Annotated in this window: 46 protein-coding genes (2 of these 46 cut by a window edge); 29 read left to right on the top strand and 17 right to left on the bottom strand. The window is 41.5% G+C overall.

The genetic code is table 11. The features are described 5' to 3' along the window. Positions 1–684: the 3' portion of an amino-acid N-acetyltransferase gene (gene argA, locus ABJV04_RS10735; protein ID WP_348491512.1), read on the top strand. Its footprint begins 633 nt before the window's first position; 684 of the gene's 1,317 nt are visible here — the last part of the coding sequence; the start codon falls outside the window, past its left edge; the stop codon is at positions 682–684. 157 nt (positions 685–841) lie between these two features. On the opposite strand, the gene ABJV04_RS10730 is transcribed toward argA, so the two are convergent. Then, positions 842–2,530: an NAD-dependent malic enzyme gene (locus ABJV04_RS10730; RefSeq protein ID WP_348491511.1), complete on the bottom strand. Its 1,689-nt coding sequence runs from the start codon at positions 2,528–2,530 to the stop codon at positions 842–844. 277 nt (positions 2,531–2,807) lie between these two features. Beyond that, a complete protein-coding gene (locus tag ABJV04_RS10725) occupies positions 2,808–5,501 on the bottom strand; it encodes a penicillin-binding protein 1A (RefSeq protein ID WP_348491510.1) in 2,694 nt (897 codons plus the stop codon). A 139-nt stretch (positions 5,502–5,640) separates the two neighbouring features. Between ABJV04_RS10725 and pilM the strand changes: the two genes are divergently transcribed. From pilM to ABJV04_RS10680, 9 genes are all read left to right on the top strand, one after another. Continuing rightward, positions 5,641–6,705, top strand: coding sequence for a type IV pilus assembly protein PilM (gene pilM / locus ABJV04_RS10720; RefSeq protein WP_348491672.1), 1,065 nt, complete (start codon positions 5,641–5,643; stop codon positions 6,703–6,705). Continuing rightward, entirely contained in the window at positions 6,693–7,277 is a 585-nt protein-coding gene (locus ABJV04_RS10715; protein ID WP_348491509.1) for a PilN domain-containing protein, read from the top strand. Before pilM ends, ABJV04_RS10715 begins: the two co-directional genes overlap by 13 nt. Then, entirely contained in the window at positions 7,274–7,873 is a 600-nt protein-coding gene (locus ABJV04_RS10710; RefSeq protein WP_348491508.1) for a type 4a pilus biogenesis protein PilO, read from the top strand. Before ABJV04_RS10715 ends, ABJV04_RS10710 begins: the two co-directional genes overlap by 4 nt. Then, positions 7,870–8,406 carry a pilus assembly protein PilP gene (locus ABJV04_RS10705; protein ID WP_348491507.1) on the top strand — a complete coding sequence of 179 codons (537 nt, stop codon included), beginning with the start codon at positions 7,870–7,872 and terminating at the stop codon, positions 8,404–8,406. The genes ABJV04_RS10710 and ABJV04_RS10705 overlap by 4 nt, the downstream gene beginning before the upstream one ends. Then, positions 8,399–10,159 carry a type IV pilus secretin PilQ family protein gene (locus ABJV04_RS10700; protein WP_348491506.1) on the top strand — a complete coding sequence of 587 codons (1,761 nt, stop codon included), beginning with the start codon at positions 8,399–8,401 and terminating at the stop codon, positions 10,157–10,159. Before ABJV04_RS10705 ends, ABJV04_RS10700 begins: the two co-directional genes overlap by 8 nt. Positions 10,160–10,664: 505 nt before the next feature. After that, positions 10,665–11,180 carry a shikimate kinase AroK gene (aroK, locus tag ABJV04_RS10695; RefSeq protein WP_303471661.1) on the top strand — a complete coding sequence of 172 codons (516 nt, stop codon included), beginning with the start codon at positions 10,665–10,667 and terminating at the stop codon, positions 11,178–11,180. Positions 11,181–11,211: 31 nt separating this feature from the next. Next, complete coding sequence (gene aroB, locus ABJV04_RS10690) at positions 11,212–12,282, top strand: 3-dehydroquinate synthase (RefSeq protein ID WP_348491505.1); 1,071 nt, start codon at positions 11,212–11,214, stop codon at positions 12,280–12,282. Positions 12,283–12,293: 11 nt separating this feature from the next. After that, the gene (locus ABJV04_RS10685; RefSeq protein ID WP_348491504.1) at positions 12,294–13,694 is read left to right on the top strand and encodes a hypothetical protein; all 1,401 of its coding nucleotides are present in this window, start codon (positions 12,294–12,296) and stop codon (positions 13,692–13,694) included. A gap of 29 nt (positions 13,695–13,723) precedes the next feature. Beyond that, on the top strand, positions 13,724–14,542 hold the full coding sequence (locus ABJV04_RS10680; protein ID WP_348491503.1) for a Dam family site-specific DNA-(adenine-N6)-methyltransferase: 819 nt from the start codon (positions 13,724–13,726) through the stop codon (positions 14,540–14,542). A gap of 31 nt (positions 14,543–14,573) precedes the next feature. Here ABJV04_RS10680 and ABJV04_RS10675 read toward each other — a convergent pair whose 3' ends face one another. The 3 genes from ABJV04_RS10675 to ABJV04_RS10665 form a co-directional block, all read right to left on the bottom strand. Further along, positions 14,574–14,774, bottom strand: a complete 201-nt coding sequence (locus ABJV04_RS10675; RefSeq protein WP_348491502.1) for a DUF2970 domain-containing protein — start codon at positions 14,772–14,774, stop codon at positions 14,574–14,576. Continuing rightward, entirely contained in the window at positions 14,775–15,077 is a 303-nt protein-coding gene (locus ABJV04_RS10670) for a hypothetical protein (protein ID WP_348491501.1), read from the bottom strand. It abuts the gene before it with no gap. Between the two features lie 209 nt (positions 15,078–15,286). Continuing rightward, positions 15,287–15,964 carry a TorF family putative porin gene (locus ABJV04_RS10665; protein ID WP_348491500.1) on the bottom strand — a complete coding sequence of 226 codons (678 nt, stop codon included), beginning with the start codon at positions 15,962–15,964 and terminating at the stop codon, positions 15,287–15,289. A 321-nt stretch (positions 15,965–16,285) separates the two neighbouring features. Between ABJV04_RS10665 and rpe the strand changes: the two genes are divergently transcribed. The 8 genes from rpe to ABJV04_RS10625 all read left to right on the top strand — a co-directional run bounded on the left by rpe (position 16,286) and on the right by ABJV04_RS10625 (position 25,027). Next, a complete protein-coding gene (gene rpe / locus ABJV04_RS10660; RefSeq protein WP_348491499.1) occupies positions 16,286–16,963 on the top strand; it encodes a ribulose-phosphate 3-epimerase in 678 nt (225 codons plus the stop codon). Positions 16,964–17,000: 37 nt separating this feature from the next. Next, a complete protein-coding gene (gene trpS / locus ABJV04_RS10655; protein WP_348491498.1) occupies positions 17,001–18,005 on the top strand; it encodes a tryptophan--tRNA ligase in 1,005 nt (334 codons plus the stop codon). Positions 18,006–18,080: 75 nt separating this feature from the next. Then, entirely contained in the window at positions 18,081–18,692 is a 612-nt protein-coding gene (locus ABJV04_RS10650; protein ID WP_348491497.1) for an aminodeoxychorismate/anthranilate synthase component II, read from the top strand. Positions 18,693–18,762: 70 nt separating this feature from the next. Next, positions 18,763–19,923 (top strand): HDOD domain-containing protein, encoded by a 1,161-nt coding sequence (locus ABJV04_RS10645; protein WP_348491496.1) that lies wholly within the window; start codon positions 18,763–18,765, stop codon positions 19,921–19,923. 457 nt (positions 19,924–20,380) lie between these two features. Further along, entirely contained in the window at positions 20,381–21,586 is a 1,206-nt protein-coding gene (locus tag ABJV04_RS10640; protein ID WP_348491495.1) for an aspartate aminotransferase family protein, read from the top strand. Positions 21,587–21,619: 33 nt separating this feature from the next. Further along, positions 21,620–22,651 carry an arginine N-succinyltransferase gene (gene astA, locus ABJV04_RS10635; protein ID WP_348491494.1) on the top strand — a complete coding sequence of 344 codons (1,032 nt, stop codon included), beginning with the start codon at positions 21,620–21,622 and terminating at the stop codon, positions 22,649–22,651. A 23-nt stretch (positions 22,652–22,674) separates the two neighbouring features. Beyond that, positions 22,675–24,147, top strand: coding sequence for a succinylglutamate-semialdehyde dehydrogenase (gene astD, locus ABJV04_RS10630; protein ID WP_348491493.1), 1,473 nt, complete (start codon positions 22,675–22,677; stop codon positions 24,145–24,147). Between the two features lie 67 nt (positions 24,148–24,214). Next, entirely contained in the window at positions 24,215–25,027 is an 813-nt protein-coding gene (locus ABJV04_RS10625; protein WP_348491492.1) for a DUF1338 domain-containing protein, read from the top strand. Between the two features lie 50 nt (positions 25,028–25,077). Here the strand turns inward: ABJV04_RS10625 and ABJV04_RS10620 are convergent, their stop codons facing one another. The 4 genes from ABJV04_RS10620 to ABJV04_RS10605 all read right to left on the bottom strand — a co-directional run bounded on the left by ABJV04_RS10620 (position 25,078) and on the right by ABJV04_RS10605 (position 31,239). Further along, a complete protein-coding gene (locus ABJV04_RS10620) occupies positions 25,078–27,030 on the bottom strand; it encodes a RecQ family ATP-dependent DNA helicase (RefSeq protein ID WP_348491491.1) in 1,953 nt (650 codons plus the stop codon). A gap of 165 nt (positions 27,031–27,195) precedes the next feature. Beyond that, positions 27,196–27,633, bottom strand: coding sequence for a hypothetical protein (locus ABJV04_RS10615; RefSeq protein ID WP_348491490.1), 438 nt, complete (start codon positions 27,631–27,633; stop codon positions 27,196–27,198). Positions 27,634–27,660: 27 nt separating this feature from the next. Beyond that, positions 27,661–29,967: a DNA topoisomerase IV subunit A gene (gene parC, locus ABJV04_RS10610; RefSeq protein ID WP_348491489.1), complete on the bottom strand. Its 2,307-nt coding sequence runs from the start codon at positions 29,965–29,967 to the stop codon at positions 27,661–27,663. 150 nt (positions 29,968–30,117) lie between these two features. After that, positions 30,118–31,239, bottom strand: a complete 1,122-nt coding sequence (locus tag ABJV04_RS10605; protein ID WP_348491488.1) for a PQQ-dependent sugar dehydrogenase — start codon at positions 31,237–31,239, stop codon at positions 30,118–30,120. A gap of 263 nt (positions 31,240–31,502) precedes the next feature. On the opposite strand from ABJV04_RS10605, the gene ABJV04_RS10600 reads away from it, so the two are divergent. Next, positions 31,503–34,610, top strand: coding sequence for a 7TM diverse intracellular signaling domain-containing protein (locus ABJV04_RS10600; RefSeq protein WP_348491487.1), 3,108 nt, complete (start codon positions 31,503–31,505; stop codon positions 34,608–34,610). An 8-nt stretch (positions 34,611–34,618) separates the two neighbouring features. Here the strand turns inward: ABJV04_RS10600 and ABJV04_RS10595 are convergent, their stop codons facing one another. The 3 genes from ABJV04_RS10595 to ABJV04_RS10585 form a co-directional block, all read right to left on the bottom strand. Then, entirely contained in the window at positions 34,619–35,356 is a 738-nt protein-coding gene (locus ABJV04_RS10595) for a DUF2982 domain-containing protein (RefSeq protein ID WP_348491486.1), read from the bottom strand. A gap of 263 nt (positions 35,357–35,619) precedes the next feature. After that, complete coding sequence (locus tag ABJV04_RS10590) at positions 35,620–38,781, bottom strand: efflux RND transporter permease subunit (RefSeq protein WP_348491671.1); 3,162 nt, start codon at positions 38,779–38,781, stop codon at positions 35,620–35,622. A gap of 2 nt (positions 38,782–38,783) precedes the next feature. Continuing rightward, positions 38,784–39,947: an efflux RND transporter periplasmic adaptor subunit gene (locus ABJV04_RS10585; RefSeq protein ID WP_348491485.1), complete on the bottom strand. Its 1,164-nt coding sequence runs from the start codon at positions 39,945–39,947 to the stop codon at positions 38,784–38,786. A gap of 124 nt (positions 39,948–40,071) precedes the next feature. Here ABJV04_RS10585 and ABJV04_RS10580 point away from each other — a divergent pair, with 124 nt between their 5' ends. Beyond that, entirely contained in the window at positions 40,072–40,734 is a 663-nt protein-coding gene (locus ABJV04_RS10580; protein WP_348491484.1) for a TetR/AcrR family transcriptional regulator, read from the top strand. Here ABJV04_RS10580 and ABJV04_RS10575 read toward each other — a convergent pair. After that, positions 40,731–41,168: a RidA family protein gene (locus tag ABJV04_RS10575; protein ID WP_348491483.1), complete on the bottom strand. Its 438-nt coding sequence runs from the start codon at positions 41,166–41,168 to the stop codon at positions 40,731–40,733. The two genes, ABJV04_RS10580 and ABJV04_RS10575, sit on opposite strands and share 4 nt — an antisense overlap. 448 nt (positions 41,169–41,616) lie before the next feature. Here ABJV04_RS10575 and ABJV04_RS10570 point away from each other — a divergent pair, with 448 nt between their 5' ends. The 9 genes from ABJV04_RS10570 to ABJV04_RS10530 all read left to right on the top strand — a co-directional run bounded on the left by ABJV04_RS10570 (position 41,617) and on the right by ABJV04_RS10530 (position 52,456). Beyond that, positions 41,617–44,268 (top strand): reprolysin-like metallopeptidase, encoded by a 2,652-nt coding sequence (locus ABJV04_RS10570; RefSeq protein ID WP_348491482.1) that lies wholly within the window; start codon positions 41,617–41,619, stop codon positions 44,266–44,268. Next, a complete protein-coding gene (locus ABJV04_RS10565) occupies positions 44,265–44,690 on the top strand; it encodes a hypothetical protein (RefSeq protein ID WP_348491481.1) in 426 nt (141 codons plus the stop codon). The genes ABJV04_RS10570 and ABJV04_RS10565 overlap by 4 nt, the downstream gene beginning before the upstream one ends. Positions 44,691–44,793: 103 nt before the next feature. Further along, complete coding sequence (locus ABJV04_RS10560) at positions 44,794–45,804, top strand: aspartate carbamoyltransferase (RefSeq protein WP_348491480.1); 1,011 nt, start codon at positions 44,794–44,796, stop codon at positions 45,802–45,804. A 5-nt stretch (positions 45,805–45,809) separates the two neighbouring features. Further along, entirely contained in the window at positions 45,810–47,099 is a 1,290-nt protein-coding gene (gene hemL, locus ABJV04_RS10555) for a glutamate-1-semialdehyde 2,1-aminomutase (RefSeq protein WP_348491479.1), read from the top strand. Between the two features lie 66 nt (positions 47,100–47,165). Beyond that, the gene (locus ABJV04_RS10550) at positions 47,166–48,266 is read left to right on the top strand and encodes an adenylate/guanylate cyclase domain-containing protein (RefSeq protein WP_348491478.1); all 1,101 of its coding nucleotides are present in this window, start codon (positions 47,166–47,168) and stop codon (positions 48,264–48,266) included. 826 nt (positions 48,267–49,092) lie between these two features. Beyond that, a complete protein-coding gene (locus ABJV04_RS10545; RefSeq protein WP_348491477.1) occupies positions 49,093–50,382 on the top strand; it encodes a hypothetical protein in 1,290 nt (429 codons plus the stop codon). Positions 50,383–50,384: 2 nt separating this feature from the next. Beyond that, positions 50,385–51,395 carry a transporter substrate-binding domain-containing protein gene (locus ABJV04_RS10540; RefSeq protein ID WP_348491476.1) on the top strand — a complete coding sequence of 337 codons (1,011 nt, stop codon included), beginning with the start codon at positions 50,385–50,387 and terminating at the stop codon, positions 51,393–51,395. After that, positions 51,392–51,949: a hypothetical protein gene (locus ABJV04_RS10535; RefSeq protein ID WP_348491475.1), complete on the top strand. Its 558-nt coding sequence runs from the start codon at positions 51,392–51,394 to the stop codon at positions 51,947–51,949. Before ABJV04_RS10540 ends, ABJV04_RS10535 begins: the two co-directional genes overlap by 4 nt. A 153-nt stretch (positions 51,950–52,102) precedes the next feature. Further along, positions 52,103–52,456, top strand: a complete 354-nt coding sequence (locus tag ABJV04_RS10530) for a hypothetical protein (RefSeq protein ID WP_348491474.1) — start codon at positions 52,103–52,105, stop codon at positions 52,454–52,456. Positions 52,457–52,605: 149 nt separating this feature from the next. On the opposite strand, the gene ABJV04_RS10525 is transcribed toward ABJV04_RS10530, so the two are convergent. The 4 genes from ABJV04_RS10525 to ABJV04_RS10510 all read right to left on the bottom strand — a co-directional run. After that, positions 52,606–53,529: a Dyp-type peroxidase gene (locus tag ABJV04_RS10525; RefSeq protein ID WP_348491473.1), complete on the bottom strand. Its 924-nt coding sequence runs from the start codon at positions 53,527–53,529 to the stop codon at positions 52,606–52,608. A gap of 46 nt (positions 53,530–53,575) precedes the next feature. Continuing rightward, complete coding sequence (ggt, locus tag ABJV04_RS10520) at positions 53,576–55,264, bottom strand: gamma-glutamyltransferase (protein WP_348491472.1); 1,689 nt, start codon at positions 55,262–55,264, stop codon at positions 53,576–53,578. 108 nt (positions 55,265–55,372) lie between these two features. Next, positions 55,373–56,371: a DUF4382 domain-containing protein gene (locus ABJV04_RS10515; protein WP_348491471.1), complete on the bottom strand. Its 999-nt coding sequence runs from the start codon at positions 56,369–56,371 to the stop codon at positions 55,373–55,375. A 283-nt stretch (positions 56,372–56,654) separates the two neighbouring features. Next, positions 56,655–57,671, bottom strand: the 3' portion of a protein-coding gene (locus ABJV04_RS10510) for an ammonium transporter (RefSeq protein WP_348491470.1). Its footprint extends 228 nt past the window's final position; 1,017 of the gene's 1,245 nt are visible here — the last part of the coding sequence; the start codon falls outside the window, past its right edge; the stop codon is at positions 56,655–56,657.

The raw sequence follows: 57,671 nt of genomic DNA, 5'->3' as shown, positions 1-57,671 counted from the left end.
GGTATTTTAGATGAGACTGGAAAGCTGCGACGTAACATCGACTCATCAAAACTAGCTGATTTACTTGAAGAAGGCGCTAGAGAAGATCAGCGCGGTATTTTGGATGCAATAAACCAAACCATTGCCGCTGATATTCCCCGTTGCCACTGCGTGAGTTATAAAAAAGATGGGGCGTTGTTACAGGAGTTATTCACCCGTGACGGTTCTGGCTCCCTTGTTTCAAAACGTCATTACGAACAACTAAGACAAGCAAAAATTGAAGATGTGGGTGGGATCCTTCAGTTGATCAACCCGCTTGAAGAAAAAGGTATCTTAGTTAAACGTTCTCGCGAGTTGCTTGAAGCAGAAATTGAACAGTTTACCGTCATCGAACGTGACGGTATGGTTATCGCCTGTGCGGCTTTTTACCCTTACCCTCAAGATGGTACTGGAGAGCTGGCTTGTGTGGCAACCCACGGTGACTATCGTGGAAAAAGCCGAGCCGAGCGGTTACTAGAGGCAATAAGGCAAGATGCTAGAGAGCAAGGTTTAGAGAGCATTTTTGTGTTAACGACAGTCACTGCCCATTGGTTCCAAGAGCAAGGCTTTGTGATGGCAAACATTGATGCCCTACCCGAATCGAAAAAGTTGTTATATAACTTTCAACGAAACTCGAAAGTCTTTGTCATGGCGATTGACCAGTAGTCTTGATATTCCATAGGCTATCAAGCCAGCGATTAAGATTATTATAGAATAAAAAAACGGCCAGCTAGTTTACCTCTAGCTGGCCGTTTTTCATTATGGGGCATCAGGTTCTGCAATCGCCAATAGTTATTTTAAACGACCTTTGATGCTAGCTCGCTTAAATACTAGTACGTTTGTATTGACGATATTTAGGTTTCCAGAAATTAGCTTCAATGTTAGCCCGCAGTACTTCATCACTGGTTTCCAATGCTAAACCTTGCTGTTGAGCCACTTTACCCACGGCAAAAGCAATCTTTTTACTCAAGCTAGCAATATCAGTCAGAGGCGGCAGTAAAGAACCCTCGCCTTCACTTGCTAAAGGTGAAGCCAACGCCAAGGCTTCACTGGTTGCCATTAGCATTTCTTCGCTAACCAAACGCGCTTTAGTAGCCAGTACACCTAAACCAATGCCAGGGAAAATATAACTGTTATTACATTGGGCAATAGGGAAAGTACTGCCGTTATATTCAACCGGGTCAAAAGGACTTCCCGTTGCAATAATCACTTGACCATTAGTCCACTCAATCACTTGTTCTGGCCTTGCTTCAACCTGACGGGATGGATTACTCAAAGGGAAAATAATGGGTAAATCACAATTGGCTTTCATGCCACGAATGACGTCTTCAGTAAATAAACCGGCTTGCCCGGAAACTCCAATCAGGATATCTGGTTTGGCATGTGTTACTACATCCAATAAGCTGGCCCATTCATTTTCAGTATTCCAGTCTTTAATCACATCAGGATTTTGTACTAGCTTTTGCTGGAAATCACGCAGACCTTGCATGCCATCCGTTAATAAACCAAAACGATCAATCATGAACACTTGCTTTCTAGCCTGAGCATCACTGATACCTTCATGACACATACGGCTGATAATCATCTCGGCAATACCACATCCGGCTGAACCTGAGCCAACAAAAACTACTTTTTGGTCCTTTAATTTCACCCCTTTGCTTAAGCACGCAGCCAAAATAGAACCGAGGGTTACAGCGGCTGTACCTTGAATGTCATCGTTAAAGCAGCAAACCTGTTCACGATATCGCTCTAGCAATGGCATAGCATTAGGTTGTGCAAAATCTTCAAACTGAATTAACACATCCGGCCAACGTTTATGGGCTGCTTGAATAAACATATCTACAAAATCATTATATTCATCACCGGTTATACGCTTATGGCGCGCTCCCATATACATAGGATCATCAAGTAGTTTTTCATTATTAGTACCCACATCTAACATCACAGGTAAGGTATAAGCAGGGCTAATTCCACCACATGCGGTATACAAGGAAAGCTTACCAATGGGGATCCCCATACCACCAATACCTTGGTCACCAAGACCCAAAATACGTTCACCGTCGGTAACCACTATAACCTTTACCTTACGCTTGGTGGCATTACGCAGAATATCGTCAATTTGGGTTCGTTCGGAATAGGATATGAATAACCCCCGCGAGCTACGATAAATATCAGAAAATTGCTCACACGCATCACCCACTGTAGGTGTATAGATAATTGGCATCATTTCATCAATATGAGACTGCACTAAACGATAAAACAAGGTTTCATTATTATCTTGTATCGCACGCAAATAGATATGTTTGTTAATCGGCGAAGAAAAACTTGAGTACTGCATGTAAGCCCGTTCAACTTGCTCTTCAATACTCTCATAGCGAGGCGGTAACAAACCGGTCAAATTAAAGTTTTCACGTTCCTTGGCAGTAAACGCACTCCCCTTATTTAACAATGGAGTTTCTAATAGTGAAGGACCGGAATGGGGAATGTACAAATATTTAGATGTATTGCTCATTAGAGGTAATCTTATTCCAATTTTCTCTTAGTTTTTAAGAGGGATTTTAATGCGTAAGGTTTCTATGCCCGCAAGTCTAACCAATAATGACATAAACACAGTATCAATTTTGCTGGTCAGATGAGCAAAGAACATTTTATCTGTTGTTAAACGTTGTGCTTTGTTCAAAAGTTGGCATTTACATCCAAATTTAGCACAGTTATAAACAGGCTAAATTTGAATGACGACCAACTTTACTAAAGTATGCTTTTAACGGGTTAAACGTGCTCTTGTGGGATTAAAATATATCCTCAGGTTCGGCAGTTTCATCAGAGCTCGTTTCAAAAGGATCGACTACATTGTCTGACTGAACTGACGACTTAGGTTCGGTGCCCTTTATAAAAAACTCAAACATAGATGTGTTGTCAGTTCGTGTTGTCAGCTTACCTGTCGCCCTATCAATTCTCACGGTAATGATATCTTCCGGCATAGGTTTAGTTTGCTGTGGTACACCGTCTAAGGCTTTTTCCATAAAGCGGATCCACGCGGGTTGTGCAGCTTTAGCACCATCTTCCGCGCCAATCATAGCGTTACCAATCCAATTAAACTTCTCTGGATTTTCGTTAATTAGATTCTGATTTCGCGATGTGCGACCTAACATACGGCTCATATCATCAAAACCAACCCAGGAAGTGGCAACTAATCCAGGCGCAAAACCACTGAACCAAGTATCACGAGAATCGTTTGTTGTACCCGTTTTACCGGCTAAATCAGTACGCCCAAGAATATTTCTAGCTCGCCAACCTGTTCCTAGCCAGTAAGTATTGCGCTTAGGATCATTACTCCATCGTCCATTTCCACGCACAGCCGTGCGCATCATTTCACGCACTAAAAATGTATTTTGTGCAGACACCACTCGTTCAGCGAGGTTTATCTCTGACTCAGGCTCAGACTCAACATCTTCATCAGAAAAGCCATTCAACTCTGCTGCCAACAAAGCTTCTATCTGCTGCTCTGTAAGCTCTTCTGGATTAAGCTCTTCTCCATTTTCTGTAGATGATTGCTCAGCATTCAGCGCCTCACATTCTTCACAAACCCTTGGTGGATTGGCTTGCCATAATATTTCACCATGTTCATCCTCTATTCGCTGAATAAAGTGAGGACGCACATAATAACCACCATTGGCTATCACTGACATGGCAGTCGCTACTTCTAAAGGCGTTTGTGAACCCGAACCCAAAGATAAGGTTTCGTCCTTAGGTATTTCACTGCGGTCAAAACCAAACTTGCTAAGGTGATCTACTGCGGCATTAATACCAATAGCACGCAACAATCTTACTGATACAACGTTTTTCGATTTACCTAAAGCAACACGCATACGAATTGGACCATCATATACCGCGGGAGAGTTTTGCGGCCGCCATGCAGTACCTGTGCTTGCGTCCCATTGATTAATAGGAGCATCATTAATAATACTGGCTAAGGTATAGCCTTGTTCAATTGCTGCTGAGTATATAAAAGGCTTGATATTTGAGCCCACTTGTCTTTTTGCTTGAGTCGCACGATTAAATTGACTCTGATAAAAACTATATCCACCAACAACTGCCTGAACAGCACCATTGTTAGGATCAAGGGCCACAAATGCGCCACTTACGGTTGGCAGTTGCGACAGCTTCCAAATCCCTTCTTCGTTCTGTCTAATCCATATTAGTTGCCCTTGTGCAACAATATCGCCAGCCGTTTTAGGATCTTTACCTTGGCGATTATCATCAATATAAGATCTTGCCCAATGCATACCTTGCCATTCGATGGTTTGATATTCCCCTTGAGCATTAAAAACATCAAAACTGGTTTCATCTACTTTGGTCACAACAACAGGATTAAGTACTCCAATTTTTGGGTAAGCGGCTAGCACCTCCAACATTTGAGTTTCATCCCAAGGTTCTGAATCTAAAAGCACCAATTCTGTATTGATATCTTGGCTATTATTCTGCTCTTGTTCATCTTCTTGCTCGCCCCATAACACTCGTATGGGTCCACGATAACCATGTCTCTCGTCATAATCGTGTAAATTACGTATCACCGCTGTTTGTGCGGCAAATTGTAGATCTGAAGGTGCTGTAGCGAAGACTTGATACCCCCCCGTCTCTGCTTCTTCTTTTCCATAAAGTTCAACCATTTCATTGTAAATTAGGTCGGCTAAATAAGGGGCATCTAGCTGAATCTCAGCACCATGACGTTTTGAAATTACCGGTTCATTGTTGGCCTGATCAAACTCAGCCCGGGTGATATATTCTTCATCGAGCATTCGCAACAACACGACTCGGCGACGAGCTTTAGATCTTTCTGGGCTGGCAATGGGGTTCAATGTCGAAGGTGCTTTTGGTAAACCGGCAATAGTGGCAACCTCAGCTAAACTTAGCTCATTGACAGCCTTCCCGTAATAAACTTGTGCCGCAGCACCAAATCCGAAAGCACGATGTCCCAATTCAATTTTGTTTAAATACAGCGCCAAAATTTCATCTTTAGTGAGCAAGCCTTCCATATGCCAGGCAATAAAGATCTCTTTTATTTTACGTATGTAAGTTTTATCACGGGTTAAGAAAAAGCCTCTGGCAAGCTGCATTGTAAGGGTACTACCACCTTGCCCACGCTCACCCGTTAAGACTAAATTCACAAAAGCCCGCGCCAGGCCGATAGGATCTATACCAGGGTGTTCGTAGAATCGACTATCCTCTATTGCAAGTACGGCATTTATGAGAGATTGAGGAACCTCATCTAACTCTAATGGTATGCGACGCTTGACGCCAAACTGAGAGATCAGTTTACCGTCCTGTGTATAAATCTTCATGGGTGTTTGTAAGCGAACGTCTTTTAATACGTCAACACTGGGAAGATCGGGTTTGATATAAAAGTACATACCTACAATCGCTATCGTACCAAGCAGAAATGCGGCTATACTCATTATTAATAACAGTTTGATGTACTTCACAAAAATAAAACTACCAGAGCAAAATTAACTAAATGACTTATATTTTATACCTATGTACCGTTATTAGAACCATTAAAAGCAAAAAAATGAGTAATAATGGTAAAACTAAAGCAATTTATATGGTTCGGAACTAACTGTGTTGAAAGAACTTTTCAAGAAAAAAGCCTCACAAATGATAGGTCTCGATATCGGTACTAGGTACGTTAAAGCCGTTTTGTTTGAACAAGATGGCAAGCAAACTAAGGTGCAGAGTTTCGCATGTGAGCAGATAAACGGCAATGCCTTTGCTGACAGAGAAATAAAAGATTTTGATGCTATTAGCAATGTACTCAAAAAAGTGAAACTGTCCCTGAAAAGCAAAAACAAAAATGTTGTGGTAGCGATTTCCGGTAGTTCAGTGTTAAGTAAAATTGTTTATATGGATCCAGATCAGCAGGATTTTGAGCTAGAAACCCAAATAGAAATCGAATCTGACAGTCTTATCCCCTATCCATTAGAAGAAGTTTATTTAGATTTTGAAGAGCTAGGTGAAAGCAAAACACATGTAGGTAAAGTAGATGTATTGTTAAGTGCCGCTCACAAAGATGTCGTTGATAGTCGTATCACATTGCTACGAGAGCTCGAATTTGTACCCAAAATTGTTGATATTGAAAATTATGCTTTAGGTAACGCCATCATAGAGTTTGCCGAGTACCCAGCGGATAAACCGGTACTGTGTTTTAATATCGGCGCCTCTCAATTACAACTTTGTGTTGTGGAAAATGACAGAGTGGTTTATAGCAAAGAACACAGTTTCGGTATGAACAGTTTAATCCAAGACCTCAGTATTATTCACACCCTAGACAAATCGGAAACCGAACAACAGTTGGTCAATGGGGAATTACCTGCTACTTGGCGTGAAGATACCTTCCCGATATTTTTAGCCAATCTAAATCAACACATTAGTCGAGCTGTTCAAATGTATATAAGCTCAACAGGCTCCGAACGACCTGAAGCTTTGATGGTCTGCGGTGGTGGTGCAAATATACAAGAAATTGCAGCCGACTTAGAAGCAGAATTAGCCGTAGAAGTAACCGTTTTCAATCCATTTCAGGCAATGCAAATTTCTGATAAAGCCCAACAACAAGGTTTTCAAGACGTTGCTCCACAACTGGTGATTGCGGCCGGTTTAGCATCTAGGAGTTTCAAGCCATGTCACATGTAAACCTATTACCATGGCGAGAAGAGCTGCGACAGAGACAGAAAAAAGACTTCTTAACTTTACTCTTTGCTGTCGCCCTATTTGTGATGATTATTGTATATTTGGTGGGTATGCTCATCGATAGTAAAATTGCTGGGCAAAATCAACGGAATGCCTTTCTACAAGGTCAAATAGCGGTATTGGATGCCGAAATTGCAAAAATAAAAGATATTAAAGACAGTAAAAAGGCCATCGAGCAACGCATGGCGCTGATTGAACAATTGCAAACCAGCCGTAATGTTGCACCAATCATATTCGATGAACTTGCACGCTTAGTACCTCCAGGTGTTTCGTTTCGTTCCTTCTCGCGTCAAGCCAATACCATCGAGTTGTCTGGTGTAAGCGAATCCAACAACCGTTTATCATCATTTATGCGCAAAATAGAAGAGTCAAAAATATTTGGTCAAGGTGAATTATCATCCATTGTGGCCGATACCTCAGCGCCCGATGCAGTCAGTGAGTTTAAGTTAACCTTTACCATAAATTCTTCAGTGGCACCGGATTTCTCTGCAACACCAACAGAGGAACAACAATGAAATTTGATGTAAACAAACTTAAAGAAATGAACGAACTGGATTTCGAACAGGTCGCCAATTGGCCTTTCGAAGTGAAAACAGTAGTCGCATTATTTGTCGCAATATTAGTCGCTGTCGGTGGATACTACGGATTAATATCCTCTAAACTACCCGTATTAGATCGCGTTCAAGCCGAAGAAGTTGAATTAAAACAAACCTTTGCGGCTAAATATCGCATTGCCGTCAATTTAAAAGCTTATGAAGAACAACTCGACCGTATAGAAGCTGATTTTTCATCGATGTTAAAATCACTGCCTACCAGTAACGAAACGCCGGGACTGATAGACGATATTACCTTCGTGGGTACGACTGCAGGTTTAAATTTCAAACTGATAAATTGGCAACAAGAAATACCTAAAGAGTTTTATACTGAGCTGCCTATTCAAATGGAAGTTACAGGTAACTATCACGAGTTTGGGCAATTTGTGTCTAACATCGCGGCCTTGCCACGTATAGTGACCTTACATAATTTTGATATCACCCAACAAGGTTCTGAATTGCGCTTACAACTCCAAGCCAAAACCTATCGCACTGCAGTATCGGAGCAAGGACAATGAAAATAATATTTTTTATGTTAGCCATTGTCACGTTAGCCGGCTGTGAAGCGCAAACTGACGATTTGGTTACTTATGTTGTTGAGGTGAAACAAAGTACCTCTATTAGTATTGAACCCTACCCCGAGTTCAAAACGCAACCCGCTTTTGAATATAAAGCAAGCGGACTGCGTAGCCCATTTAAACGACCTCGAAACGTTGCAGTGCAAACCGTTGAGGTAAAAAGAGAAAACTGTTTGCAACCAGACTTCAGCAGAGTCAAAGGTCCGCTGGAAGCGTTTGGTTTAGATGCTCTGACCATTTCTGGTACTTTTACCAGTCAAGGACGAAAATGGGCGCTAGTTACAGCGAATGACGGTTCCTTGCATAAGGTCACTACAGGAGACTACCTAGGTTTGTTTTTTGGAAAAATTACGTCTATTAACAATGGCGATATTTCAATTGAAGAAATGCTGCCCGATGGTGCCGGCTGCTGGCAAAAAAATAAAGCAACACTAAGCATGTCTTCACAGGCAGGAGAAAATAATAATGTCTGATCGTTTTATCTTTAATCATAAACTAAACAAAGCCAACCATGTTGGGATGTGGCTAGCCTTAGTCTTTGCCGGAATATCATCTGTTTCTTTTAATTCAATGGCCCAACAAGCCCAGCCTGTTTTAGTAAATACCGAAAACACAGTGGCGAGTGTTTTTCGCTCTGAATTGACGGATTTAAACTTCAAACGGAATTCAACTGGCGGCGCTCGTATCACCATCGATTTCAATAATGCTGACTTCCAAATGCAGTTATCTCAGCGAAATAGTAAATTAATTCTAACCTTACCCGCTGTAAAACTATCAGAAGATCAATTATTTACCTTAGACGTTGCAGACTTTGCCACTGAAGTAACGAGTATTGAAACCTTTCAACAAACCAAAGGCAGCAAGGTCGAATTCTCGTTACTGAGCAAAGCCACCTTTAGTCATACCAAGAGTGATGGTCAATTAGTTATAGAAATTGAAAAAGACGATACGCCTGAAGCAACGAAAGCTGCCTCAGCTTTCACCGGTGAACCTATTTCATTAGACTTCCAAGATGTCCCCGTGCGTCAAGTATTACAGATAATTGCCCAGGTAAACGGCTTCAATTTAGTTACCACGGATACGGTAAGTGGGAACGTAACCATTAGTTTGTCTGGTGTTCCTTGGGATCAAGCTCTTGAGATGATCCTAAAAATTAAAGGCTTAGACAAACGATTAGAGGGTAATATTCTGTTGATAGCCCCCTCTGAAGAATTAACGGCACGTGAAACCCAGCAATTACAATCTAAACAACAAGTAGCCGATTTAGCTCCTCTAAGCGCAGTCAATATTCAAATTAACTATGCAAAAGCACAAGAGATGGCTGCTATTCTAAAATCAACTGACGCCAGTATTCTTAGTCCAAGAGGTTCAGTCACTATTGATGAGCGCACTAATACTGTGCTGTTGAGAGATACTGAAGCCTCAGTGGAAGAAGCGCGCGCATTAATAAAAGCGCTAGATATTCCCATTAAGCAGGTATTAATTGAGTCAAGAATGGTTACCGTTCGCGACAATGTTGATGAGCAATTAGGCGTAAGATGGGGCATAAGTGATAGTACTTCCGATGGCGGTATTTCAGGCTCATTAGAAGGCGCTAACGACATTGCAGCCGGAGTATTTCCAGATTTGGCAGACAGGCTGAACGTGAACCTTCCCGTAACGAACCCAGCCGGAAGTATTGGTATTCAGATAGCGAGATTAGTAGATGGCACTATCATAGATCTAGAGCTAAGTGCTCTGGAGACCGAAAACAAAGGTGAAATTATTGCTAGCCCGCGGATTACTGTAGCCAATCAACAAGAAGCTTATATTGAGCAAGGTACGGAAATCCCATACGTGCAAGCGACCTCAAGTGGTGCCACTTCAGTAGAGTTTAAAAAAGCAGTATTGAGTTTAAAAGTAACTCCTCATATTACGCCAGACAATCGGGTAATTTTGGATCTTGTGGTGACCCAAGACACCCGTGGTGAAACCGTATCTACCTCTACTGGACCCGCGGTGGCTATCGACACTCAAGAAATCAGTACTCAAGTATTGGTGGAAAATGGCGAGACCATAGTACTCGGTGGAATATTCCAACAAACATCCACTGATGATGTATCCAAAATTCCTCTTTTAGGCGATTTACCAGTTGTTGGTACACTTTTTAGAAATACTCAGAAAGTAAATGAGAAACGTGAACTATTAATTTTTGTCACCCCAAAAATTCTAGTAGATTCACTGTAATGATTTAGACAGATTTTCAGATATCCACTAAAGGGCAATTTTATTGCCCTTTTTTATTGTCTAAATAACCTAGTTTACCCTTATATTGGCTTATGTTGTTCCCACACAGATTAAGCCTTTAAATTTGCACCTATAACGAATTAAGTCATATACGCTTTTTCATGTTACATTTATGAGTGTCGACGTTGAGCTTCTTTTTTTGTGTTAAATACAGCCTCTATTTTAATTAAACTAGTCGTTATATAGGTGCTGATTAAAAGATCTTTACACCTCGTCATTTGGCGATGGTGCAAATTAAAAGCAACAAAACTTGCAAATTTCAGCATATAACTGAGATAATCGCGCTCTCGAAATTTCGACGAGGTCATGTTCAGACCAATTACTTAAACGAATTGAGTCAACTAGATTTAATTATCTAATTGATTTAATGGGACTTTTAGGTGATTGGAATAATTCAAATTGGGCTGCAAACCCCCAGTTAACTAAAGTTGTGATAAAAGCAAAAATGGCAGAAAAGCGTAATATTTTTCTTGTTGGTCCTATGGGGGCTGGCAAAAGCACGATAGGAAGGCATCTTGCCGACGAACTTCATCTTGAGTTTTTTGATTCCGATCAGGAAATTGAACGTCGCACTGGCGCGGATATCGCGTGGATATTTGATTTAGAAGGTGAAGACGGTTTTAGACTTAGAGAAGAAACCGTAATTAACGACCTAACTGATAAACAAGGTATTGTTTTAGCGACTGGTGGCGGTTCTATTGTCAGCAAGAATGTTCGTAATCGTTTGTCCGCCCGTGGCATTGTGGTTTATTTACAAACGACCATAGACAAGCAAGTAGCGCGTACTCAACGAGACAAACGCCGTCCTTTATTGCAAAAAGATGATCCGGAAATGGTTTTACGCGAGCTTGCAGACTCTCGCAATCCTCTATATGAGGAAGTAGCTGACTACATCGTAGATACTGATGATCAGAGTGCAAGAGCTGTCGCGAGTCAAATCATAAACAAAATCGGACTTTAACTAGGTCGTTCTACATAAGAGGTATACGCTCATGTCAACAATTAGAGTAGAGTTGGGTGAGCGTAGTTACCCAATCAATATAGATTCAGGTTTACTTTCTTCTCAAGATTCCTTCAAAGATCAAATTAAAAGTGGCAAAGCTATTGTAGTAACAAATGAGGTGGTTAAACCCCTTTATTTGGATACGTTATTAGCCGCTTTAGACGGTGTTGAGGTTAACGTTGTATGTTTACCAGACGGTGAGCAGCATAAAAACCTCACCCAGTTCGATGCGGTGACGACCCAACTTCTTGAACAACACGCAGCGCGAGACACAACCCTAATAGCTTTAGGTGGTGGTGTTATTGGTGACCTAACCGGATTTGTCGCTGCCTGTTTCCAACGGGGTATTCCCTTTATTCAGGTGCCAACAACCTTACTTTCCCAAGTTGATTCATCAGTTGGCGGTAAAACAGCCGTTAATCACCCACTGGGTAAAAATATGATTGGCGCTTTTTATCAGCCCCAATCCGTTGTCATCGATATTGATACTTTGAAAACTTTACCCCCACGGGAATTTGCAGCGGGTATGGCTGAAGTTATCAAATACGGAATAATTTATGATGCTGAATTTTTTACATGGCTAGAAGATAACGCCCAAGAGTTAAAAGACCTCTCCCCTGAACATCTTAAATACGTTGTACAACGCTGTTGCGAAATCAAAGCTGAAATTGTCTCTAAAGATGAAAAAGAGCATGGAATTAGAGCCCTTCTTAACCTTGGACATACTTTTGGTCACGCTATAGAAGCGGAGCAAGGTTATGGTAATTGGTTACACGGTGAGGCTGTAGGCTGCGGCATGGTATTAGCGGCAAAAGCGGCCTATAAAAAACAGTGGATTTCAAAACCTGACTTAGACCGCATGATGGCCCTTATAAAGCTATTCGATTTGCCCGTAGACGCTCCTGAACACATGAATTACGACATTTTCATGCAACACATGCAACACGATAAAAAAGTGTTATCTGGCGCGATTAGGTTCATTATACCAACTGCCATTGGTGAAGCTGTTGTAACCAAAGATGTTGAACATCATATTTTGCAAAATATATTGAATAGCTAAGAGAATGGATTGTGGCCATTAACGAGTTGCATAGTCGGCTGGAATATTTAGTTTCATATTCGTCTCAGCTCATATTTATTAGCTGCGAAAGTTTGTCTCAGCAACAATCCTCTTTGCAGCAATTTATAGCCAAACAGCATGAAAATACCGAAGTAGCTTTTATCAATGGTGATAGCACCCTTAGAGATTCAGATTACAGAAACGAAATATATCGCCAATTAGTTAGCCACCCCCTATCGCCTAACGTTCCTCTCGATAAACAATTAATCCAACAGCTTGCAAAAGAAACAGGTCCTATTTTACTGTGTATTTGCGCAGCCCAACACATTTCAGCAAATTTGCTCAATGAACTTTGGAGCTTAGTTCTCAAAAACAAGGATTTAGAAAAGGGTCATCATCTCAATGTATTATTATTTGGAAGCCCAGAATGGACCGAATCCGCTAAATCAAACTTAGCAAAAGATAATCAACACCTTCCCATTTTGTTGAGCTCAGAGATTGTCACCACAAATCAATTTACTGAAAGTTATAGCCAAAGTATTACGCAAAAAAGAGCCGCAATCGCCCAGCAGTTTGCAAACAAGGCTAATGCTGACACCGACTCGACGATAAATAAACCTCTGTTTAAAATTTTAGCTGGCATCGCCTTTCTAGGTATTTTTTCTATGTTGATATTTTGGCAGTATCCTGATGAGATTAAACAATTCGTTAATCCTAACTACACGGTTACGGACCAGGCTGCTGTTGACCAAGCGGTTGTTGACAATGCTGACAACCAAGTTGACGAACCTCAACTAACCGCTCCCCTTGAATCAAAGGAAGTAGGCGAATTACAACAAGATATGTTGTCAGAAGAAAACCTCCAGCTCGAAACACAAATGGATAAACCGTTACCAGCAAAAGAGTCGCTAACCGCAGAGGAACAAAACAATGTTTTGCCCCCAGACGACTCACAAGCATTAGTAACTAGCTGGCAACAAGAAATTGAAAAACAAGAAATCGAAAAGCAAAGCATAGAAACTCAGGATACGAGTCAGGAGGCAGACGCAGAACCGTCACCTGATCAAGACACACCATTAATAGACCAAGACATTGATCCCAAAGTGCAACAGCTTACCCACCCAATTCTTGATTTAAGTGACAATCTTTACGTTTTACAACTGGCTTCCATGAGTAACTTAGATGTAGCAACGAGATTCGTAGAAGAACATGGTTTACAAGAAACAAGTTGGGTATACACTACTCAACGTTTTGGTGGAGATTGGCATGTGGTAATTTTCAAAAAAACCTTTGCCAATGTGCAACAAGCGCGGCAGTATACGGCCTTCTTACCCGATAGCATTGATAAGACAGTTCCATTTGCTAAATCAGTTAAACAAATTAAGGTAGAATTGGCAGTACCTCAGCAATAACCTCGTTGTAGTTACACCAAAAAGCGGACATGAAGAAAAACAAAAATCGGGCATTTCTGAAATGGGCAGGCGGTAAATACGGACTGATCGAAGAAATTTGCCAACGCTTACCTGAAGGTAACAAATTGATCGAACCATTTGTGGGTGCCGGCTCTGTTTTTTTGAACACCGAATACCCTCAATATGTATTGAATGATATCAACCCAGATCTCATCAATCTTTACTCTATTGTTAAAACCCAAGCAGACTATTTCATTCAGGAATCAGAGAAGCTTTTTAGTCCCTCGAATAATCAGGAAAAGAGATTCTACGAGCTTCGCAAAGAATTTAATCAATCAGATGACCTTTTCTTCAAATCTATTTTATTTTTGTATTTGAATAGACATGGTTACAACGGCCTCTGCCGATATAACCTGTCGGGTGGGTTTAATGTGCCTTTTGGTCGATATAAGGCCCCTTACTTTCCTAAAAAAGAGCTGCTTTATTTTGCAGAAAAATCACAGAAAGCGACTTTTACCTGTGAACCATTCCAACATAGTTTTGCACGGGCTAGATCAGGCAACGTTATCTACAGTGATCCGCCTTACGCACCTATCAGTTTAACCGCTAATTTCACTCAATATTCTAAGAATGGCTTTTCTTTAGACGAACAACTCATGCTCGCCAAATTAGCCAATCATAATGCAACGAAAAAATCGGTGAGTGTTTTAATCAGTAATCACGATACCCCTTTCACCCGTGATATTTATTCACAGGCAGATATTACCAGCTTGATGGTAAAACGGACGATCAGTCAAAAAGGTGATAAACGAGTAAAAGTGGGCGAACTTCTGGCCTTATATACCTAAGATCAGACGGGGGAGAAGTGAGATAGTTTTGCTAGTTTAATGCAATATTGACCACAGCAACCAAACCAAGTATCAACGCAATAACAAAGACAATACCAACGAGTAAAAAAGGCACAAATGACTTCTGCTGAAAGTCATTCTCATAATTTTGGTGAGATTGCACACCAAACACGCTAGCAGCAACGCTTTTAAAGACGCCCCACAAACTGTTACTTTGCTTTGATTCTGACAATTACTGAGTGTCCGGTTGAACGTTAGAGCGGTTATCAGCGGCTCTAGATAGTAGTTCTAGCAAATCTAAATAATGAAATTTATAGCCAGAACGCCCAGAAAACCAATTAGTCCAGCTAACACTGTTCTGCTGATTTGAAGCGCATCGGTTAATCGGGTGTGTAATTGGTAGGTTTGAATTAAATTCAATAACATCAATGTTTTGACAGAAATCATCGACACCAGAAAGTTGTGTTTGCAGCACAAAAACCATGCTGAACATAACTGCCCCAACTGACGAAAAGACTTTCAGCTTTCTGTTCATCTGACCACCTCAGTATTAAATCCAATAAAACCATTATACGTGTGTTGATAAAATGAACAACTAACTTTTATCTTAATATTCTGTCATTTGTCGAAGATTAAGGAGGTTCTAACCATACAAGATTAGATTTTAGCCGCCCTAATTTGCCCTAGAAAGCAAAAAAGCCAACTGAAAAGTTGGCTTTTTAGGCGTTTCAAATTATCGTTTTATTAGAACGATGTACCCCAGCTAACAACGAATTTAGTATCGTCATCACCTGATTCATCATCCGCTTTAGATACGCTCAAGGTGAAATCACCCTTAGACAGATCAATTTGGAAGTGGCCGTAGTCAACGTCACCATAAACGGCATCATCACTATCAAAGTCATAATATCCGTAAGTTAGGCCAAGACCAAACTCATTAGGAAGGTCAACACCGTAACCAACGCTGTAGTAAAGATCACCAGTACCAAAAGGTGCATCATCATCAGCTTGGCTGTTGATTGTGTAAGCCACACCAAAAGAAAAGGCTTTATATGTACCGTTGAAATAGATTTCGCCGAAATCTGAGTCTTCATAACCAGTTGCTGGATACATATAATAAATGTAACCAACATCGTAACCAAAATCACCAGACTCGCCGCCATAACCTAGGTAGAAATCGTTTTCTGTACCATCTACACCCCAGTCAATTGACCCTACCCAAGTACCTGCGTAAAAACCGCTATCGTTTGAGTAGTCAATACCACCAGAAACGGATACGTCATTAGCGCTTTGTGTTACGCCACGCCATAAATAGTTACTGGTAGCGCCAAAATTAGCTGATATATCAGCTTGGGCTATGGAACTAAAACTGCTTGCAGAAAGTACAGCGACTGCCAATGCGGTCAATTTCAACGTTTTCATATGTGTTCTCCGAAATTTATATTATTTTCAATGTTTTAATTTATATTATTATTATTATTTTTTTATTTTGTTGCTGGCATAGATAAGGCAATTCTAATGCCGCTTATTTACATTATCTCTACAAGAACGTAACTCTTTGTTTCTTATTAATAAAATTTAATAAGGAATAAATAAAGCTTATGTATAGTTCCTCTATTTAGGGATATTGAAGCACCAGATTGGTTCTCAAGCACCAATCTGGTGCTTGGTTTCAAAGTGACTAGCGCTTTTTTCATTAACCGTTTTTCTTTACACTATCGGCAAATTATTTTGGAGAAGTTCATGAGCCCTTTTTTAATTGCTCCATCTATCCTTTCCGCTAATTTTGCTTGTTTAGGAAATGAAGTGGACAAAGTGATAGAAGCAGGTGCAGATTTAGTGCATTTCGACGTAATGGATAACCATTACGTTCCAAACCTAACGGTAGGCCCGTTAGTTTGTGAGTCATTGGTAAAGCACGGCGTAACCAAACCCATTGATGTGCATCTAATGGTAGAGCCGGTAGATCAAATGATTGAAGACTTTGCTAAAGCAGGGGCACATCGCATCAGCTTCCATCCTGAGGCAACCAAACATTTAGATAGAAGTGTGCAGTTAGTCATAGAAAGTGGCTGTGAAGTTGGTTTAGTGCTCAACCCTGCCACACCACTTAATTGTCTCGACCATATTATCGATAAACTCGACTTTATCTTAATGATGTCTGTCAACCCTGGATTTGGAGGACAAAAATTTATTCCTCAAACCTTAGAAAAAATCAGAGCTGTTAAGCAGAGGGTACAGGCATCGGGCAAACAAATTAGAATTCAAATTGACGGTGGCGTAAAAGTCGATAATATTCGCAGCATTGCTGAAGCAGGGGCTGATACCTTTGTAGCTGGGTCAGCTATATTTAACCAGCCAGATTACAAACAAGTTATAGACCAAATGCGTGCAGAATTAAGTAAAGTAAACATGGCATAAGCCTGTTTCCAATTTTTTAAGAAGATTAATTTATACTATGAGTAAACCAATTGTATTAAGTGGCTGTCAGCCATCAGGGCAGCTGACTATAGGTAATTATATGGGCGCATTGCGCCAATGGGTGGGCATGCAACAGGACAACGATTGTCTTTACATGATCGTAGACATGCATGCCATTACCGTTCGTCAAGATCCTACCGCCCTCTACAACGCTTGCTTAGATGGTTTATCCTTGTATTTAGCTTGTGGTATTGATCCTAGTCAAAGCACTATTTTCATGCAGTCTCATGTTCCCGAGCATGCTCAGTTAGCATGGGTGCTTAACTGTTATACACAAATGGGTGAATTGAATCGAATGACTCAATTCAAAGATAAATCAGCAAAAAATGTCGCTAACGTGAATGCTGGTCTATTAACGTACCCTGCTCTCATGGCTGCCGATATATTGCTGTACCAACCAAATAAAGTGCCTGTAGGCGATGATCAAAAACAACACCTCGAATTAACTCGTGATGTTGCCACTCGCTTCAATAATTTGTATGGCGATGTGTTTACTATTCCTGATCCCTTTATTCCGGAATTTGGTGCACGCATAATGAGCCTTCAGGATCCGACTAGCAAGATGTCAAAATCAGATTCGAATCCAAACAACTTCGTTGGTTTACTAGAAGACACTAAAAAAATTAGTAAAAAGATAAAGCGTGCGGTAACTGATTCAGATGAGCAGGCTCGTATTTACTTCGACAAACAGGAAAAGCCAGGGGTTTCGAATTTATTATCTTTGTTATCTTGTGCTACTGGTAAAAGTGTCGATAGCTTAGTGCCTGAATACGAAGACAAAATGTATGGTCATTTGAAAGGCGACGTGGCTGATGCTGTTGTCGCTTTATTAGACCCAATTCAAGCTAGGTTTCACGAAATTCGTGCAGACCAAGCTTATTTGAATAGCGTCATGAAAGAGGGAGCTGAAAAAGCCAGTGCTCGCGCCTCGGTAATGATTGAAAAAGTGTATAAGTCAGTTGGGTTTATTCCAAAACCATAAGCACAGAGCTTTTCAAAAAGTCACTTGTTGAAAGTAATGTAGTTGCGGATAACCGTTTTAGGAAAGTAAATTGTCATGCTATTGTTGATCGATAATTATGACTCATTTACTCACAATCTTGCACGTTACTTTCGAGAATTGAACGTAGAAGTACAGGTAGTGAGAAATGACCAAATAAGCTGCGAACAGATTGCACAGCTAGCGCCAAAATATTTGGTTTTTTCTCCTGGTCCTTGTACCCCTAATGAAGCGGGCGTGACCTTAACAGCAATCCAAAGGTTTGCAGGCAAGATCCCTATCTTAGGTGTGTGTTTAGGTCATCAAGCGATAGGCCAAGTATTTGGTGCAAAAGTGGAAGTGGCTGAACACATTATGCATGGTAAAACCTCGAGCATCCGCCATAATCAAAGCCCACTGTTTGAGAATATCGAGGACCCATTTATTGCAACTCGTTATCATTCGCTGATACTTAACTCAGATTCTGTACCTAAAGAATTGCGCATAACCGCTTGGTGTGAAGAGTTTAGCAATTTTGAACCCATGGCAATTGAACATGAAAGCTGGCCGTTGATGGGGGTGCAATTTCATCCTGAATCACTTTTAACTATTGTAGGGCATAAATTACTATGGAATTTTGTTAGTATTGCCGATAAGTGGTGGTTAGACAAAAATCAAGGTGCTTTTTAGCTCAAATAAGAGCCACTAGCTAATAATAATACTCCCCATAAATAATATTCAAAGGCACTAAGAAAAATCAATGAGCGAACTTTTAGCACTGAAAAACGAAATCAATTTACGCTTTGATTACTTAACAATAAGTCTAAAGTTAGCTCAACAGCATATGGGGTTACTTAGTGAACCAAATGCCGTTGAACTGGTCGCTAAAAAAGAGACTAAACGCACTTTGTTAGAAGTTGAAAAACAGGCTAGGTATGACAAAGAACTAAATAGACTCACTCATTCAAACTATGTGCAACATATCCAAAACAAGATCCACAATGAAGTGAATAAGCGCATAGAGGCTCAACTTGAAGACACACAAAAGCTTTTTAACGAAGCTTTAGGCTTCGACCAAAACCTCCCAGCTTTACTTGATGCACTGGCCACTAGGGCGACCTCCATTAGTAAAATTGAACCCATAGCTGCAGGTATGCCATGGCTTTATGATGAATTGATAAGGCTCATCAACAGTCCAAAATATCGTAGAGTCGACTCAAATGGCAAAGTAGTAGTGGTTGAAAGTTTAAAAACAGCATTAAGTTATTTAGGTGTCGAAAACATCAAAATGCTAATTCCCTCCATTGCATTTAGACGTTGTTTGCCGCAAATTACCGACCCATTCCCTAAAATCAAAGTACAACTCATGGATGCCTCCATAGGCACTGCGATGTCATGTAAAAAGTTAGCTCAAGTCAATAAACTAGATAGTTATAATGCTTTTCTATTAGGGCTATTTCATGATTTTGGAAAGATTGTAATAGTGCGTTTGTTTTTCAAATTTTTTGACCAAGTGCACAGAGAAGCCCTTGTTGAAGCCCAGAATGAGGGTAAACCTGATGAACATTTTGCGTTAGGAGAAGTGGTACTTTCTGAAAGCTTTTTGTTAGAGGCGATAAAGAAGTATGGGTACATTTTAAGTACTGAACTGCTATCGCAAATGCCCTTCAAACGACTCGCTTTTGTGGAAGCAATGCAAGAATTTGCGAGTGACAAAGAAATAGCCGACATGTCACCTATGGGGAAAGTTCTGGTTCAGGGTGAAGCTTACAATCGATACCGGACACTTAAAGCCAATAAAATGATTTCGTTAGAGGAGGCAAAAGTGTATTTACGTCAATTTTATCTTCCTAAAGGAGCATTGGCTGAATTGAAGCTGACCAACTTACGAGATTTTGACATCATTCTGGATGAAAAATAAACAACTTTGCGTTTGTAATTGAAATTCACTCAAAATTGTTAAACTTTTTTTTACATAATCATGCACACGACTTTATTTCTAGAATAAACGTCCTTAATAGAGTAACTCCGTCAAGATAAGCAAACCTAATTTCACTGTTAGCATAATTTAATTAAATTGCTCAGCCTCAAAAGCAGCCATCCATAGACTTTTTGCCACATTAACAGCCCTGCAAGGCGTAGCACATTTTCAACGAGCTAGAGAGGTTTCCTTAGCATAAATAGTTATTCACTATTCCTGCAAAATTAGCCGCACGCCTTTAAATTTAAGGGTTTTCGGCGTTTCACCTAGAGACAGATTGATTTAAATCTGACACAATGCGCAGTCCAAATTGGTCGTTAGGCAAGATAATTTGATTGCCAATACAGTATAAATCACAAGTGAAAATATACGTCCAGAATTTTAAGTGAGGTAAAGAATGCAAGTAACACGCGCAACGTTTGACGAAGTTATGGTTCCTAATTACAACCCAGCTGCAATAGTTCCTGTTAAAGGCCAGGGATCACGAGTATGGGATCAGGAAGGAAAAGAGTACATAGACTTTGCCGGTGGTATCGCTGTGAACGTATTAGGTCATTGCCATCCTGATTTAGTTGCAACGTTGAAAGAACAAGGTGAGAAGTTGTGGCACCTAAGTAACGTATTTACCAATGAGCCAGCTTTGCGCTTAGGTAAAAAGTTAACTCATGCGACCTTCGCAGACAAAGTTTACTTTGCAAACTCAGGCGCAGAAGCCAATGAAGCAGCACTTAAACTAGCTAGACGGTATGCACTAGAGCATTTCGGCGAAGACAAAAATCAAATCATTGCATTTAACCAAGGTTTTCACGGACGGACATTTTTCACCGTAACTGTGGGTGGCCAATCAGCCTATTCCGATGGTTTTGGTCCAAAACCTGGCGCCGTTCAGCACGTAGACTTCAATAACCTTGATGCCCTTAAAGACATTATTTCAGACAAAACTTGTGCGGTAATTATGGAACCTCTTCAAGGTGAAGGTGGCGTAATCAGCTCAAGCCAAGAGTTTGTAGAAGGTGTACGTGCACTATGTTCTGAACATAATGCATTACTTATTTTTGATGAAGTACAGTCAGGAGTAGGACGTACAGGCAATTTATACGCTTATATGGGTCTTAATGTCATTCCTGACATTCTTACCACAGCAAAAGCCTTAGGCGGTGGTTTCCCAATCGGAGCCATGTTAACAACCAGCGAAATAGCTGCGAGTTTAAAAGTAGGTACCCACGGTAGTACTTATGGTGGTAATCCATTGGCTTGTGCCGTTGCCGAAAAAGTGTTGGATATTGTCAATACGCCAGCGGTTTTGCAGGACGTTAAGCGTAAAGAACAATTATTCCGTGATGGTCTAGAAAAAATTAATCAAAAATTCAACGTGTTTAGCGAAATACGTGGCGAGGGCTTATTGATAGGTTGCGCTTTGACTGAACAATATCAGGGCAAAGCAAGAGACTTCCTAGTTGCTTCTGCTGCAAACAACATGATGTGTTTAGTTGCCGGTGCTAATGTTGTGCGTTTTGCTCCTTCTTTGGTGATACCTGATGAAGATATTGCAGAGGGTCTAGCTCGTTTTGAACGCGCCATTGAGCATGTTGTAAATAGCTAAACTAAACGCAAACAGTAAAGTGAGCACGCCATTATGAAAGTGATCCGTCCTATTGCGTTAAGTGATTATGATGAGTTGTACAATATCGCGGTTGAATCAGGCATTGGTTTTACATCATTGCCTGTTAACGAAGCTTTATTACGACGCAAAATAGAACAATCTGAAATTGCCTTTAAGGAGCAGGTTGATAAGCCTGCGAATCAAAGCTATTTATTTGTTATGGAAGATACCGACAGCCATGAGGTTGTTGGTACTAGTGGTATTGCAGCAACTGTGGGGTTAGAAGACTCTTTCTACCACTATCATTGTGGCAAAGTGGTACATGCCTCTCGCGAGCTTAAAATTCACAATACTGTGGACATTTTGACCTTATGTAACGATTACACGGGCGTGTCTGAAATATGTACGTTGTTCCTGAAAGAAAATGCGCGACAAGGTAGCAATGGTCGTTTACTTTCTAAGTTTCGATTTTTGTTTATGTTGGAACATCAAACACGATTTTCGGAGACAGTGATTGCTGAAATGCGTGGCGTGAGTGACGAAAACGGTACCTCTCCCTTTTGGCAGTGGCTTGAAGAGCATTTCTTCTCAATGGACTTTCCTACAGCGGACTATTTAACCGGCATTGGCGATAAAGTGTTTATTGCAGAGTTAATGCCTAAATACCCCATTTACGTCAGTTTACTAAGTAAAGCGGCCCAAGCTGTTATTGGTCAAGTACATGAAAAAACGCGTCCAGCGTTACAGCTTTTACAACAAGAAGGGTTTATCAGTCGTGGATATGTAGATATTTTTGACGGTGGCCCAACTGTAGAAGCGAATCTTCAACACATTCGAACCGCCCAAGCCAGTCGTAAGCTGCCAATTAAGATTGACCAGCAAAAAGCGGCTGAAGGTGTGTTGTGTTATGTGATTAATACCCAAGTAAAAAACTTCAGAGCCGTATCCACCGAAGTCTATGTGGATAAAGAGCAGAACGTTGCGTATATCTCTGCGCAAAGCGCGGCAGCACTTTTGGTCAGCGAGAACGATCCAATTCGCTTTGCACCAACCAAAATAATTTAATAACCCAGCCATAGGAATTAAGTATGACGACACAAGCCCACTATATTGCAGGTGAGTGGCACCTAGGTGAAGGTCACGATATTCAATCAATTGATCCCGCTAAAAACACCGTTATTTGGCAAGCCAAATCGGCTTCATCCAAACAAATAGATACAGCTATAAAAGCTGCTCGAAAGGCGTTTTTAAGTTGGAGTGATTTGCCACTTGAGAAGCGCTTAGACATAGTTAAACGCTATGCAGAACTTCTTACTGAAAACAAACAAGACTTAGCGTTAACCATCGCCCAAGAAACCGGAAAACCCTTATGGGAAACGGCCACAGAAGTGGGCGCCATGGTAGGCAAAATAGCAATATCGGAGCGAGCCTATCATGACCGCACCGGTACAGTTGAAAACCCAATGCCGGTAGGTAAAGCCTTTATTCGCCATAAACCCCATGGTGTGGTAGCTGTTTTTGGGCCCTATAATTTCCCAGGTCACCTACCCAATGGTCATATTGTTCCTGCACTTATTGCCGGTAACACCATCGTATTCAAACCCAGTGACTTGACGCCATTAGTGGCTCAGAAAATGGTCCAACTTTGGCAGCAAGCAGGGTTACCATCAGGTGTTTTGAATTTAGTCCAAGGTGAAGTGGAAACCGGTAAAGCTCTTGCCAGTCACGCTGAAATTGATGGACTGTTTTTCACCGGTAGTTCTCGTACTGGCAAAATTTTACATGAACAATTTGCAGGTCATCCAGGCAAAATATTAGCCTTGGAAATGGGCGGTAACAACCCTCTTATCGTTAAGGATGCACAAGATATTGATGCGGTTGTCCACGATATTGTGCAGTCGGCATTTGTTACCTCTGGGCAGCGTTGCACTTGTGCTCGTCGTTTGTTTATTCAAACAGGTGAACAAGGTGACGCTATTTTAGCAAAACTCACAGCGGTAACGAAAAACATCAAAGTCGATCATTACGATGCTGAAGTACAACCTTTTATGGGCGCGATGATTTCTGCTAATGCAGCAGCGGCTATGGTGAATGCACAGCAACAACTGCTTGATTTAGGTGCCTCTGAGTTGGTTAAACTAACTCACACGGATACTGCCACAGGTTTTGTCACACCGGGTATTCTCGATGTAACCGCAATTCACAACGATATGCCTGATGAAGAGCATTTTGGACCGCTGTTGAAGGTCATTCGATATGACGATTTCGACAACGCAATTGAAGCCGCGAATAACACTAAGTTTGGATTAAGTGCCGGATTTATTGGTGATAGTGAAGAAGATTACCAACACTTTTTCAAGCGCATTCGTGCTGGAATAGTCAATTGGAATCGACCTATAACCGGAGCAAGCAGTGCCGCTCCCTTCGGCGGTATTGGTGAAAGTGGTAACCATCGAGCCAGTGCTTATTACGCTGCCGATTATTGTGCATTCCCAGTTGCATCTGTGGAATTAGAGCAAGTTACCTTGCCAGCAACCTTAAGCCCCGGCTTAACCCTTTAACATTATTCATCGCCTGTAAAACTTTTGTTTTGCAGGCTCTTTTACTTAATTGAGGTAAGCGGCAACTATGCATACTGACATTGACACTTTGTTTGCAAATCTGTGGCAAGACTATTTAAACATTACACCTTCAGCGCAAAAAGTGCATGAATTACTCGGCCAATACAATGGACAATCAGAGTTAGTAAATGACCATGTGGCATTTCGTACTTTTGACATAGACAGCGTCAATTTAGATAAGCTGGCAGCGCATTTTTTAGCCCTGGGTTATGTGGAAAAAGGCCAATATGACTTTGTGCAAAAAAAGCTCAAAGCAAAACATTTTGAACACCCAGAAAGTACTCAACCGAAAGTATTCATCAGTGAACTACTGGTCAACGAATTCGACAAACCGGTACAAACCATCATTCGTAACATGGTGAGTCAGGTTGCCGAAGATGCTGTAATTCAAGACAACTTTTTGTATTCAGGTCCCCATTGGCAAGTTTCCAGCGCAGACTATGAAACACTGTTAGAAGTTTCAGAATATGCTGCTTGGATGGCAGCGTGGGGCTATCGTGCTAACCATTTCACGGTCTCTGTGAATCACCTACAAGACTTAGCTACACTAAGTGAGGTGAACGAGTTATTAAAACAAGCAGGTTTTACACTTAACACCTCTGGTGGCGAAATTAAAGGTGGTCCCGAGGTTTACCTCGCGCAATCTTCGACAATGGCGGATCATATTGAAGTAAAGTTTGCAGATACCAGTAAAGTTATTCCGAGCTGCTTCTATGAATTTGCGCAAAGATACGAATTGCCCAATGGTGAACTATATCAAGGTTTTGTGGCCGCATCGGCGGATAAGATCTTCGAGAGTACTAACGCCAAAAAACCCTAAAAAGGTATTTAAAAGCGTTGTATTTTAAGTCACTATAAAGATAGTGAGCGCTAACAAATAGCATCAACTAATGACAATAACTGTTGATAGCGAATTGACTGACAAAGGCCAAAGCCATTAAGGTTTCTGGCCTTTATTTTTGACAAATAGGGATTCGTCAGGCCCGCCAAAAAGCGTGTAAACAATACGTTAGAAACAGGTTCATTGAACTTGGCTGTATAGACAGAAGACAGCTCAGCATATAGATTGCGAAGTTGCTGCTCATCAGGTAGCGCAGCATCCACCACCTCAGGCAGAGCAATGCCACCAGCAAGACAAACACTGCAATGCCCACAAGCTTGGCTTAAGCTGCTATCGTCAAAATAATTAGCTAATGTTTGGCTTAGGCACTGTTTGTTTTGAAAGAAGTCCACCAGATCAGCAATGCGTTTAATTTCAGCGACTTCCCGCTGTTTAAAATAAGCATATAGTGACTCACTTAAATCACTAGCCGCTAACCTTTCCTCATCCACACTAAACACATCGGTATGACGTTGGCTTTGTAATTCAATGAGTTCTTGACCATGCAAATAATCCAACGCGCTTACCAAACGGTTGCGGGGATGCGGGTAAGCTCTTTGTAGCCCTTCTTGATCCAGTGTTGCCCACACTTTTTTCAAGGGGCTAGCAGCAAATACAGCCTCTAAGAATTGTCGTCTTTCACCATTAAAACGCGCTAATATTGCCGAAGTATCTTGATTAAAACGAAAGCGAATTTCTGAAAAATACCCAAACAACGGGGTAATGACTTGTCGCAATTCCAATTGTACCAACAAGGTTTTGAGGGGTAATTGACGAACATTAGTGTCGTTAGATAAGGGGATTAACTGAGTTTCCCACCTAGTTTCTGGGTTGGAAGAATCACTGCAAAGATCTTTAATATTTTGGATAACTTTGGCAATACTCGCCAGCTCTGGTGTATCGGCATACACAAAGTTTTCTAGGCGAGTTAAGTTATTCAAATTTGCTAGGGTAATGCATTCTGAGGGCAAACCATCTCTCCCTGCCCGGCCAATCTCTTGACTATATGCTTCTATTGATTTCGGTAATTCGTAATGAATAACAAAGCGTATATTGGACTTGTCTACCCCCATACCAAAGGCAATAGTGGCCACCACTATATCAACCTCATCAGCCATAAATTGCTGCTGGGTAGATAGTCGTTGTTGGTCTTTTAAACCAGCATGATAAGGTACGGCATTGTGTCCTTGCTGTCGTAATAATAATGCCAATTCTTCAGCTTCTTTTTGCAAAGTAACATACACAATTCCGGCACCATCAAGGTGGCTAAGTTGCTCCACTAATATTTCAGCTTTTTGCTCTTCTGGCGCATGTAAAACATTTAGGTTTAAGTTTTCCCGGTAAAATCCGGTTTGCACAATATGCTGGGATTGAATGGCGAACTTCTTCGCCATGTCTTGCTTAACCTTTGCCGTGGCAGTGGCAGTGAGCAAAAGCGCCTGTGGTATATTCAATGCTTTTTGGTAAGCGGGTAACTTTAAATAATCGGGTCGAAAGTTATGCCCCCATTCAGAGATACAATGGGCTTCGTCTATCACCAATAAAGACACATCTACTGATTCAATAAACTGCCGAAACCGTTCATTTTTAAAGCGCTCCACAGACACCATTAATATCTTTAACACGCCACTACGGGCATCTTCCATGACCTGCTGGTTTTGTGCATAACTTAAGGTTGAGTCGACTTTTGCCGCAGGGATATTGCGCGCCAGTAAAAAATCCAACTGATCTTGCATCAAAGCCAGTAAAGGTGACACTACCAAGGTTAAGTGTGGTAAATGCAATGCACTAAATTGATAACACAAAGACTTTCCTGAGCCAGTTGGGAATATGGCCAAGCAAGAGTGTTGTTGCAATATAGTCTCAATCACAGGAAGTTGACCATTCCTAAAATCATCAAAACCAAAGTGTTGCTTGAGCGACGAGGCTAATTGCTGTTTCAATTGAGACATCCTAGTAGTTTATCTGTTGTTTTTTAACTTTTGATGGCGTTACGTCTCATAGGCGAATGAGAACTTAATTTGATAGTAGGAGTGGCGACAAAGAAATGCAATTTGCGGTCAAAAATCTGTACTTCTGACAGAAAATCAACCGCACTAATGAAAGGGTTATACAATCCAACCTTTGACAATCGCTTTACTGGATAACCAAATTAAGAAGGCTGAAACCAGCAGTATCATAATGGGCATAACTGCAGCGCCAGGCCCATAAACGTCTAAGGCGTTTGATATAAAAAAGGAGTGGGCCATTTGCACCAATACGCCAATAAAGGATAACCAAAAAATAATTCGTGCGAAGGACTTCTTAAACAATAAAGCAAGGCACCCCAAGGTTCCACCAAACACAGCAAAGGCAAATGCCAAAAGCACCCAGAAAGGTTGCTCTAAATACAAACGCTGCTCTTCAGGTGGCATCAAGTTTATATGCTCGGGGCTCATCGTTACTTGCTGAACAAAAGCCATTACACCTAACAAATTCCAAAGTAACAATATGCTAGCAACAATCCAAAACCATTTCGGGGCGGGATTCATTTGCGATTTTTGCATATCTGTCTCCTTCTTACCTTTTTTACGTTAGTTGTTATCTTCAGCGCCGGAATTTTCTGAATCAGATTCAACGGCTGAAGCATTAAATTCAACTTCAACATCATCGACCCTTTGTAAACCACGAGGAAGTTTATTTCCTCTCCGACCTCTTTCACCTTGATAGTGAACCAGATCAGCGGAAGTTAGCGTCATACTGCGTTTACCGGCAATAATTTTTACGCTAGCGCCATCAGGTACTACGGTCAGAACAGTGACATATTCTTCTCTGGTTTTTGCTTTAGCAGAAGGAATATTAATAATTTTGTTGCCTTTACCTTTGCCTAGGCTAGGTAGATCACGCAACGGAAACATTAACATTCGACCTTCATTGGATATGGCCATACACCAATCAGTTTCTATATTAGACACTGTTTGCGGCTTAATCACTTTTGCACCTACAGGTAACGAAATATAGGCCTTACCCGCTTTATTCTTGCTAACCATATCAGCAAATTTACCGACAAAACCATATCCGGCGTCGGATGAAATTAAGTATCTCTGGTCATCAGAGGCCATTATTACATGCTGGAAGGTTTCTCCACCGACTACACTGAAACGTCCGGTAAGGGGTTCTCCTTGGCTTCGTGCTGAAGGTAAGGTGTGAGCATCACAGGCGAAGGTACGCCCTGAACTATCTAAGAACACAGCTTGCTGATTGCTGCGCCCTTTGGCACTGGCAAGGTAAACATCTCCAGCTTTATAACTTAGGCCTTCAACGTCCACATCATGACCTTTAGCACAGCGTGCCCATCCTTTGTCAGATAACACAACGGTTACCGCTTCAGATGGAACTAACTCTTTATCCGACAACGCTTTTGCTTCTTCTCGCTGCACCAATGGTGAGCGCCTATCATCACCGTACTTTTCAGCATCAGCGAGAATTTCTTTCTTAATTAAGGTTTTCAGGCGACGATCTGAGCCTAACAATAATTGTAATTGATCACGCTCTTTAGCCAGCTCTTCTTGTTCAGATTTAATTTTAAATTCTTCAAGTTTCGCCAAATGACGTAACTTAAGTTCTAAAATGGCTTCGGCTTGTTTATCAGATAAATTAAAGGTTTTAATTAACTGTTGTTTAGGCTCATCTTCATAACGAATGATACGAATGACTTCATCAATATTTAAAAAGGCAATTAATAAACCTTCTAAAATATGTAATCTAGCCAGAACTTTATCGAGACGATATTGCAAACGTCTAACCACAGTATCTTTTCGGAAAACTAACCATTCACTTAAAATCGTGCGTAAATCTTTGACCTGAGGACGCCCATCCAAGCCAATCATATTGATGTTAACGCGGTAATTCTTTTCCAGATCTGTAGTGGCAAATAAGTGTTGCATTAACTGCTCAACATCCACACGGTTTGAGCGCGGTGTGATAACTAAGCGTGTAGGGTTTTCGTGATCAGACTCGTCCCGTAAGTCACTCACCATAGGCAGCTTTTTGGCCTGCATTTGATTCGCAATTTGTTCGAGAATTTTTCCACCTGAGGCTTGATGAGGCAATGCGGTAATAACGATATCACCACTTTCATCATGGTAAACTGCACGCATTTTTATGGAACCACGCCCAGTCTCATAAAGCTTAGCAATATCTTCTCTAGGCGTAATAATTTCAGCTTCTGTAGGATAATCAGGGGCTTGAATATGGGCCAAAACATCCTGCAATTCAGCTTTACTATTATCCAGCAAGAGCGCACAAGCATTTGCCACTTCTCGCACATTATGAGGAGGAATATCAGTGGCCATACCCACGGCAATACCGGTAACACCATTGAGTAAAATATGCGGAAGACGAGCAGGCAATACCTTAGGTTCATCCATAGTGCCATCAAAGTTAGGTTGCCAATCAACCGTCCCTTGACCGAGTTCACTAAGTAATACTTCACTGAATTTGGATAAGCGTGATTCCGTATAACGCATAGCAGCAAAAGATTTCGGATCATCGGGTGCCCCCCAATTTCCTTGCCCATCGACTAACGGATAACGATAGGAAAAAGGCTGCGCCATTAACACCATAGCTTCATAACACGCAGAGTCACCATGAGGATGAAATTTACCTAACACATCCCCAACGGTTCTTGCTGACTTTTTATACTTCGCAGAAGCACTCAAGCCCAATTCAGACATGGCATAAACAATTCGTCGTTGCACCGGCTTCAGGCCATCACCAATGTGAGGCAAAGCGCGATCCATGATGACGTACATTGAATAGTTTAAATATGCATCTTCGGTAAAACGACTCAGTGCGAGTTGCTCTGAGCCATCTTTATTGATAATTGTATCTTCACTCATAGTATATTTGTGCGGGCCATTTTCAATGCGACCAGAATAAACACGCTATTCATGGTCGGTATTTTTATTATTTTTCACTGCCCTTTCGGGCAACTTTATCACTGAATAACAGAGTAGCTTATGTGATGTTCAAAAGCTCAATTAAACTGTCTATTTTTGATAGGTTACCTTATAAATCACATTAGCGAAATCATCGGATATCAACATACTACCATCAGGTAAAGTTAAAAAAGCAACTGGACGCCCCCAAACTGTATCATCCGGATTTAGAAATCCTTCAATAAAAGTCTCGTAAGAACCAATTTCAGTACCATCAAAATTTGCTCGCATAACTCGGTAACCGGATTTTTCCGACCGATTCCAAGAACCATGTTCTGCGACAAATAGTGACTTCTTATAAGCCGCAGGAAAATGTTCACCTTGATAAAAGTGCACGCCTAATGGCGCAACATGCGCACCCAGTTTAAGTTCAGGTTTAGTGTAATCATCAGGGTCTTTACCACTACCAAATTCTGGATCAATAATATCTCCACCGTGTATATAAGGATAACCAAAATGCTGATCATCAGCAGTAACACGGTTAATCTCACAAGGTGGAATATCATCTCCCATCCAATCTCGTCCGTTGTCGCTAAACCACAACTCTTTGCTGTCAGGCTGCCAATCGAAACCCACGGTATTTCTGACACCTTTAGCGACCCACTTCATTTCGCCAGTGGCTAGGTCAAACTTTAAAATGCTGGCAAATCTAGGATCGTCAAATTTACCATCGCCCACGGTTTGACAAATATTACATGGCGCGCCTACCGGCACATACAACCAACCATCAGGGCCAAAATCGATATACTTCCAACCATGATGGGTTTCTGTGGGCAAACCACTAATCACAACCTCTGGTTTTGGTGAATTAGCATACACATCATCAATATTTTCGAATTTCAGTACTTCGCTCACGGCTGCAACATAAAGATCACCGTCTTTGTATGCAATACCCGTAGGCATAGTCAAATTTTCAGCAACCACGACAACTTTATCTGCCTTGCCATCTTTGTCAGTGTCCACCACGGCATGCACTTTACCTTCTCCGCGACTACCCACATAAATAATACCGTTTTTCCCCCATGCCATCTGCCGAGCATTGGTTACTCCTTCAGCGTACACCTCAATTTTAAACCCATCAGGTAATGTCAGTTTCTCTAATGGTAACGTGTGTCCCAAATTGGAATACATAACAGCAAAAAGCAGCGTCAACACGCCTAGTATATATTTCATCTAAAAATCCTTATGTGGAGTAATCTGATCAGCACCTTAACTATACGCATTTTTCTTTGTTTTTAGTCGAACTATTTAGACTAATACGATGAACGCAGAGATAACCTAGATACTTTACTTCTTTTGCGCTCAAACTTTCTCCTTCAGTCAATCTAAAAATAGCCGTTAAATTGGCAAACTCACAATTTTAAAATTGAAAAACCCGATGCCAAAGGGTTTAATGATATCTGTACTTTTCAAATACTTGGAAAAAATAACTCATCATGCACTCGCTAAAAAGCTTACTGTTAGGGCTATTCCTAATTTTTATGGCATTACCCGCCTTTGCACAGTCAACTTTGCAGCTAATTAATACTGATGAAACCACTCACCTGTCTGACAAAGTCAAAGTTTTAGCAGAAAGCGATATCCAACTAACCATCGACGAAGTTCGTGAGCGAAAAGATGAGTTTTCTTGGCATTCTTCTAACAACCCTAATTATGGCATGCATACAAGCGGTGTATGGTTGCGCACGAGTTTAAACCGCATAAGCGACTTAGATGAGTGGGTAATTGATATCGGGTTCGCCCACATGGACCGCGCCGATTTCTATTTATATGACGGTGACACACTAATTGCCTCGAATAAACAAGGTAAGTTATCGAGTGAGCAGTTCAGTCGTTTTCCTGCTTTCAAAGTGAAACTGCCTTTAGCCAAAAAAGTCGATCTTTACGTTCGAATTGAATCTCAAAGTATGCAAGTTATTGCTCCGTTAGATATTCAACCTTACGAAAGATATATGCGAATGGTTTTCTGGGATAACCTAATTTGGGGGTTGTTCTATGGTGGATTAATCATTTTAGCGTTATACAACCTCGTCCTTTATATGATTAACAGAGAGCACAGTTTATTAGCCTTTGTGGGCTATATTGCAGCTGTCATTACTTGGCAATTTGTGTGGGGAGGTCATTCGGTTTTATTATTGCCTTTTGAAGCAACTTTGTGGTTAACCAGTCATACAGATTTGATTTTCGTGTTTGTGGGTATCGCATCTGGCGTTTTTACATACACCTTTTTAGAAGCGAAGAGAACAGCTTATAAAACCGCTCCCTTTATTAAAATTAATATTGGGGTACTAATTACAATGGGGTTTTGCTCGTTAATTAGTTTATTTCCAGCGGCATGGCAAAATGCCATTGTTTATTTAGTTACCTTATTTGCAATCTTTAGTTTTTTATTCGCAGGGTTTGAAAGTTATAAAAACAAATTTATTGCCGCACGATATTTTATAGCCGCGTGGTTAATATTATTTATAAGTGCGCTGGTAAGTATGACGAGTATCACTGGAATACTACCAACTAATATCTTCACAACCTATTGTTTGCACGTAGGTTTATTTGTCCAAGCCGGTTTGTTTTCAATAGCGATGATGGATAAGAGCCATAATCAGTTAGAACGTGAGATCCAACAAGCCACCAACGATTTGCGCAATAATATGGAGTTTATTGAAGAGCAAAACGCCCGTTTAGATATCGCCAGAAAAGATGCAATTAACGCAAGTACCATAAAATCTCAGTTTTTGGCCAATATGAGCCATGAGATCCGCACCCCACTGAATGCTATTTTAGGTTTTAGTAAAGAGCTTATCCACACGCCCTTGCCCGTTGATAAGCAAGAACATGTGCGCATCATAAACTCTGCAGCAGATACCTTGCTAAATATCGTCAACGATGTGCTGGATGTTTCGAAGATAGAGGCAGGGAAATTGGAATTGCACAATCAACCATTTTGCCCCAATGATGTGCTCGAAGAAATGGTCAGTGTGATGGCAAGGTCTGCACACAATAAAAAGCTGGAATTCATCTATGAATTAACGCCATTGCCACAAAAGCTAGTGGGTGATGCCCAACGAATTAAACAGATCCTAACGAATTTGCTTGGCAATGCACTGAAATTTACTCCTAGTGGTCATATTAGCCTACTAGTAAAAGGTAAAATGCTTCCGCACAATATGTATGAACTTAATTTTAATATTGAGGACACTGGGATAGGCATCAGCCAAGACGATCGTAAAAAACTATTTAACGCATTTTCACAACTAGAAGACTCCACCAGCCGAACATATCAAGGTACTGGTTTAGGCTTAATGATTTGTCAGCAATTAGTGCATTTGATGGGAGGTAAAATTACCTTAACCAGCGATCCGGGAAAAGGCAGTTGTTTCAGCGTTACTATTAGCATAAACATTCTGAATAAATCTGATGAATTTGCACGTAAAATTGGCTGGGGAAAGAAAAAAGTTCTACTGCTAGAAACCGACGAATTGACGACCCAGTCAGCAGCCAAGATGCTAGAAAATACAGGCGCGCTAGTATCAGTAACCAATAATATTAGTGAGTTTATTGCCGCCCAAAAAGACTGGGATACACTGTTTGCATGCCTCCCAGAAGGATATTTAAGTACCCACACTGATACTCTGCACCAGTTAACCAAAAGTGAAATTAGTAACCTAGTTATACTCTACTCTGGCGAAGGTATTTCTTTTGATGAATTACAAACCGTTACCAAACCCACCCAACTACGCTTACCTTTAACACTGAGTAAACTAGTTAGTCTGAATGAATCTTCCAGCGAGTCCAATCAAAGTCAATTGGTACAAAACTTACTTGAGTTACCTAAAATTAAAATTCTTGCTGTTGATGATATGGACATGAATTTACGTTTACTGAGAACTTGGTTAAATCCTTCACATTTAGAATTAACACTCGCCAATAGTGGTGAGGTGGCTGTTAGTTTATGTAATGAGGAAGAGTTTGATATTATTTTGATGGATGTGCAAATGCCGATTATGGATGGTTTGCAGGCTTCTCGCTTAATCCGCAAAACCCAATTAAATGTAGGCACACCAATAATCGCGGTAACGGCACATGCGTTAAAAGACGAGCAAGAAAGATTATTGGCTTCAGGTATGGATGATTACCTGCCTAAACCTATAGATTTAGAAGATTTAATCGTACTGATCAAACGTTGGTGCGACACTGATAGCACTTCAACAGCATATTCTGCCGTGGATTGGACGATGGCACTAAAAATAGCAAACCAAAACGAAGCTGCTGCTAAGGATATGTTAAACGCGTTTGTTAAAGAACTGCCTGAACTCGTCACGCAAATAGAAAGCGCATGGAAAGTGACAGATAAACAAAGTCTGAAACAACTTATACACAAACTACATGGTGCTTGTCTGTATACCGGTGTACCTATGCTGTTGGATTTATGCGACGAGTTAGAAACCGCAATAAAATTAGATGAAATTAGTATTGTAAAACTGCGACTACCAACATTAATTGAAGAGGCTCAAAACGTAATTGAGCACAGTGAAGCCTATGTATAAGGCAATGCTTAATCAATTGAGGGACCATTTACACTATCCAAACACTCCCGCAGTAAACCAACAAACTCCTCACTGCTGCGATCAAGCTCGCCCACTGAGATAAAAATATCAAATCCTAAGCCAGCTCTAAGTTTACTCATTCGATTGGCTAACATGGCAGGTATACCTTTGATGATTTTGCCCTCAGAGGTTTTATAAGTATCATTTTCAATTAACGTATTGCTATAACAGCCACCGCCTACACATTGGTTATTTTGTAAAAGCAATGGGCGTTGTTCTAATAGCAGATTGGTAGCCAGGCGAGGTGAAATACTTTTTAACAAAGGTTCGTATTGCTTAATTTTAATTCCCACCATACCTAAGTTTATTTGCTCAACACCCTGACTAACTTTCGGCACATCGACACGTTGAATGTTCGACCACTCTAACGCCCACTTTCCATGTCGATGGTTGTATAAAATATGGGTTTTGGTGAGTTCAATGCTATGTACGGGTTCACGCACCTTGAACCAACCAATAAGCATAGTGACGATGGATGCGCTAAGGGCAAACACACCAATTAAGTAAAGGGAATTAGGCAGAAATGCCAATAACATGATTGCCACAAACAAGGCTGCCACACCACACAAAAAAGTGGTTAAGCCATTACGTTTGGCAACCCCTTTTATTTTAATACTGTACTGCTCACCTTCGACGTTTCCATCGAGTTTAGCTTTCTCTTGCTCAGCTTGTTCATTGCCAGACATAAAAATACACTACCATCATAATAACGCCCCAGAGCACAATCAGTCTAAAACGTTGGCAGAACGCACAATCAGTACTAAATAATTGTTTTATCAATTTTCGCATTCGTTGTTGCCATCAGGTTAGCTGTGGTGGGTGATAATACCTCAGTTTAGACCAATTAGAAGCGGCAATAAACACGCTTCCCTGAGCTTATTATATACTCGGATGCGATAAAAAGGTTCAACTAACTAGCATGCACAAAAAAGGAGACTCAATTGTATGCTTAGCTGACCAGCACAGCCTCATGGGATGAGGCCTTCTTGCCTCTGCGAATAGCCAAACGGCCCGCCACTATGGGAGTATAAATCAAAGATAAGATAACCGAAAAACCAACGCCTCCGGCCAGTACAACTGCCAAAGGTGGCCAAAAGGTTCCTTCACTGAAAATAAGAAGCGGGATAAAGCCCCCCACAGTAGTAAAGGTTGTAGATAAAATATGTCGGCTACAGCTCATAGTCTCTTTTACAATGGCCTCAATATCCCCAAACTTTGCTGCTGGGTTAGCATTAATTGAGGCGATCACCACAATAGAACCATTAATTGCCACGCCGATTAACCCCGCGCTACCTAATAATGGATTAAAGCCAATAGGTAAGCCAGATAACCACAAACTGAACATCCCTAAACCAACCGATAATACCGCCACTGAAGCAATTAATGCTGCCAGTTTGACACTTCTAAAGGTGAGTATAAGAGTGGTTATCATCAATACCAATAAAACCGGAGCATAAGCAGCTAACAGCCCTAACGCTTCTTGTTGCTCATCGGCATCACCAGCAATGCGAATTCGATAACCTTTAGGTAATTCAAAGCCCGATTCGGCCAGTTTTACTTCCAATAATTTACTCGCATCAACGGCGGGAGCGTTGGGCATTAAATAGCCTTCAACAATATTCACCCGTTCACCATTTTTTCGAGTGATGCCTGCGATGCTAGAGGTAAACCTAAACTCACCCAAGGCTGACGCCGGAACCCAGCGCTGTTGGTTAGTCAAGGAGTTGGTTAATAGTGGAATGGCATTTAATGTTTCAAGATTGTTGCGTTGAGACTCCGGCAGTCTAATACGAATCGGAATTTCTTCGGTGCCTTCTAATACTGAACCACCTATTTGACCATCCAGAGAAGCTTGCAATTGGCTGGCAATATCATTCAATGACAATCCAGCTAATGCTGACTCATTGCGGGTCACATCAAAAATAAACTCAGGCTCACCTAAGGTAATGGTAGCCACACTATTGGTTACCCCTGGGATTTGTGACATCACCAAACGTACTTGTTGTCCCAACTCCTCAATAATCGCTAAATCCGGACCGTAAATTTCCACACCTATAGGTGCAGCAATGGGCGGTCCTTGTCCAAATGCTTTTACCACTACCCTAGCTTGTGGAAAACTTTCATCCAGACTTAATTGCAATTCTGAGATAAGCGCTGCTGCAGATGACACGGATTCAGTAGTCACTACCCCTTGAGCAAAATGCGCCGTATTGTCCCGTTTCATTACTTGGTTGTAATAAATCGACGGTGTGGAAGCTCCCACCAACCAAGTGACTTGATTAACACCATCGTGTGAACGTATGTGTTCGTCCATCTGCATCGCCACTGTTTCGGTACTTTGCAGTGAACTGCCTTCAGGCAACCACATTTGGATTTCAAACTGATCGCGGTCGGCACTGGGGAAAAAGACATTGCCTAATTGCCCGGCCAAAACAAAGCCTGCAACGGGCAAAGCTGTCGTCACTAAAAGTAATAAAATCGGTCGCTGAATGGCTCGGCTAATACTGCGTTTATACCAATCTGTCAGGCCCTTAAATTGGATGCCACCTTGATACCAGTGCTGAACTGTTTTTTCAGTATCTGGGCGCGGTAAAAAGCGAGCCGCCAATGAAGCAATAACCGTAAGGGAAATGAGCAGTGAACCGATTAACGCCATCACTACACTAATAGCAATGGAACTAATAAAATCACCAATATTACCAGGCAACAAAAAGATCGGCATAAACCCTAAAATAGTGGTTAAGGTTGACGCCAAAAGGGGACTAAATAAGTGTTGTACGCTTTTTACTAATGCATCCAAACGGGAATTTTGACGATCCAGCAAGTTAGCTCGAATTTCATCGGTTATCACAATAGCGTTATCAATTAACAAACCAATTGCGATAATAATTCCGAAAATCGACATTTGGTGAATTTGTTCATTGAAAAGATTTAGCGAAAAAAGCGTAAACGCGGCACTCAAAGGCAACGAAATACCAACAATCCAAGCGGAACGAAAGCCCATAAAGAGAAATACTACGACCATCACCACTAAACATCCCATCAACAAGTTTTGGGTAAGATCAACCAATCTTGATTCGGTGTATTGGTTTTGTTCAAAGATGATATCCGCGGCCACGCTACCTTGATAGAGTGAATTGAAGTCTTCCAGCGCTTTTTTACTATTGGCTGTCCAGTTGTCGACACGCACGGTTGATTGCATTCGGGCCGCCACAAACACCTTCTGCTGCCCATTCACTAAGGCAATATCGTTGGGCGGATTTTGTGAACCTCGGTAAACTTTGGCCACATCCTGTACCCGTAAAAACTGACCATTAGTCGACACCGACAACGGAATATTGCGGATCACATCTAAGCTGGTTAACTCCTGAGCAACTTGAATACGAATATTTTGACTATTAGTACGTACCACACCTGCAGGCAATTTAGGGTCGGCATTGGCAATTAATTGGCTGACTTGGGGTACCGTTAATCCCACGCTGGATAGTTTATGGGGGTCGACTTCAACAACGATTTCTTCGTCTAATTCCCCGTATATTCTGACCAACTCAGTACCTGGAACATTTCTAAGCCGGTCAGCAACTTCATCACTCATGCGACTTAAAATAGACATGGGGGTTTGATACCCCTCAGGGGAACCTAATGCAACTAACAAAGTAAACGATGTAGCACCGCGCTTTTCATCTAATTCAGGCTCTCCAGCTCCAACGGGAAATAACTGACTGGCATCGGCAATGCTGTCACGAATTTTTGAGAAAATTTGCTCGTTATTGCTGTTATCTACCCAAGCTTGAAGTTCAATACTGATAACCGATATACCTGCCCGAGAGGTAGAGTTAATTTCTTTAATTTCAAATAATTGCCGTAGCTCATCTTCAAGAACATCACTGACTAGCGCTTCAACCCGCTCGGCAGACGCTCCAGGATAAGGCGTAATAACCAGTACATTACGAGTATCAATTCGCGGGTCTTCAAGTCTAGGTAGTGAAGAAATCGCTGAAATACCTGCCACTAATAAAATGATGATAGTTAGGGCTAGTAAGTGACCGTTGCTAAAAAATTGGGTATACCAAGGCCCGTTATCTTTGTTGTGTGCTGGCTGCTGATCCATCATTACAGCTTTCCTTGGTGGGAAACCAGGTCACTTGCTATCTCGGAGGATTTTTTCGCAACCACAGCATTGACGATTTGCCCAGGAACAAGGCGGTGGGCACCATTGATAACCATCCAGTCATTTGTTTTTAGGGCACCACGAACGTAACTGTGAGTTTTGCCCGCAAATAAGACTTCAACGGAACGGGATGTGACTTTTTGTTGACCTTTATCAGACACGGTAAACAAGGTCCATAATCCGCGAATACCGCTGCTAAGAGCTTGTTTCGGTACCCATACACCAGACTCATCAACCTGTTTACTGTAAACCAAGGCAATTAAATCTCCTGGAAGTAATCTATGTTGGTTGGCTTCTACGGAAAAAATCACATCGATGGTGCGAGTGTCCATCTGTCGGGTTTTAGCGATAGATTTCACTATCCCAGACAACTTAATACCATTGGCAATTAATTGATGTTTTTGGCCAACGCTTAAACCAAAAGCTTGATCACTAGACATGGCGATCCGCGCATCATAAGCCGACGTTTGTTGTACCACCACCACGGGTTGTCCAGCACTAACGACGGTTGACGGATCTACTGGTCGAGACACAATAGTGCCATCAAAAGATGCTCTTAATTCAGACTTTTCAATTTCGACCTTCAAGGTATTGATCCGTGCTTGAGTTTGCTCAACTACAGCTTTAGCGACTTGGGTGTTTTCGTCCACTTCATTCAAACGTTGTGTAGACTCTAAATTCCTATTAACTAACTCAACTACTCGCTGTTGTGACTGTTTGGCCAAACGCAAATCTGCCTTGGCAGATTGTAAGGCTGCATCTAACTCTTTCATGGATGCATCGAGACGCTGGGTATCAAGTTTAGCAATGAGCTGTCCAGCAACAATCTGGTCGCCCTCATCGACTAAAATTTGCTGCACTTTACCAGCTAACTCAAACCCTAGATTTGAAAGGTTTGCAGACTCCAACCGGCCATAGGCAAGTTGCTCTAACTGGTAACTGTCTTGAGACGAGAGTTGAACAACTTCTACTTGGTGAATTTTTGCTTCTGAAGGAGGTGGGATTACCTGCCCAGAACCTGCTGCGACCATTAACCCGACTACTGCAGTTAACGGCAAGATAAGTGCAATTGGGATTAGAAATGTTTTAAATGACGCTTTATTCACTGTTCAAGCCTATTTCAGATTGTTATTTTGTCTAACACAGTTTTGTATTAGTATAGAGAGTAATATATAAATACTAGACCGTCTAGTTTGATAATTAATTTTTAATTTAAACAAGAGTGAAAAAGTGCCCCATTCTAAACCTGAAATAAGTTCGAACTGTTTGAAAGCACAGGCTAAAGCTGGCAGACCTAAAAGCGAAGAAAAGAGAATTAATATTTTGTTGGCCGCCAGTGATCTGTTCTTAGCCCAAGGGTTTTCCTCTACCTCTATGGATCAGGTAGCAAAAAAAGCGGAGGTCTCTAAACAAACCGTTTATTCACATTTCAGCAATAAAGAAGCCTTGTATACGGCAGTTATTACCTACAAATGTGCCCAATATCAATTAGGTGAAGAGCATATGGGGGATGTGGAGCAAGATCCCGTAGAGGCTCTACTTACCTACGGCAACCAAATTATTAATTTATTACAAGATGAACAGTCAATAGCCATGCATAGAATAGTGATTGGTGAACTGACCACCAACCCTCGTGTAGCAGAACTATTTTATATGGCAGGCCCACTGCATGGTATCGAGATTTTGTGCAACTTTTTCCAACAAAACTCGCAGCTAAAACTAGACAAAACCAAGGCTAAATACTGGGCCTATACATTTTTTAATATGTTAAAAGGTGATTTCTATTTGCCGAGTTTACTAGGTTTACCGTTTAGTAAATCTCAAGTAAAACAAACTGAATTAGTCAAACAAACAGTGAATCATGTAATGCAAATGATTAAAGCTGAAAATTAATTGTTAGCGTACGCCCAACACTCTAATTCCAACATGGAGCCCATGGCTAAACCATCTGCACCAAATGCACTTCGTGACGGTAGTTTTTTAGGATTAAAATAAGTGATGTAGACTTTATTGAAATCAGCCCACTTTTCAATATCTTCGATCATCACAGTGCACTTAAACACATCATCCATCGTCAATCCTAAACCGTCCAATGTGGCGGCAATGTTTTTCATTACTTGATGGGACTGATCTGTAATATTGTCAGCTAAATTGCCATTCTCATCACTGGCAATTTGACCAGACAAGTACACAATATTATCAACCTGAGTAGCTTGAGAAAAAGGCATATTCTGTTTTTCTGCGGGGTAATATTTAACCTCGGCAAAACTATTAAAAAGTGTGCATGACAGCAAACTTAATATTCCGACTTTAGTCATTTTTAACATATCTCAGTTTTCCTTTTTATGATTTTCACTACTAATACTGCGGTTTATCAACTAACTCTAAACATCGACATGCTAAGCTGTGCAAATCAAAAACAGCTTAGTGTCTTTATCTAACCATTGGTTTAAAAGCTGTTTTTAGTGTTCTTTGAACATGCCTATATTGATCTCTCAACATGCTCAATATTTAGTCTCCCATAACCCAAAAATCGGTTCAACAAAGACAAATCCCAAATCGGCTAAAACACGTATATTTAAAGCCTAATAGTAATTAACTTAAATTTATCACCACCCTTTCCCTACTTTCTATGCTTAGAGCTTTGCATATGCAAAAAATAAAATGCCCATAAAGTGCAGAAATAATAGGCAATTCATACTAAAGTAGACTTGTTAGTTTATGTTAGTCGGAGCATATTTTTGCTCAAATAATCAATCTAAAAATGGGGCTTTAATGACATTTGTTCTCCGTATCTGTATCACGCTTTTTCTAGCTAGCATTAGTTTGTTCGCCACCGCGCAAAATGAAGTGCATTCTTTGTGGCAACCAGCCAAGGCAAGCACTCAAATCGATTTGCGCTTTGGGCAAACTGTGGCACAAGGATACGAGCTAACAATTAATCCTGATGAGCTATTGTCTTTGGTAAACAATCAAGCCACTGAGTTTCAACTTGTCATCCCTACTCCCGAAGGTGATTACCTCATATTTAAATTGAGTCAAGTTCAAGTAATGGCTGAAGCACTGGCAACTAAGTATCCGTTGATCCGATCATTTACTGGTTATAACCTCGATAACCCTAATGATATTGGGCGCTTTAACATTTCAGCAAATGGGCTGTCTGCAATGTTTAAGATAAACAATGAATGGGCAATTTTAACCTACGATAAACTAGGTCACCCTGAAGATTATGTAAGTTATTGGGTAAAAGAGGAAATTCCCCCAGACACGCACAAGTCGACACTCTCGCAGCCGCAGGATTTTTTAACTTTACCCTCTAGCATCAAAACAGAATTGAAAAAAGTTGCTACCGAAAACACCGATGCAGCTAGAGCCAACGGAAATTCCATTACTACTTATCGCATAGCCATCAGTACTAGCGGAGAATATACCGCGCGAAATGGCGGAGAAGCGGGCACCCTCGCAGAATTAGCAATATTGATTAATCGTATCAATGAGATTCTACTCACTGACTTTTCCATTCAGTTTGAGCTTGTAGCAAACAATGACAGAATCATCTACACCGATAGCACTACTGATCCTTTTGTGAATGATGCCAGTGATGACTTGGAGGCCAATCAAATCGTTATTGATGATCTCATTGGCTCTGAAAACTATGATATTGGGCATTTATTAAATACCGACTCAGGCGGCTTGGCCACCATTCAAAGTATTTGTATCGACGGATTTAAGGCACGAGGGCAAACAGGTAGCAACAGACCTTTCGGTGAAAGCTTCTACACCCAATTAGTTATTCATGAATTTGGCCATCAGTTAGGTGCTGAACATACCTTTAATGCCTCCAACACAGCAGGTTGTACCGAAGACCAGCGCTCAAGAAACTCTGCCGTTGAACCGGGCAGTGGCTCTAGCATAATGTCTTATGCTGGACTATGTTCTAGCCAAAATATTCAAGATGACTCAGACGATTATTTTCACAGCTTTTCAGTTGAGCAAATTCAATCACTTCTAAGTCGCCGAAACTGTGGTACAACCGAATCCAATGGCAATAGTATTCCGATTATTAGCAGCGCCGAAATAAACCATACGATCCCCGCAAATACCCCTTTTGTGCTCACTGCTCAGGCCAACGACAGCGATAATGATACTTTGAACTATGCTTGGGATCAGATAGATCCTGGTGGTTTTGAAGGAGCTACAGAATCCTTAGCAGAAATGTCTGAGGACAATGGCTTTAACCCTTTGTTTCGATCTTATCCGCCAGCAAATTCATCGACTCGCTATTTTCCACAGCTTTCTGAGGTGTTAATGGGTTCAGTGGGGTTTGGGGAGACCTATGCAACTACTGAGCGTGAACTCACCTTCGAGGTTATTGTCCGAGATGGCAACGGTGGCGTGACCACACAAATGGCAAATATCAATATACAACCCACTGACCAGGCATTTTCGGTGTCACAACCTTTAGCAGACGCGCGCTGGATTGGCGGGCAAAGTCATGTGGTTGAATGGGAGGTGGCTGGCACAAATACCGCGCCGATTTCCTGTGCATCAGTAGATATTAGTTTAGATGCTGACGGAGATGGTGTATTTGAATCGACCATTTTAGCCAGTACCGCAAATGATGGTCTACAAAGTATTGTCTCTCCAAGTACCAATACCAGCAATGCGCGTTTACAGGTTAGCTGTTCCGATAATGTGTTTTATGCAGTAAACCCTGGAAGTTTTGAAATTGTACCCGGTAGCGAGCCTGTAGCGCCGTTAATTACAGGACAAACTGAGCGAACCGAATTAGAAGATACAAGTTTCGTGATTAACTTTTCTGACTTAATCGTAGATGACCCAGACTCTAGCTATCCATCCAACTTCAGCTTAGATTTATTTCCCGGTGCAAACTATGTTGCTAGTGATGGCAGCGTGTCCCCTGATGCTGATTTTTCAGGTAGCTTAATGGTCAACCTGTCAGTAAATGATGGGGTGAGTGATAGCAATGTGTTCCCATTTGTTGTGCAAATTGAAGCCGTTAATGATGCTCCTGTTGCGGTGGATGACAGTATTGAGATAGAGCAAGATTCAGGGACAATCAGCATAGATGCATTAAGTAATGATACAGATGCCGACCAAGACTCGTTGATTATTTCCGAGGTCACCTATGTGGGCACTGGACGCGTGGCGATTGATAATGGACAAATTAGTTATACTCCCGCCAATGGCTTTTTTGGCAGCGACAGCATTATTTATCGTATTGAAGATCCCAGCTTTGCCACGGATTCGGCAACTATCGATATTACGGTGAACCAAGAAAATGTCACCCCGTTACCCATTCCTCCCGCAGAAGACTCTTCTGGCGGCGGCAGCTTGGGTTGGTTCATGTTGTTACTAGCAGCTACCAGGATAACAATCGGCAGATTAGCGGTTTGTTCTAAATGAGTGTGTTGAAAGTGGCCTGTGCAACCTTGGCCGTGATTAATTTATCTGGCTGTATTACAGAAACTGTCAGTTCTACCTCAAATATTTCAGCAAACAAATCTGCAACTGGTTCAGCATCTCAGTCTCAATTGAATTCAATTCAACAGGCAGAGGCGGATGCCAAGGTTGCAGTTAAACAAGGGAACTTTAAGTTATTAGCCTTTACTAACAGAGTGATTAGCTTTCCTGGCATAGATATGGATCTCTATCCTGTGGCGGTGATTGAACAACAATGTGGCATTAAATACCTAGCAGGTAGTGGTGATACATTAAAAATGGGGGAAAGTACCGTGTCCAGAAAAGCCCTTAAAAAATATGCCACAACCTATAACTTAATTGTCTTGAAAGGCTGCCAAGCATTTCATAAAAATAATCAGAAATAAGATTATCCGACAGCAAATTTTTGATAGACTCTCGTGCCAGCAGCAGGATAAGCGCTATTCTCAGCCTAATCATTTTTCCTGTCATTAAACATAAGGGTATGCGATGAATTTTGAAGGTCAGCACATTCTTTCAGTTAATCAGTTCGACCGTGATTCTATTCAGGCGATATTCGATGTAGCTGATAAGATGACACCCTATGCGCTTCGTCAAAAACGTACAACAGTGTTGGACGGAGCGATTTTGGGCAACCTATTTTTTGAAGCCAGTACTCGAACACGAGTTAGCTTTGGTACTGCATTTAACCTACTTGGCGGTGAAGTGCGAGAGACCACCGGCATGAGTAGTTCGGCGCTGGCCAAAGGCGAATCTTTGTTCGATACTGCCAGAGTATTAAGCGGATATTCCGATATTATTACCATGCGTCACCCGCAATCAGGTTCAGTATCTGAATTTGCAGAAGGCAGTCGAGTTCCAGTGATTAATGGTGGTGATGGCGCCAATGAACACCCGACCCAAGCTCTGTTAGATTTATACACCATTAGTAAAGAGCAGCAATATCACGGTGGACAAATTGACGGTATTCATATTGCCATGATTGGTGATTTAAAATATGGTCGTACGGTGCATTCATTATCAAAATTATTAAGTTTATTTAAGAATGTTCGTTTCACTCTGATTTCCCCCAAAGAGCTGGCCATGCCTGAGGCAATTTTACAGGTGATCCGCGACGCAGGTCATAGCGTTAAAGTAACAGATCAGCTTGAAGGCAGTGTAGATGCCGACATCTGTTATCAAACTCGGATTCAAGAAGAACGTTTTGAAACTCAAGCTGAAGCAGATAAATATCGCGGAAAGTTTCGTTTAAACCAAACTATTTACACTAAACATTTCCAATCTAAAACCGTCATTATGCACCCACTTCCACGGGACTCACGAGCCGACGCGAATGAGTTAGACAATGACCTGAATTTACACCCCAATTTAGCCATTTTCAGGCAAGCTGATAACGGCGTATTAGTCAGAATGGCGCTTTTTGCACTGACCCTTGGGGTAGAGAATTTAGTGTCAAAATACGATCGTGACGTTCATTGGTATAGTTCAAAGAGATTATAAATTACATGCAAAAATCACAACAATTGTTCGAACAAGCACAAAAGCACATCCCAGGCGGTGTTAACTCTCCAGTACGAGCATTTAAAGCCGTTGGTGGCACTCCGCCGTTTATCGTCAAAGCCGATGGACCATACATTTACGATGCAGATGGCAAACAATACATCGACTATGTGCAATCTTGGGGACCTATGGTGCTAGGCCATAACAACCCGAAAATACGTCAAGCGGTTATCGACGCTGCGGAAAATGGCCTTAGTTTTGGTGCTCCTACAGAATCTGAAGTGACCATGGCGGAAATGGTTAATAAACTGGTTCCGTCAATGGAAATGTTGCGTATGGTGAACTCAGGTACAGAAGCGACCATGAGCGCCATACGTCTAGCCAGAGGGGTAACGGGCAAAAACAAAATTCTTAAATTTGAAGGCTGTTACCATGGTCACGCAGACTCATTGCTGGTTAAGGCCGGATCGGGCGCTTTGACCTTAGGTGTACCTAGCTCCCCTGGTGTGCCTGCTGATGTGGCACAACATACCTTGACCATGGAATTCAACAATATCGACAGCGTGAAACAAGCCTTTACCGAGTTTGGTGATGATATTGCTTGTATTATCGTAGAACCCGTTGCTGGCAATATGAATTGTATTCCACCAGTTGATGGCTTTTTACAAGGTCTAAGAGACATTTGTGACCAACACAACAGTATTTTAATATTTGATGAAGTTATGACTGGTTTTAGAGTCAGTCGTGGTGGCGCTCAAGAGTTATATTCCATTGTTCCAGACTTAACTTGCCTAGGAAAAGTTATCGGTGGTGGCATGCCAGTGGGCGCATTTGGCGGCAAAGCAGAAATTATGCAACAAATTGCCCCAACGGGTCCTATCTATCAAGCGGGTACCTTGTCAGGAAATCCAATTGCCATGGCGGCTGGTTTAGCGTCCCTGACTCAAATTCAAGAGCCTGGCTTGTATGACAAACTCACCCTTGCAACCAAAACACTAGCGGAAGGAATAAAGTCCTTAGCCTTGGAACATGGTATTCCGATGACAGTGAATTATGCCGGCAGTATGTTTGGGATTTTCTTTACGGACATTGAGAAAGTGACCAATTATCAACAAGCGATTAATTGCGACACCGAGATGTTTAATCGTTTTTTCCATAGCATGTTAGCCAAAGGAGTTTATTTGGCTCCAGCGTCATATGAAGCAGGATTTGTGTCTGCATTGCATGATATGGATATTGTTGAAAAGACATTGCAAATTACCAAACAAGTCTTCGCTGAATTAACAGCCGAATAGGTTTAAAAGAGATGCTGTGTTAGGTTGAATACAACATTCACAAAATAATAAGAAAAAGACGCAAAAATGTTGCAACAAATTTTACAACCTCTGCCGTTAGTTTTAGTGATTATAATAATCATTATGGCTGCGGCATTGTTGCGTCTAAAACGAATCTTAAAACAGCAAACTAATCCAAACCAATCCGCTCAAAACCATGCCCAAATGGAAACGCAGGTGCAAAGCACCCTGCGCGCCAACGAAGCAGATCAACGATTTTTATCCAAAGCAGATGAAGCCTTACGCTTAACACAAACCTTTCAAAAGTTTGTACCTCGACAATTTGTTGAGCATTTTGCTAAGCATGGTTCAGACACCTTAGAGTTAGGTCGTGCCGATGAAGATGAAGTGGCTATTCTGTTTTCCGATATTCGTGGTTTTACCGGTTTATCGGAGAAGATGACACCGCAAGAGTTGATGAAGTTTCTCAACTCCTATTTCTTGCGAATGAATGACCCCATTCATCAAAATGGTGGTTTCATTGATAAGTTTATTGGTGATGCGATCATGGCGTTATTTGACCATCCCAAAGGCACAAATCGAGATAAGGCCATTGATGCTCTCAATGCCGCTGTCGATTTACGTTATGCCTTGAACGTTTATAATCAACACAGACACAACAGTGGTTACCCGCCCATAAATATCGGTGTTGGCATTCACTTTGGGCCCGTAATTATTGGCACTGTGGGCTCTGATGATAGAATGGATACCACTGTGATCGGCGATAGCGTTAATATAGCCTACCGCTTAGAGTCCCTAGCACCTAAATTAGGGGCGGACATCATAGTCAGTTCCCAATTATTGGAAACTGCGGCAGCTAAAGAGAAGTTTAGCTACAGGTTTCTCGATTGGGTCAGAGTTAAAGGCCGCAAAAATCCGGTGGAAGTGTATGAAATACTCAATCATCTTCCTGAAGAAACTATCGCGTTACGAAAGAAAACCGCACCTTGGATTGAAAAAGGGGTGGAACATCGCAAGTCTCAACAATGGGATGAAGCTTTAAATTGTTTTGAAAAAGCGCGGATGTTGAATCCAGATGACCATTTAGTTGCCCATCATATCGCCCAGTGTCATTCCATAAAAAGCTCCCTAGTTTCCCTCGATTGGGATGGTGCCGCAGACTTGTAACTCAAGGGGCTAAAGCACCCGTCTACGACTCCAATCATCCCCCTGTAGCATGGCCTTTAGGCCATGGAAAAACCAAATCTCATTCTCGGGGCTAAAGCACCCGCCTACAGGTAATAGGCAATCAAACATCCACCTGTAGCATGGCCTTCAGGCCATGGAAAAAAACAACCACATCCGCGGGGCTAAAGCACCCGCCTACAGGTAATAGTCAATCAAACATCCACCTGTAGCATGGCCTTTAGGCCATAGAAAAAACCAAACACAACCACGGGGCTAAAGCACCCGCCTACAGGGTAATAGGCAATCAAACATTCCGCTGTAGCATGGCCTTTAGGCCATGGAAAAAACAACCACATCCACGGGGCTAAAGCACCCGCCTACAGGTAATAGGCAATCAAACATCCACCTGTAACATGGCCTTTAGGCCATGGAAAAAACCAAACCTCATTCTCGGGGCTAAAACCCCCGCCTACAGGTAATAGGCAATTAAACATCCACCTGTAGCATGGCCTTCAGGCCATGAAAAAAACCAAACCTCATTCTCGGGGCTAAAGCCCCCGCCTACAGGTAATAGGCAATCAAACATCCACCTGTAGCATGGCTTTTAGGCCATGAAAAAAACCCAACACATCCTCAGGGCTAAAGCACCCGCCTACATGTTTTGAAAAAACATCCCTTTCGCTGTGCTAAAGCCCTCGTCCACACTCAATTTACGTACAAAAAACGATCAACCAACCGTTATCACGGCAATACTTAATTTTTCAATGATTTTCATTCACTTACAGGTTTGCTATATTGCATTCAGTAGTAGCAAGGAGAGCCAGTCGTGGTTTCAAATTCCCCCCAGCAAGAACCTTCCAATAATCGACTTTGTTTCACAACAATTTCCCCAATAGACGTGCCTTTTTCTCTTATCAGAGGGTTTAACCGCAAATCTGATAATTTTAAAAAACTCATGTCCTCACTGAGTCAAAGGGAAGATATTGAGAGTGTAACTTGGCTAAATGATGGGCCAGAATATGTAAACCTAGATAGTGATGTATCTTCTATGTCATTTTTCTTATGGAAGACACAGTGGGAAAATGTTGAGGTGAAATTTCATATTTTCCCAAATGAACTTGCAGTAGTTGAATGCCAACTAATTCTGCCGGTTCAGACTGACGTTAAAATCATGGAATCAAAGGTTCAACAACAGGCGGAAGCTGCCATACAAGAATCATTACCGGCCTTAGAAGCGGTGATAAAAGACATTTATAGTAAGATCAATAATCCCTTATTAATCAAACCAAGGTCGCGTTCAACACGACTTTATTGGACTGCTCGCTCATTGAATGTGCAACGCACCCAACTTGAAGATACCCAAATCCGTCAGTTAATACATCAGTGGTTAGCGGAAACAGAATGCCCAGAAGATGCAGATAAAATTTGTAACTTGATCAACTATGACAACGCAGCTAGCGCCAATGATTTCGATCCCGTTAAAACCGAATCCATGACTTGGCTAAACTATGTAATCGTGGACAAACGGGCAAAAAGTGATCCGCGAATCGACACTATGATACTTGCTCAATACTGCTACACCGCCCAAGAAAAGTGTAATTTACGATTACACGAAGCTATTGCCCACGCTTATATAGATGGAAATTTATTAGGTGCGCAAAATCAACTAGAAGACAGTCGAATTCAATCCAAACTCCATCAAGTTTCAATAAATGAACACAAAAAGTATTTAACGCGACAAAAAAGAAAGTATTTGGACGAGATCTTTGAATCATGGGAATTCGATTTGTTGATCAAAAACGGCGATGACATGAAAGAGATTTGTTCAAACAAGATTGAAGAAGCCAACTCTAAACAAAGCAAACTCAACAGTATCAAAACCGATAGAATTCTATTCGCCATCAGTCTTTTCACTATTTTCGAATTATTAATATTTCTCTCCCAGCACAGTAGAGAAGTCATGTCTCGCCCTGCGCTAGATTACAACGACGAAAGCTCTTCTTGGATCCTAACGTTAATCGCCAGTTTAGATGCAGATACCATGTTTGGCATTGGTATAGGTTTAATGATAGCCCTTGCTTTCATTTATATGTCTGTTGCCAAAAGGAAATTGTAATCATGGGCAAGAAACTATTCTTATTGATGGCTTTGCTTTTAAGCGCCACGTTTCAAACCGAAAGAGGCTATGCGCAAGACGCCTCAATTGAAGTACTAACAGATGTTTGGGCTCCCTATATTAATCCACAAAGTGAGCCAATGGGACGGGCGGCGAAAGTATTAGATACCATAGCGGCCTATGCACAAGTCAACATTAACTGGCGTTATGTGCCCTATCGTGATGCAGCCTTGTTATTAGAGAGGCAAAAAGCGCATCTGAGTTATCCCTATTTTTATACCCAACAAAGGGCTGAAAAGCACTACTACTCTAAACCCATATTTTACCTGACCAGTCGACTCTATTTTAATCGTCATTTTGTGTCTTCGGAATTAGCCAACAACTATGAATCCCTCACAATAGCCAAAGTGGCCGGTTACAGCTATGGAGAAGAAATCGACAAAATTGTCACTGATGCACAACAATACGAAACCGAAGAAGATGCACTTATCGCCCTATTGAACAATGAAGTGCAAATACTACCGATGACCGAAGGGGTGATGAATAACTTATTGGATACCCGCTACGCCGAGCAAAAGCAGTTAATTATTCCCGTTGACAATGTGAAAGACGAATCCAGTCTACACATTATTGCCAGTAAAACGGCTGAAGGTAAGGCACTCATTGAGCAATTTGATCAGGCAATCACCATGCGCTTAAATGGTGAAGACGCGCAACTTCAACCCACTCAAAACCTACAACAAAAAGTAGATTTGGCGACCTTAGTGACATCTGAGGGTTTCCCTGCCATTTTAGGCGAGTTTACCAACAAAAATGGTAGTATTGATTACTACACAATTCCCATCGGCACCAGGGTGATAGTTCTGCAATGGAGTTCAAAGATTTTAAATCCGTCCCATTCAGATCGAATTTACAAGAATATGATGGAAACTAGTAACGTAGTTATTTTAAATGGTCCCCATGTGGGAAAAGAATTGCGGGTTAAAAACATGCATATTCAGTTAGAGCCATGATTACTATAGGTTTGGGCTGGATAGGCACGGTTTTATATTTACTCAACCACGCTTATCTGTCTTTGGTAACGAACTGGTCTCCACGGGTTTATTATGCTGGAAATTTAATAGCTGCCACTAGCCTGATAATCAATTCGGTATTGGTCTCTTCATGGCAAGCCGTTGTCATAAATGGCTTTTGGGCAGTGATTAGTTTGTTATTGCTGCTCAATATCCCCTTAAAAAATACACCGCTTACATTTCGAATGATGGCAATTACTGTGGCTTGTATGTGGGTTGCCGCTCTTTTCGGTCTGTTTTATGAATTTGAGCTGGCCATTCGCATTTTAGGTTGGACATCTGCTTTAGTCTTTGGAGCAGCTTATTTGTTATTTTGCGCTCAGAAAATGTCGCAAAAAACCTATTTGTATTTAAATGTGTATGCCGCATTGGCATTAACGCCGCAGTTATGGATGGATAAAAATTATCCGGTACTCACCTTAGAAGTCATTTGGGCGTTGATATCTATTCATGGGGCTTTGCGTCAACGCGACAATACCCATTTAATAGATTAGTTGTTAATTGCGCGGGGCTGTAGCATGGCCTTTAGGCCATGAAAAAAACCAAACACAACCACGGGGCTAAAGCACCCGCCTACGACCTATGTCTTATTGTTTGCTGCGGTTGTCAATGACATCCTGATTAAAATCCAAACAAAGGTGATTATTATGAAGGCCGCAAACCGTTTAAAACTTATGGGATTAGGCGCTTATTTGCTTGCCATATTCGCGCTACAGCAGGTGATCATTATTCCCTTAATTGCATTACTTTCCATTGTAGCCATATACAAAAGCAAATCTGAGATCATAAAATCTCATGCGAAATACATCATTTCCGTGTTTGTTGTGGTGATTTCAGTGGTATTAGTTACAGCCAATGTATTTAACGGCGAACAACAGGTATTTGCGGCTATGGTGGCCATCAGCATTGCCTTTCTTATGTTAGCTTATGGGGCTTTGCGCATGGGATTTTCTAAGAAACCTTTCGCAAATAGATTGGATGTTAATTTAGATTCAAACTAAAGCACTGGCCATCAACTTACTTCTGAGTTAAATCAAATGACAGTATTTAAGTTGGTGCGACTAAAAACAAAACAGTATTAACATAGCACTTTATGGTGTCGACTTTCTGTTCGACACCTTAGTTATCAACCTCTTTTTAACCGTCTCTCTCACTTGTCTTTGTTGGCTTTAATAAAGTTTAAAGAAGGTGCAAAAAATGCCGCGCCGGTTTCTGGCACGGTAAAATCTAGTAACCTATCATAAACGCCATTTTCGTCACCAAATACCATGCTGCTTAACATCTGCGTAAAGGGTTTTGGACTGTTCGCTAGGGATACAAAAAACAGCCCTTTCACCACCATATCGCCATAGGGCATACTCTGGCGTAAAATTTCTAGACTGTTACCTTGGGCATCTTTAATTCCCGAACGTTTAACATGAGAAAACGCAGGTTTGTCTTCGCGGGCATATTCCACATTGTCTTCTTTGGTGCGGCCAATAATGTCTTCTTGATTCTTAACCGGTAGCCTTTGCCAACGGTCCATGTGGGTCCGATAGCGTTGAATATGAATGTAACTGCCACCAGCAAAATCAGGGTCTTTATCCCCTACTATGGCCACTTTACGTTTGTGCATACCTTTAGGGTTTTCTGTCCCATCAACAAAACCAATTAAGTCGCGGCCGTCCAAATATCGGAAGCCTTTAACTTCTTCAAATAACTCCACGTGCCCCTTAAGTAATTCACACACTTCACTGCCGATGGCAAAACAAACATCAGCACGGTCAGCGCGAATTTGAATAAATAAATCACAAGGCGTTGCCGGAGCATTGCGGTCATCACACTCCATATCCGGAAAAGGAGCAAGTTCCATGGGAATTAAGCCTGGATATAAATCGGTCCAATAACTATTTCCTATGGCAATTACACCAGATACCATGGCTTCATAATGTTCTTCATCATAGTGTTCAAATATGTTTAGAATATGTGCGAGTTTTGCACGTATAACTTGCGCATCGTCATCGATAACGTTAAACATCAGGTATTGGGCGTGTAAATTAGGTTCCGCACAAATGCCTTTTTGAGGTTCAGTCATATTTTTTTGTTCTTTTAATTTAAGTGTTTTAGCAATAAAAATGGCATTAGTAGCCTGATGCTTGCCCATCTTTTCGGCTTTCAGAAGCGCCAAAGTATACGCCAGTTTTAGGGTCTCTGAGAATAGCTTGATAACCACCATAGCTTCCCGACACATCTCGTAAAACATGCCCTTTTTGTACTAACTCTCGTCGAGTTTTAGCGGAAAAACCACTTTCTAGGCTCACATAACCGCCATCGGTCATCGAGGTACCCGTCGGCTGGCTAGAACCACTGTGTAATATTCTTGGTGCATCACCCGCTTCTTGCAAGTTCATCCCAAAATCAATTAAGTTAATAATAATTTGCGCATGCATTTGCGGTTGTGTGCCGCCTCCCATCACACCAAAGCTCAACCAAGGTTTACCATTTTTAGTTACAAATGCCGGTATTATGGTGTGAAACGGACGCTTGCCGGGTTCATAAAGGTTAAAGTGACCTTCTTGCAAAGAGAATAACTCGCCACGATCTTGTAAAATGAAGCCCAAACCAGTGGGAGTCATGCCTGAGCCCATACCACGATAATTTGATTGAATAAGGGACACCATATTGCCTTCTTTATCAGCCGTGGTGAGATAAATAGTATCACCTTCATTAAGGCCAGCATCGATGCGCTTAGATGCGCGTTTTTGGTCGAGTAATTTTAATCTTTGTTGCGCATATTCTTTGGAAATCAGCCAATCAGTGGGAATATCATTGAATGCAGGGTCGGCGTAATACTTGGCACGATCTTCAAAGGCGAGTTTTTTCGCTTCCACAAAAGTATGTATATATTCAGCTGAGCCAAAGCCCATGCCTTCGATGTCAAATTGCTCAAGCATATTTAATATTTGTAGCGCCGCAATGCCCTGAGAATTAGGTGGTAACTCCCATACATCATATCCACGGTAATTACTCGATACCGGCTCAACCCAAGTTGACGTATGACTGGCTAAATCTTCATAACTCAAAAATCCACCTTGCTCTTTCATATATGCAGCTATAGTTCTGGCAATATCGCCTTTGTAAAATGCATCTCGGCCACCAGTAGCGATTTTTTCAAGAGTAACTGCTAAATTTTGATTAACGAACACTTCACCTTTTTTCGGTGTTGCCCCATTGGGCATATAAGTTTCAGCAAATCCCTCATACTTGCTGAGAATCGGTGCACTGCGATTCATATACCAAGCAATGAGCTCACTGACAGGAAAGCCTTTTTTCGCATAATCAATTGTCGGTGATAAAATCTCGGTCATAGGTAATGAGCCAAATTTACCATGCAACTCAAACCAACCATCAACGGCACCAGGTACGGAAACAGGTAGCGGGCCATGGGAGGGGATTTTCTCCATGTCATTTTGTTTGAAGTATTCAAGAGTGAGGGATTGAGGAGATCGACCTGACGCATTCAACCCGTAAAGTTGCTTGGTTTTAGCATCCCAAACAATCGCAAATAAATCACCACCAATACCATTACCTGTCGGCTCGACTAACCCCAACATAGCGTTGGCAGCAATGGCTGCATCTATGGCATTTCCGCCCTGTTTAAGAATATCTAACCCAACTTGGGTAGCCAATGGTTGGCTGGTGGCAACCATACCATTAGTGGCAATCACCTCAGATCGAGAAGCAAAGGTTTCACCAGTAATACGATCATAGGCTGAACTGAATTGACTAAATACAATTAATGAAGCGAAGATACACGGCAGATATCTCATTAAACCACCTTTTATACTAATAGATGCCTTAGAGGATACGCTGTGCGCCCTTTGGTTTAAAGAAAATATAGAAACTAGTAAATAAATTTCGTTTCTAACCGTTCGTCCTTATTCATAACCTTCCTCAAAATCGACGCTGCCCTCGGGCTTGTTCTCATCTATAGTGACTTCTTTAACATCTAAAAAGCTCACTTCATCATCCATTTCCGGATCATCAGAGATATTACAACTTAACGCCACTGTGTAGCTCCCAAAAGGAACAAAACCGATTTCAAAGGGATATAGGGTTTGCGAGGAATCGAAATACACTGTTGAGCTTGCATAAGGAGCAACCCCTTCTGAACCGTCGTTATCAGCCAGTGTATCTATGTCTAATTGCGTACCTTGGTAGAGATAAACTGCAGCTGGGTTACCATGTATATCCGCTAACGGCTCACATAGGTTATTAATTAATAGCGTTTCAGATACTAGCCCATTGATATCACCTGCTTGTTGATTATTGACTATTCTTATTCCGTCGGATTGCAAAATATAACCCGTTTGTCCCTCTGGCGCAGTTAGCGCTTTGCGTAAATCAAATTCCACGGTGAAACCCACGTCAGTATTTTCAACGGCACTAAAGCCATTTAGCTCAATCTCGTTAGAGGGCACCCTGATTGGGGTTTTGCTGTAATCTAGTTTATCCACAGCGTAGGAACCATCGGTCATACCAAGATTGATTTGTGCGTAATGGCCAGCTTCGATTGTGTAATCATTCACTAATGACAAAAACTCACTACCCTTGTACTCAAGTAGATTAATACCAACGGCATTAGGCACAATATTGCCAGTATCATCCAAACAAAGATCGTTAGCGGTAATGCCAAAATCTGCATCACCAACTTGCATTACCAGATCGTCTGACTCCCCCGTGAGGGTTATGCTCGAAAAACACAAAATAACATCAGAAAGGCCATCTACCGGGGCGTCGCTCACAGCTAAGGAAAAAGTTGGCTGCTGGGTATCAATAGGGTCGACAAAAAGAGGTAGACCATCGTCATTGCCACCACAGGCAGACAAAGCCACAAGTAAACATAATAAAGACGACTGAAGGGGTTTCAAACTCATCACTTCTCCTTGAAAAATAGATCTGTGGGTTAATTGCCAATACATATCTGACAACTAACAAGGCGTTAGTTCATAGCAAGTTAGCTATTAAGAGTGTTAAAAAATATGTAATTTATTTTTAATCAACAACTTAGAGTTGGCTGGAGAAGTAGGTGAAGGGTATGTTTTCGAGCAATAAAAAACCCCGCTAGTGAGCGGGGTTTTGACGTTTTTAACAACATTAGGACCTTGTTATTGTTCTTATTTTTTTTATCGTCCTAGCTGTTTCCTTAAATATTAGATATTAAGAACGGCCACCGGTGAAATCTGGATATGCTTCCAAACCACACTCGCCGATATCTACACCTTCAAACTCTTCTTCTTCGCTTACACGAATACCGATGATAGCTTTAAGGATTAACCAAGCTACCAAGCTGGTTACAAATACCCATACAAAGATAGTTAGTGCACCAATGATTTGACCAGAGAATGAAGAACCGTCATTTGTAAAAGGTACTAATAGAAGTCCTAGCAGACCAACCACACCATGAACAGAGATAGCTCCAACTGGATCATCAATTTTCATTTTATCTAGAGCAACAATACTTCCAACAACCAAAATACCACCTAAAGCACCGAATAAAGTAGCTTGTAGAGGAGTTGGCGTTGAAGGTTCAGCAGTAATCGCAACCAAACCAGCTAATGCGCCGTTTAAGGCCATAGTTAGGTCAGCTTTACCGAATAACACGCGAGCTAGAACAAGAGCAGCAACTAAGCCACCAGCAGCAGCAGCGTTGGTATTCATAAATACCACGGCAACAGCGTTAGCACTTTCTACAGTAGCTGTCGCTAGAACAGAACCACCGTTGAAACCGAACCAACCCATCCATAAAATGAATGTACCTAAAGTCGCTAAAGGTAAGTTCGCACCAGGGATCGCGTTGATTTTACCGTCAGCAGTATATTTACCTTTACGAGCACCAAGTACTAATACACCCGCTAATGCAGCAGCTGCACCAGCCATATGTACAATACCAGAACCAGCGAAGTCAGAGAAACCTAAGTCGCCAAGGGTATACATACCGAATACAGCTTCGCCGCCCCAAGTCCAAGAACCTTCCATAGGATAGATAAAGCCAGTTAAGATAACTGCGAAAGCAAGGAACGACCACAATTTCATACGCTCAGCTACCGCACCTGAAACGATTGACATTGCTGTAGCAACGAACACTACTTGGAAGAAGAAGTCAGCTGACGGAGCATAAGTTGCTGGTTCAGCTACATCAGTAGCACCATCACCAACGATTCCATCAAGGAATAA

The sequence above is a fragment of the Aliiglaciecola sp. genome (assembly GCF_039982535.1).
In the GTDB taxonomy this organism is placed as follows: Bacteria; Pseudomonadota; Gammaproteobacteria; order Enterobacterales; family Alteromonadaceae; genus Aliiglaciecola.
The sequence above is the reverse complement of the archived record's forward strand: the minus strand, read 5'-3'. Positions and strand labels throughout refer to the sequence as shown.

Excerpts from the sequence above, each read along its gene's own strand:
- rpe (WP_348491499.1), top strand. The coding sequence starts at position 16,286 with ATGAGCCCTTTTTTAATTGCTCCATCTATCCTTTCCGCTAATTTTGCT.
- ggt (WP_348491472.1), bottom strand. The coding sequence starts at position 55,264 with ATGAGATATCTGCCGTGTATCTTCGCTTCATTAATTGTATTTAGTCAA.
- astD (WP_348491493.1), top strand. The coding sequence starts at position 22,675 with ATGACGACACAAGCCCACTATATTGCAGGTGAGTGGCACCTAGGTGAA.
- ABJV04_RS10730 (WP_348491511.1), bottom strand. The coding sequence starts at position 2,530 with ATGAGCAATACATCTAAATATTTGTACATTCCCCATTCCGGTCCTTCA.
- ABJV04_RS10705 (WP_348491507.1), top strand. The coding sequence starts at position 7,870 with ATGAAAATAATATTTTTTATGTTAGCCATTGTCACGTTAGCCGGCTGT.
- ABJV04_RS10570 (WP_348491482.1), top strand. The coding sequence starts at position 41,617 with ATGACATTTGTTCTCCGTATCTGTATCACGCTTTTTCTAGCTAGCATT.
- parC (WP_348491489.1), bottom strand. The coding sequence starts at position 29,967 with ATGAGTGAAGATACAATTATCAATAAAGATGGCTCAGAGCAACTCGCA.
- aroB (WP_348491505.1), top strand. The coding sequence starts at position 11,212 with ATGTCAACAATTAGAGTAGAGTTGGGTGAGCGTAGTTACCCAATCAAT.
- ABJV04_RS10565 (WP_348491481.1), top strand. The coding sequence starts at position 44,265 with ATGAGTGTGTTGAAAGTGGCCTGTGCAACCTTGGCCGTGATTAATTTA.
- ABJV04_RS10590 (WP_348491671.1), bottom strand. The coding sequence starts at position 38,781 with ATGGATCAGCAGCCAGCACACAACAAAGATAACGGGCCTTGGTATACC.
- ABJV04_RS10665 (WP_348491500.1), bottom strand. The coding sequence starts at position 15,964 with ATGAAAACGTTGAAATTGACCGCATTGGCAGTCGCTGTACTTTCTGCA.
- ABJV04_RS10530 (WP_348491474.1), top strand. The coding sequence starts at position 52,103 with ATGAAGGCCGCAAACCGTTTAAAACTTATGGGATTAGGCGCTTATTTG.
- hemL (WP_348491479.1), top strand. The coding sequence starts at position 45,810 with ATGCAAAAATCACAACAATTGTTCGAACAAGCACAAAAGCACATCCCA.
- ABJV04_RS10625 (WP_348491492.1), top strand. The coding sequence starts at position 24,215 with ATGCATACTGACATTGACACTTTGTTTGCAAATCTGTGGCAAGACTAT.
- ABJV04_RS10535 (WP_348491475.1), top strand. The coding sequence starts at position 51,392 with ATGATTACTATAGGTTTGGGCTGGATAGGCACGGTTTTATATTTACTC.
- ABJV04_RS10645 (WP_348491496.1), top strand. The coding sequence starts at position 18,763 with ATGAGCGAACTTTTAGCACTGAAAAACGAAATCAATTTACGCTTTGAT.
- ABJV04_RS10615 (WP_348491490.1), bottom strand. The coding sequence starts at position 27,633 with ATGCAAAAATCGCAAATGAATCCCGCCCCGAAATGGTTTTGGATTGTT.
- ABJV04_RS10700 (WP_348491506.1), top strand. The coding sequence starts at position 8,399 with ATGTCTGATCGTTTTATCTTTAATCATAAACTAAACAAAGCCAACCAT.
- ABJV04_RS10540 (WP_348491476.1), top strand. The coding sequence starts at position 50,385 with ATGGGCAAGAAACTATTCTTATTGATGGCTTTGCTTTTAAGCGCCACG.
- ABJV04_RS10525 (WP_348491473.1), bottom strand. The coding sequence starts at position 53,529 with ATGACTGAACCTCAAAAAGGCATTTGTGCGGAACCTAATTTACACGCC.
- ABJV04_RS10670 (WP_348491501.1), bottom strand. The coding sequence starts at position 15,077 with ATGAACAGAAAGCTGAAAGTCTTTTCGTCAGTTGGGGCAGTTATGTTC.
- ABJV04_RS10560 (WP_348491480.1), top strand. The coding sequence starts at position 44,794 with ATGAATTTTGAAGGTCAGCACATTCTTTCAGTTAATCAGTTCGACCGT.
- ABJV04_RS10605 (WP_348491488.1), bottom strand. The coding sequence starts at position 31,239 with ATGAAATATATACTAGGCGTGTTGACGCTGCTTTTTGCTGTTATGTAT.
- ABJV04_RS10715 (WP_348491509.1), top strand. The coding sequence starts at position 6,693 with ATGTCACATGTAAACCTATTACCATGGCGAGAAGAGCTGCGACAGAGA.
- ABJV04_RS10650 (WP_348491497.1), top strand. The coding sequence starts at position 18,081 with ATGCTATTGTTGATCGATAATTATGACTCATTTACTCACAATCTTGCA.
- trpS (WP_348491498.1), top strand. The coding sequence starts at position 17,001 with ATGAGTAAACCAATTGTATTAAGTGGCTGTCAGCCATCAGGGCAGCTG.
- ABJV04_RS10640 (WP_348491495.1), top strand. The coding sequence starts at position 20,381 with ATGCAAGTAACACGCGCAACGTTTGACGAAGTTATGGTTCCTAATTAC.
- ABJV04_RS10600 (WP_348491487.1), top strand. The coding sequence starts at position 31,503 with ATGCACTCGCTAAAAAGCTTACTGTTAGGGCTATTCCTAATTTTTATG.
- ABJV04_RS10515 (WP_348491471.1), bottom strand. The coding sequence starts at position 56,371 with ATGAGTTTGAAACCCCTTCAGTCGTCTTTATTATGTTTACTTGTGGCT.
- aroK (WP_303471661.1), top strand. The coding sequence starts at position 10,665 with ATGGCAGAAAAGCGTAATATTTTTCTTGTTGGTCCTATGGGGGCTGGC.
- ABJV04_RS10680 (WP_348491503.1), top strand. The coding sequence starts at position 13,724 with ATGAAGAAAAACAAAAATCGGGCATTTCTGAAATGGGCAGGCGGTAAA.
- ABJV04_RS10550 (WP_348491478.1), top strand. The coding sequence starts at position 47,166 with ATGTTGCAACAAATTTTACAACCTCTGCCGTTAGTTTTAGTGATTATA.
- ABJV04_RS10595 (WP_348491486.1), bottom strand. The coding sequence starts at position 35,356 with ATGTCTGGCAATGAACAAGCTGAGCAAGAGAAAGCTAAACTCGATGGA.
- ABJV04_RS10575 (WP_348491483.1), bottom strand. The coding sequence starts at position 41,168 with ATGTTAAAAATGACTAAAGTCGGAATATTAAGTTTGCTGTCATGCACA.
- astA (WP_348491494.1), top strand. The coding sequence starts at position 21,620 with ATGAAAGTGATCCGTCCTATTGCGTTAAGTGATTATGATGAGTTGTAC.
- ABJV04_RS10710 (WP_348491508.1), top strand. The coding sequence starts at position 7,274 with ATGAAATTTGATGTAAACAAACTTAAAGAAATGAACGAACTGGATTTC.